Annotated in this window: 54 protein-coding genes, 1 tRNA gene and 1 riboswitch (2 of these 56 cut by a window edge); of the genes, 26 read left to right on the forward strand and 29 right to left on the reverse strand. The window is 72.3% G+C overall.

Annotated features, from left to right (window positions below; all coding sequences use genetic code 11):
* Positions 1–371, forward strand: partial view of a flavoprotein gene (locus IF27_RS05830; RefSeq protein WP_052848265.1) — the 3' portion only. The gene continues 166 nt to the left of window position 1, outside the view; the window shows 371 of its 537 coding nt (coding positions 167–537); its start codon lies off the left edge, out of view; its stop codon occupies positions 369–371.
* Between the two features lie 40 nt (positions 372–411).
* Here the strand turns inward: IF27_RS05830 and IF27_RS30875 are convergent, their stop codons facing one another.
* The 4 genes from IF27_RS30875 to IF27_RS05845 form a co-directional block, all read right to left on the reverse strand.
* Complete coding sequence (locus IF27_RS30875; protein WP_190232828.1) at positions 412–561, reverse strand: hypothetical protein; 150 nt, start codon at positions 559–561, stop codon at positions 412–414.
* 87 nt (positions 562–648) lie between these two features.
* Complete coding sequence (locus IF27_RS05835) at positions 649–1,395, reverse strand: phage antirepressor KilAC domain-containing protein (protein WP_190232829.1); 747 nt, start codon at positions 1,393–1,395, stop codon at positions 649–651.
* 280 nt (positions 1,396–1,675) lie between these two features.
* Positions 1,676–2,419: an RloB family protein gene (locus IF27_RS05840; RefSeq protein WP_052848267.1), complete on the reverse strand. Its 744-nt coding sequence runs from the start codon at positions 2,417–2,419 to the stop codon at positions 1,676–1,678.
* Positions 2,416–3,720, reverse strand: a complete 1,305-nt coding sequence (locus tag IF27_RS05845; RefSeq protein ID WP_223290931.1) for an AAA family ATPase — start codon at positions 3,718–3,720, stop codon at positions 2,416–2,418. Before IF27_RS05845 ends, IF27_RS05840 begins: the two co-directional genes overlap by 4 nt.
* 224 nt (positions 3,721–3,944) lie before the next feature.
* Here IF27_RS05845 and IF27_RS05850 point away from each other — a divergent pair, with 224 nt between their 5' ends.
* The gene (locus tag IF27_RS05850) at positions 3,945–4,688 is read left to right on the forward strand and encodes a hypothetical protein (RefSeq protein WP_052848269.1); all 744 of its coding nucleotides are present in this window, start codon (positions 3,945–3,947) and stop codon (positions 4,686–4,688) included.
* Between the two features lie 84 nt (positions 4,689–4,772).
* Entirely contained in the window at positions 4,773–5,633 is an 861-nt protein-coding gene (locus IF27_RS05855; protein WP_052848270.1) for an SAM-dependent methyltransferase, read from the forward strand.
* 12 nt (positions 5,634–5,645) lie between these two features.
* Here the strand turns inward: IF27_RS05855 and IF27_RS05860 are convergent, their stop codons facing one another.
* A complete protein-coding gene (locus IF27_RS05860) occupies positions 5,646–6,053 on the reverse strand; it encodes a four-helix bundle copper-binding protein (protein WP_052848271.1) in 408 nt (135 codons plus the stop codon).
* A gap of 251 nt (positions 6,054–6,304) precedes the next feature.
* Here IF27_RS05860 and IF27_RS05865 point away from each other — a divergent pair, with 251 nt between their 5' ends.
* The 3 genes from IF27_RS05865 (at position 6,305) to IF27_RS05875 (ending at position 8,461) form a co-directional block, all read left to right on the forward strand.
* Positions 6,305–6,823, forward strand: coding sequence for an NUDIX domain-containing protein (locus IF27_RS05865; protein WP_420821986.1), 519 nt, complete (start codon positions 6,305–6,307; stop codon positions 6,821–6,823).
* 283 nt (positions 6,824–7,106) lie between these two features.
* On the forward strand, positions 7,107–7,520 hold the full coding sequence (locus IF27_RS05870; protein WP_052848272.1) for an ATP-binding protein: 414 nt from the start codon (positions 7,107–7,109) through the stop codon (positions 7,518–7,520).
* On the forward strand, positions 7,517–8,461 hold the full coding sequence (locus tag IF27_RS05875; protein ID WP_223290932.1) for an RNA polymerase sigma factor SigF: 945 nt from the start codon (positions 7,517–7,519) through the stop codon (positions 8,459–8,461). The genes IF27_RS05870 and IF27_RS05875 overlap by 4 nt, the downstream gene beginning before the upstream one ends.
* Before the next feature lie 39 nt (positions 8,462–8,500).
* Here IF27_RS05875 and IF27_RS05880 read toward each other — a convergent pair whose 3' ends face one another.
* A complete protein-coding gene (locus IF27_RS05880) occupies positions 8,501–8,932 on the reverse strand; it encodes a hypothetical protein (RefSeq protein ID WP_052848273.1) in 432 nt (143 codons plus the stop codon).
* Between the two features lie 62 nt (positions 8,933–8,994).
* Here IF27_RS05880 and IF27_RS05885 point away from each other — a divergent pair, with 62 nt between their 5' ends.
* A complete protein-coding gene (locus IF27_RS05885; RefSeq protein WP_052848274.1) occupies positions 8,995–9,963 on the forward strand; it encodes a diacylglycerol/lipid kinase family protein in 969 nt (322 codons plus the stop codon).
* A 295-nt stretch (positions 9,964–10,258) separates the two neighbouring features.
* Complete coding sequence (locus IF27_RS05890; protein ID WP_019433310.1) at positions 10,259–10,516, forward strand: WhiB family transcriptional regulator; 258 nt, start codon at positions 10,259–10,261, stop codon at positions 10,514–10,516.
* A gap of 180 nt (positions 10,517–10,696) precedes the next feature.
* On the opposite strand, the gene IF27_RS05895 is transcribed toward IF27_RS05890, so the two are convergent.
* Positions 10,697–12,181, reverse strand: coding sequence for a sensor histidine kinase (locus IF27_RS05895; RefSeq protein WP_052848275.1), 1,485 nt, complete (start codon positions 12,179–12,181; stop codon positions 10,697–10,699).
* A gap of 379 nt (positions 12,182–12,560) precedes the next feature.
* Entirely contained in the window at positions 12,561–13,196 is a 636-nt protein-coding gene (locus IF27_RS05900) for a TetR/AcrR family transcriptional regulator (RefSeq protein ID WP_052848276.1), read from the reverse strand.
* A gap of 83 nt (positions 13,197–13,279) precedes the next feature.
* Here IF27_RS05900 and IF27_RS05905 point away from each other — a divergent pair, with 83 nt between their 5' ends.
* Positions 13,280–14,038, forward strand: coding sequence for an SDR family oxidoreductase (locus IF27_RS05905; protein ID WP_052848277.1), 759 nt, complete (start codon positions 13,280–13,282; stop codon positions 14,036–14,038).
* 31 nt (positions 14,039–14,069) lie between these two features.
* On the opposite strand, the gene IF27_RS05910 is transcribed toward IF27_RS05905, so the two are convergent.
* From IF27_RS05910 to IF27_RS05930, 5 genes are all read right to left on the reverse strand, one after another.
* Positions 14,070–15,122, reverse strand: coding sequence for an SIS domain-containing protein (locus IF27_RS05910; protein WP_052848278.1), 1,053 nt, complete (start codon positions 15,120–15,122; stop codon positions 14,070–14,072).
* A complete protein-coding gene (locus IF27_RS05915; RefSeq protein ID WP_052848279.1) occupies positions 15,119–16,690 on the reverse strand; it encodes a glycoside hydrolase family 3 protein in 1,572 nt (523 codons plus the stop codon). The genes IF27_RS05910 and IF27_RS05915 overlap by 4 nt, the downstream gene beginning before the upstream one ends.
* A gap of 9 nt (positions 16,691–16,699) precedes the next feature.
* On the reverse strand, positions 16,700–17,518 hold the full coding sequence (locus tag IF27_RS05920; RefSeq protein ID WP_052848280.1) for a carbohydrate ABC transporter permease: 819 nt from the start codon (positions 17,516–17,518) through the stop codon (positions 16,700–16,702).
* A complete protein-coding gene (locus IF27_RS05925; RefSeq protein WP_110945579.1) occupies positions 17,515–18,507 on the reverse strand; it encodes a carbohydrate ABC transporter permease in 993 nt (330 codons plus the stop codon). Before IF27_RS05925 ends, IF27_RS05920 begins: the two co-directional genes overlap by 4 nt.
* A 72-nt stretch (positions 18,508–18,579) precedes the next feature.
* Positions 18,580–19,860, reverse strand: coding sequence for an extracellular solute-binding protein (locus IF27_RS05930; RefSeq protein ID WP_052848281.1), 1,281 nt, complete (start codon positions 19,858–19,860; stop codon positions 18,580–18,582).
* A 237-nt stretch (positions 19,861–20,097) separates the two neighbouring features.
* Here IF27_RS05930 and IF27_RS05935 point away from each other — a divergent pair, with 237 nt between their 5' ends.
* The 7 genes from IF27_RS05935 to IF27_RS05965 all read left to right on the forward strand — a co-directional run bounded on the left by IF27_RS05935 (position 20,098) and on the right by IF27_RS05965 (position 29,346).
* A complete protein-coding gene (locus IF27_RS05935) occupies positions 20,098–20,901 on the forward strand; it encodes a GntR family transcriptional regulator (protein ID WP_420821987.1) in 804 nt (267 codons plus the stop codon).
* A gap of 192 nt (positions 20,902–21,093) precedes the next feature.
* On the forward strand, positions 21,094–23,223 hold the full coding sequence (locus tag IF27_RS05940) for a carbon starvation CstA family protein (protein ID WP_052848283.1): 2,130 nt from the start codon (positions 21,094–21,096) through the stop codon (positions 23,221–23,223).
* Positions 23,220–23,441, forward strand: coding sequence for a CstA-like transporter-associated (seleno)protein (locus IF27_RS05945; protein WP_052848284.1), 222 nt, complete (start codon positions 23,220–23,222; stop codon positions 23,439–23,441). The genes IF27_RS05940 and IF27_RS05945 overlap by 4 nt, the downstream gene beginning before the upstream one ends.
* A 183-nt stretch (positions 23,442–23,624) precedes the next feature.
* Positions 23,625–25,070, forward strand: coding sequence for a DUF2079 domain-containing protein (locus IF27_RS05950; RefSeq protein WP_052848285.1), 1,446 nt, complete (start codon positions 23,625–23,627; stop codon positions 25,068–25,070).
* A 53-nt stretch (positions 25,071–25,123) separates the two neighbouring features.
* Positions 25,124–25,675 carry a GNAT family N-acetyltransferase gene (locus tag IF27_RS05955; RefSeq protein ID WP_052848451.1) on the forward strand — a complete coding sequence of 184 codons (552 nt, stop codon included), beginning with the start codon at positions 25,124–25,126 and terminating at the stop codon, positions 25,673–25,675.
* Positions 25,669–25,831, forward strand: a riboswitch (cobalamin riboswitch). It overlaps the preceding gene by 7 nt.
* Positions 25,832–25,966: 135 nt before the next feature.
* Positions 25,967–28,330: a ribonucleoside-diphosphate reductase subunit alpha gene (locus IF27_RS05960; RefSeq protein WP_110945580.1), complete on the forward strand. Its 2,364-nt coding sequence runs from the start codon at positions 25,967–25,969 to the stop codon at positions 28,328–28,330.
* Entirely contained in the window at positions 28,321–29,346 is a 1,026-nt protein-coding gene (locus IF27_RS05965; RefSeq protein ID WP_110945581.1) for a ribonucleotide-diphosphate reductase subunit beta, read from the forward strand. The genes IF27_RS05960 and IF27_RS05965 overlap by 10 nt, the downstream gene beginning before the upstream one ends.
* Before the next feature lie 85 nt (positions 29,347–29,431).
* Here IF27_RS05965 and IF27_RS30880 read toward each other — a convergent pair whose 3' ends face one another.
* From IF27_RS30880 to IF27_RS06005, 9 genes are all read right to left on the reverse strand, one after another.
* Positions 29,432–29,593: a hypothetical protein gene (locus tag IF27_RS30880; RefSeq protein WP_190232830.1), complete on the reverse strand. Its 162-nt coding sequence runs from the start codon at positions 29,591–29,593 to the stop codon at positions 29,432–29,434.
* A gap of 106 nt (positions 29,594–29,699) precedes the next feature.
* Positions 29,700–31,190 carry a DHA2 family efflux MFS transporter permease subunit gene (locus tag IF27_RS05970; RefSeq protein WP_052848287.1) on the reverse strand — a complete coding sequence of 497 codons (1,491 nt, stop codon included), beginning with the start codon at positions 31,188–31,190 and terminating at the stop codon, positions 29,700–29,702.
* Entirely contained in the window at positions 31,187–31,756 is a 570-nt protein-coding gene (locus IF27_RS05975) for an NADPH-dependent FMN reductase (RefSeq protein ID WP_052848288.1), read from the reverse strand. Before IF27_RS05975 ends, IF27_RS05970 begins: the two co-directional genes overlap by 4 nt.
* A 132-nt stretch (positions 31,757–31,888) precedes the next feature.
* Entirely contained in the window at positions 31,889–32,623 is a 735-nt protein-coding gene (locus tag IF27_RS05980; RefSeq protein WP_110945582.1) for a D-Ala-D-Ala carboxypeptidase family metallohydrolase, read from the reverse strand.
* Between the two features lie 149 nt (positions 32,624–32,772).
* Positions 32,773–33,402, reverse strand: coding sequence for a peptide deformylase (gene def / locus IF27_RS05985; protein ID WP_052848290.1), 630 nt, complete (start codon positions 33,400–33,402; stop codon positions 32,773–32,775).
* Between the two features lie 116 nt (positions 33,403–33,518).
* Positions 33,519–34,514, reverse strand: coding sequence for a tetratricopeptide repeat protein (locus IF27_RS05990; protein ID WP_052848291.1), 996 nt, complete (start codon positions 34,512–34,514; stop codon positions 33,519–33,521).
* Between the two features lie 239 nt (positions 34,515–34,753).
* Positions 34,754–35,062: a mycothiol system anti-sigma-R factor gene (gene rsrA / locus IF27_RS05995; RefSeq protein WP_052848292.1), complete on the reverse strand. Its 309-nt coding sequence runs from the start codon at positions 35,060–35,062 to the stop codon at positions 34,754–34,756.
* Positions 35,059–35,709, reverse strand: a complete 651-nt coding sequence (locus IF27_RS06000; protein ID WP_052848453.1) for a sigma-70 family RNA polymerase sigma factor — start codon at positions 35,707–35,709, stop codon at positions 35,059–35,061. Before IF27_RS06000 ends, rsrA begins: the two co-directional genes overlap by 4 nt.
* Positions 35,710–36,003: 294 nt before the next feature.
* Positions 36,004–36,819, reverse strand: coding sequence for an SOS response-associated peptidase (locus IF27_RS06005; protein WP_052848293.1), 816 nt, complete (start codon positions 36,817–36,819; stop codon positions 36,004–36,006).
* 139 nt (positions 36,820–36,958) lie between these two features.
* Here IF27_RS06005 and IF27_RS06010 point away from each other — a divergent pair, with 139 nt between their 5' ends.
* Positions 36,959–37,756 (forward strand): SCO2400 family protein, encoded by a 798-nt coding sequence (locus IF27_RS06010; protein ID WP_052848294.1) that lies wholly within the window; start codon positions 36,959–36,961, stop codon positions 37,754–37,756.
* A gap of 6 nt (positions 37,757–37,762) precedes the next feature.
* On the opposite strand, the gene IF27_RS06015 is transcribed toward IF27_RS06010, so the two are convergent.
* From IF27_RS06015 to IF27_RS06025, 3 genes are all read right to left on the reverse strand, one after another.
* The gene (locus IF27_RS06015) at positions 37,763–40,222 is read right to left on the reverse strand and encodes a hypothetical protein (RefSeq protein WP_052848295.1); all 2,460 of its coding nucleotides are present in this window, start codon (positions 40,220–40,222) and stop codon (positions 37,763–37,765) included.
* A 715-nt stretch (positions 40,223–40,937) separates the two neighbouring features.
* Complete coding sequence (locus IF27_RS06020) at positions 40,938–41,519, reverse strand: TMEM165/GDT1 family protein (RefSeq protein WP_052848296.1); 582 nt, start codon at positions 41,517–41,519, stop codon at positions 40,938–40,940.
* 735 nt (positions 41,520–42,254) lie between these two features.
* Positions 42,255–43,292 (reverse strand): LacI family DNA-binding transcriptional regulator, encoded by a 1,038-nt coding sequence (locus IF27_RS06025; RefSeq protein ID WP_052848297.1) that lies wholly within the window; start codon positions 43,290–43,292, stop codon positions 42,255–42,257.
* Between the two features lie 241 nt (positions 43,293–43,533).
* Here IF27_RS06025 and IF27_RS06030 point away from each other — a divergent pair, with 241 nt between their 5' ends.
* From IF27_RS06030 to IF27_RS06045, 4 genes are read left to right on the forward strand one after another with little or no spacing between them, the layout of a single operon-like run.
* Positions 43,534–44,868: an ABC transporter substrate-binding protein gene (locus IF27_RS06030; protein WP_052848298.1), complete on the forward strand. Its 1,335-nt coding sequence runs from the start codon at positions 43,534–43,536 to the stop codon at positions 44,866–44,868.
* Positions 44,869–44,890: 22 nt separating this feature from the next.
* Entirely contained in the window at positions 44,891–45,925 is a 1,035-nt protein-coding gene (locus IF27_RS06035) for a carbohydrate ABC transporter permease (RefSeq protein ID WP_052848299.1), read from the forward strand.
* 44 nt (positions 45,926–45,969) lie between these two features.
* Positions 45,970–46,848 (forward strand): carbohydrate ABC transporter permease, encoded by an 879-nt coding sequence (locus IF27_RS06040; RefSeq protein WP_052848454.1) that lies wholly within the window; start codon positions 45,970–45,972, stop codon positions 46,846–46,848.
* A gap of 57 nt (positions 46,849–46,905) precedes the next feature.
* Positions 46,906–48,324 carry a GH1 family beta-glucosidase gene (locus IF27_RS06045; protein ID WP_052848300.1) on the forward strand — a complete coding sequence of 473 codons (1,419 nt, stop codon included), beginning with the start codon at positions 46,906–46,908 and terminating at the stop codon, positions 48,322–48,324.
* A gap of 231 nt (positions 48,325–48,555) precedes the next feature.
* Here the strand turns inward: IF27_RS06045 and IF27_RS06050 are convergent, their stop codons facing one another.
* A complete protein-coding gene (locus IF27_RS06050; RefSeq protein ID WP_052848301.1) occupies positions 48,556–49,413 on the reverse strand; it encodes a spermidine synthase in 858 nt (285 codons plus the stop codon).
* A gap of 198 nt (positions 49,414–49,611) precedes the next feature.
* A complete protein-coding gene (locus IF27_RS06055) occupies positions 49,612–49,974 on the reverse strand; it encodes a hypothetical protein (protein ID WP_052848302.1) in 363 nt (120 codons plus the stop codon).
* 171 nt (positions 49,975–50,145) lie between these two features.
* On the opposite strand from IF27_RS06055, the gene IF27_RS06060 reads away from it, so the two are divergent.
* Positions 50,146–51,603, forward strand: a complete 1,458-nt coding sequence (locus tag IF27_RS06060) for an NsdA family TPR-like regulatory protein (protein ID WP_052848303.1) — start codon at positions 50,146–50,148, stop codon at positions 51,601–51,603.
* A gap of 341 nt (positions 51,604–51,944) precedes the next feature.
* On the opposite strand, the gene IF27_RS06065 is transcribed toward IF27_RS06060, so the two are convergent.
* Positions 51,945–52,550 carry a histidine phosphatase family protein gene (locus tag IF27_RS06065; RefSeq protein WP_052848455.1) on the reverse strand — a complete coding sequence of 202 codons (606 nt, stop codon included), beginning with the start codon at positions 52,548–52,550 and terminating at the stop codon, positions 51,945–51,947.
* Positions 52,551–52,742: 192 nt separating this feature from the next.
* Here IF27_RS06065 and IF27_RS06070 point away from each other — a divergent pair, with 192 nt between their 5' ends.
* From IF27_RS06070 to IF27_RS06085, 4 genes are all read left to right on the forward strand, one after another.
* Positions 52,743–53,627, forward strand: a complete 885-nt coding sequence (locus IF27_RS06070; RefSeq protein ID WP_110945584.1) for a phosphatase PAP2 family protein — start codon at positions 52,743–52,745, stop codon at positions 53,625–53,627.
* Between the two features lie 105 nt (positions 53,628–53,732).
* Positions 53,733–54,092, forward strand: coding sequence for a hypothetical protein (locus IF27_RS06075; RefSeq protein ID WP_052848304.1), 360 nt, complete (start codon positions 53,733–53,735; stop codon positions 54,090–54,092).
* A 50-nt stretch (positions 54,093–54,142) separates the two neighbouring features.
* Positions 54,143–54,216, forward strand: a tRNA-Lys gene (locus IF27_RS06080).
* Positions 54,217–54,499: 283 nt separating this feature from the next.
* Positions 54,500–54,775 carry a sigma factor-like helix-turn-helix DNA-binding protein gene (locus IF27_RS06085; RefSeq protein WP_052848305.1) on the forward strand — a complete coding sequence of 92 codons (276 nt, stop codon included), beginning with the start codon at positions 54,500–54,502 and terminating at the stop codon, positions 54,773–54,775.
* Position 54,776: 1 nt separating this feature from the next.
* On the opposite strand, the gene IF27_RS06090 is transcribed toward IF27_RS06085, so the two are convergent.
* A protein-coding gene (locus IF27_RS06090) for a hypothetical protein (RefSeq protein ID WP_052848306.1) crosses the window boundary here: on the reverse strand, positions 54,777–55,023 show its 3' portion. The gene runs 143 nt beyond the window's last position; only the last 247 of its 390 coding nucleotides appear in the window; its start codon lies beyond the right edge, outside the window; it ends in the stop codon at positions 54,777–54,779.

The raw sequence follows: 55,023 nt of genomic DNA on the forward strand, positions 1-55,023 counted from the left end.
GGCATCCCCTGCGGGTTCGACCGCGACTGCCCGGTGCGCCGTCGGACGGCTGGCCGCCCGCCACCGTCACCGTGCTCGCCCCGGCAACGCTGAACACGGTCAACGCGATCGCCTTGGGCCTCACTCCGACGTGGGTCGCGGCCAACGCGTGCGAGGCCATCGGGAAGCAGCGCCCGCTCGTGGTGATGCCGTGCGTGAACAGCGCCTACGCGACACATCCGCAATTCGCCCGATCTGTCGAGACGCTGCGCGCTGCGGGGGCGCCGGTCCTGCTGGGCAAGGACGGGTTCGTGCCGAACGAGCCCGGCCAAGGCCGCCCCGAGGAGTACCCCTGGCACCTCGCTCTCGACGCCGCCGATGAGGCGCTGTAGCGCCCGCTCAGCCAGCGATCACGGCGAGCCAGCATGCTCCCTACGCCTCCGTGACCAGGCTGCTCGGCCCCTCCGCGAGGATCGGCAGGACGGCGGCGATCTCCGCGACCGACCACGGCTCCCCGGGCCCGGCCGGGTCCCGGAGCGCGGCGACGGCCGCGACGTCGTCGTCCAGCGGCGGCGCGTGCACGGTCGGCCATGCTCCGCAGCATCGCACGGGCGCGACGAAAAGCCCCGCCCGCCCGAAGGAGGACGGGGCGTTCGTCGTGGGTCAAGGTCAGGCGGCTACGGCGCCCACCCCCAGGCGGTCGGCAAGCCAGTCCATGCCCTTGGCGGTGAAGAAGGTCTGTTCCACCATCTGGTAGCCCGCCTGGACGAACTTGACGTCCGCCCTGTCCGCCTTGAGGTGCGTCTCATACGGCAGTCGGGGGTTCTGGGTCTGAAGGAACTTGATGTCCTCGCGGCGCAGCAGTTCCATGAACTTCGTCCGGCCGAGACCGCCGGTGACATGCCTGAACGCCTTCGCGGCGGCGTTCATATCGATCAGGCCCTCCGAGTTGCAGAATGCATCCCACTTCCCGGCCTTCGGCTTGGCGACCTCCAGCTCCTTCTCGGTCTGGACGAGCCGGAGCGCGGTGGCCTGGAGGATGTTCGCCATCTCCAGGACGCCGCTGGAGGTGGTGATGTCCGGGACGCGGGGCGCGGTCTCGGCCTCGCGGGTCTTCACCGCGAAGTAGGTCTTCGCGGCGGCGACCTGCGGCTTGCGCCCGTCCCCGGCCAGGGCAACCTGGTAGGCCCCGAAGCGCGTCAGCCGGTAGTCCTTGACCTCCTGGTGCCCCCAACGCCCGCCGGACATCACTTTGCGGGCACCCGCAAAGTGATCAAGCGGGTGGATGCCCGACGCCTCGACGGTCTCCATCGCCCGGTTGATGGTGTCCTCGAACTGCCGCCACCGCTCGTAGCCCATGAGCTGCTGGAGGTCACGGGCAGACCAACGCTCCCGGCCCTTCTCGTCCAGCAGCATGATCTGATCAAACGGGCTACCCCCACTGTTGCCTCCGGGGGGCAGCGCGATACGCTGCATTTCACTCATCAAATCTCACTTTCATGTCTCTGCCCTCGGCGGCTGCAACCGCGCGGGGGCATAATTCTCCGACCCGGATCACTGTTCGACCCGGGTCCGCTCAGAGTACCCTGCGCCACCTTCAACTCAAGCGGAGCCAGGCGCAGTTCCTTCACGCCAGACCCACACATATGACGGACCGCCCCCGCCCGGCACGAAGCCGGACGGGGGCGTTGGTCTGCTACTGCTGTCTGCGGTCAAGGATGGCGGCCGTGCCGAGGCCGAGCAGCCCGCCGATGGGCGGGGTGCTCCCGCCGACGACCGGCCGGACGTCGGCCCTGGCGCCCTTGCAGTCCCCGTGCTCGCACGCGGCGACGAGCGCCTTCGCGTTCAGCACCGCCGTCGCTTCCCTGCCACGCAGCGCTTCGCACCGTGCGCCCTTGACGCTCTTGTCGTTCCGGATGTCGTAGTCCGCGAACGCGGCGGCGCCGGGAGCGCTGCGCAGCTTGCCGACGACGATCCTGCTGCTGCCGTTCTGGGCACCGGTGAACGGCTGGAAATGCAGGAGAAGCCACAGGTCGAAGGACGGATGCGAGAAACCCACCTCGATCCCGGCCGCGGCAGCCGCCGTGAGAGCCTGCCGGATGTCGTCGTCACGGTCGGCACCGTCACGGTCGAAGAGCACCCAGGCTTCGTCGGTGTCGGCGTGGCGGCGCACGGCGGCGACGGTCTGCGAGGGCAACAGGCCGTTCCTCTTGCTGATCGGCTGGATACGGAACGACCGCCTGCCCCCCTCGGCCTCGCCGAACTCCCTGGTGAGGTGGTTGAGGTAATCGACCTCGGTCCGCTCGCCTTCGCAGGCCACGTACAGGACGCGGACGCTCCGATCCCTGCCACCGACCCGGCGCTCCAGCGGACGGTCGTCGTCGATCGACCCGCGCCTGCGCGCCCTGGCCGATCCGCTGCGCTGCTGCCGCCCCGTCACGCCGACTCCTCCGACTCCTCCGACTCCCGCCAGGACAACTCACGCGTGATCTCGCCCGCGGCGATCCGGGGGATGCCGCCGTACCGGCCGCGGAGGTAGCCGCGTTCGAGGTTCTCCTCCTTACGCGGCCTGGCGTCGGCCAACGCGTAGACCTCCGTCTCGCCGGAGCGGCGCTTCGCGGCGATCCACACCTGGTCGCGGTCGAGGGGACGGTCGAGGACCGCGCTGCCGAGCAACGTCGCGTCGTGGGTGGTGAAGATCAGTTGTGCCCCACGGGGGTTGGCGTCCGGGTCCTGGAAGAGCCGTACGACCTCCGCGGCGAGCGCGGGGTGGAGGCTGGAGTCCAGCTCGTCCACCAGAAGCGCGCCACCCCCGTCCAGCACGGCGAGCAGCGGCCCCAGGAACGCGAACCACGCGTGCGTGCCCAGGGACTCCTCGGTCTCGAAATCCATGGCCACCTCGCCCCCGCCCGGCGCGCGGTGGCGCAGGCCGACCCGCCCGGCCTCGGGGTCGATGTCGATCCCGGTGACGCCGAGATCGGCCACCGACAGCAGCCGGACGATCCGGTCGCGATGGTCACCCGGGTGCTTCGACTCCGTGAGCAGCCGCCGCGTCCACCGGGTCCTGGTCGCGATGTCGGCGCCGGGGGTCACGAGCCGGAGGTTGTCCGCGAACCAGCGGTGCACGGTGGACAACTGCGGGTCGTTCAGCGTCGCCCCGGCGGAGAGGAACAGCGCGTTGGGGCGGGTCAGCGCCACCAGGTCGTCGCGGCGCCCTCGGAAGCCCGTGCCACGGAACACGAACGCGTCCCCGCCGTCGTCGGCCCGGGCCGCCTCCCGGTCGAACCAGACGTTGCGCTTGCCGCGCGGATACGCGTGCAGCCACTCCGCCTCGACACGCTCGTCCGACAGTTCGAATCCATAGGTGTACCGGACGGGCTCGCGGCCGAGCAGCAGATCCACCTCGAAGAGGGTGGTCTCCTCACGGCACGCGGGATCGAGCTTGAAGGGCTCCCTGGGCACCGCGCCTGGCACCTTGGCCCAGTCGGCGAAGGAACTCCGCACGGCTTCCTTCATGAACCGGAAGGCGCTGAGCAGATTGGACTTGCCCGACGCGTTGGCGCCGAAGACGCCCAGCACCGGCAGCACCGTCACCGGGCGCCCCCTGGCCGTCAGCGGCGTCTCCCGCGCGGTTCCCTCGTTCAGCTCGGTGCCGATGAGCGACACCTCGTGCTCGTCACGGATCGACCGGTGATTGGCCACCCTGAAGCGCAGCAGCACGACCGACCTCCTCCTCGACATGGACCTGTGGCGATTTTCGGCGCCTCTCACGCAGAAACTCTGCACCAGAGAGCATATGACGGCGCCTCCTCGCATGCCAGGCAAGGCATCCGCCCGCGCACCGACCGTGAAGCAGTGGGTATCGGTGTGATTGTCTCGAATTCGCCGCGTCGCCCGCGCTCCGCACGGGGAGCATGCTGCCGCCACACACAACCGCCGGAGCGGCGCCACGAGGGAGCAGGGACATGGCCAGGCGAGGGGAAGACGACGCGCTGCGGCGGCGCGTGGGGCAGATGGAGTCCCAGCTTGCCGAGGTGCGCGAGGAGATGCGCGGCATCCGCGCCGACGTCATGGGCCTGCTCGGCGAGAAGCTGGCCCAGTTGCACCAGGACAACGAGACACTGCGCTACGAGCTGGGCTCCCGCGTGAACGGCGCGCGGACCGCACTCGACGCCCACCTGCCCGAGCTGCGCACCCTGCTCATCGCCGAGCGCACCGCCGCCGAACGCGCCCTCAACGAGATCATCGCCATGCGCCGTGCGGAGGCCGAGGCCAGGCTCGCCGAGCGCGAGGCGCGCGACGCCCGCGCCACGCGTCCTCCCGCGGAGTCCGGCGAGTGCCACGACCTGTTCGCCCGCGCCGCCGGGATCGCGCGCGCCGGGGTGGTCTGCCACCGCGACATCTGGTCGTTCCTGGTCGAACACGCCGCGGGCGGAGAGCACTTCAGGCTCCCGGCCGAGGTGGTGGAACGTGAGGACGGCACGGTGGAGGCGCACCTGTCCGGGCGCACGCTGATCGCCGTCATCGACGCGCTGTGGCGCGTCCAGCACGACCCGGCGGCCTCACCGGCCACCTACGCCCTCGCCGGTGAGATCCGCGCCCGGATCGACGAGGCGCTCACCGGCGGGCAGGAGACCGCGCGCGTCGTGATCGACGGGCACGCGCAGCGCTCCGGCGCGGGGCATCCCCAACTCCCCGAAGGCACATGATCGTTCGTTACGATGACCGGCGGGTTCGCAGGTCACCGTCGCGGGCTCGGACCGGCGTTCGAGAAGGAAGACGGGCGGGCGACCATGGCAGCAGTGTCCCCCGGGGGGACGTCCCCGCAGCAGGCGGAGCCACCGCCGCCGATCGATCTGCGGACCGACCTCCCGCACTCCGCGCGGGTGTACGACTACCTGCTGGGCGGCCGGACGAACTACGACCCCGACCGCGCCGCAGGGGACGCGTCCGTCGCGGCCTGGCCGAGCCTGCCGGTCTCGATGCGGCAGACACGTTTCTTCATGCACCGGGTGGTCCGTCACCTCGTCACCGAGCACGGCGTGCGCCAGTTCCTCGACATCGGCACCGGCATCCCGAACCCACCCGACCTGCACGAGGTCGCGCAGGACCTCGCCCCCGACACCCGCGTCGTCTACGCCGACAACGACCCGCTCGTCCTCACGCACGCCCGCGCCCTGACGCGCAGCAGCCCGGAGGGGCGCACGGCCCACCTCGACGCCGACCTGCGCGACCCCGACTCGCTCCTCGGCGCGGCCCTCCTCCACGAGACGCTCGACCTGGGGCGGCCGGTGGCGCTGTCCCTCATCGCCCTCGTCCACCTCCTCCCGGACGAGGACGACCCGTGGGGCCTCGTCCGCCGCCTGATGGACGCGCTGGCCCCCGGCAGCTTCCTCGCGCTGACGGTCTTCACCGGGGACACCGACCCGGAGCGGGTCGCGGGGGTCGGCCGCGAGTACACCGCGCGGGGCATCCCGGTCCGGATCAGGGACCGCGCCGAGGCGGAACGGTTCTTCGACGGCCTCGCGCCGCTGGACCCGGGCGTGACGCTCGTCCACCGCTGGCGTCCCGACCCGGCGAACGACCCCGACGGGGGCCGCGTCACCGACCAGGACGTCGCGATGTACGGCGGCGTAGCCGTCAAGCGAGCCTGACGGCACCGCAGGTCAGAGCCCGGCGGCCAGCAGGTCGTTGCACGCCTGCTCGCACGCACGGCACGCCTCGGCGCACAGCCGGCAGTGCTCGTGCTCGGCGGCGTGCCGCTCGCACTCCGCGGCGCACGCCGCACAGGCCAGCGCGCACGCCTCCACCTGCGCGCGCGTCAGGTCGGCGCCGTCCGGCGTGTAGCGGGCGACGAGCCGCCCGGTGATGTCGCAGACGTCCGCGCAGTCGAGGTCGAGCCGGATGCAGGCGGCCAGCTCCTCGACGCGGTCCTCCGCGAGACAGGCGTCGGCGCAGGCCGTACAGGTACGGGCGCAGCGGTCGCACTCCTCGATGCAGCGGGCGAGCAGGTCGCCGTCCAGCGCGCCCTTGTCGCCCGGGTACGTACGCAGCATGTCCTTGACCGTGGTCATGACGAACCACCTCCGCCGCCCTGGGTAACCGCGGCGGGCCGCCGCGAAACCGGCCGCCGCGCCGCGTCACGCCCGCTCACGGCCCGTCGCCGCCCGCCCGGCGCCGCCCGCGGGAACAGGGCCCGCGCGCCGGTCACCGTCCGGCCGTGTGTCCAGATGTGGCGGCGGACGTGCCCGGGCGCGCGCACCGGGGGCGTCCTCCCGGCCGCTGGGCCTGCGCACCCGGCGACTACCCTTGCGCCGTGAGCGACATGACCGACGGGGGCGCCATGAGCCCCGTGACCGAGGAGAACGCCCCCGCCCTGCCGCCCGCGACCGGCTCGATGACCCTGCTGGCCGCCGCCGTCGTCGTCCTCGACCGCGCCACGGACCGGGTGCTGCTCCTCCAGCGCGGCCCCCGGGCCAAGTTCGCCCGCGGGATGTGGGACCTGCCGGTTGGGAAGTGCGACCCGGGCGAGCCCGTCACGTCGGCCGCCGTGCGCGAACTCAAGGAGGAGACGGGCCTCGTCGTGGACCCGGCCGACCTGCGGCTGCGTCATGTCGTGCACGCCGCACAGGGGCCCGAGGCGCCCGCCGGGTTCCTCACCGTCATCTTCGCCACCGAGCGCTGGTCGGGCACCGCGTACAACGCGGAACCGGCGAAGCACGCCGCGGTGCGGTGGACCCCGATCGGCCAACTGCCCGCCGAGCTGGTGTTCTCGGCGGATCGGATCATCGAACGCTGCGTGACCGAGGAGAACGCGGGCCTCACCCTGCACGGGTGGCGGTGACCGGCGGCGGGTCCTGGCCCGCCCCCGCAGTACGATTTATCGATCATGGCGTTCGGCAGGTACAACGCCGCGAGGAATCCGAGGAATTGACGTCATCCCCATGGCCACAGTACGCACCGAATGCATTACGATGAGTAATACCGCCAAGGTGGTCAGGACGATCGAGCACAACTCGGACCAGGCGACAGCATGCTGTGGATCGCGGTAGCGTCGCAGGACGCGTCAGGGCATCCGGGCGATGTCCGTGCGCGCTCAATCAGTGTGAGTCTCTGTGGAGGTGAGGGTGTCCCCAATCCCAGGTGAGCCCGGATCGCAGGACTTCGTGGAAGTCCGGCTGCCGGCGGCGGGTGCCTATCTGTCGGTGCTGCGGACGGCCACGGCCGGTCTCGCCGCCCGGCTCGACTTCACCCTGGACGAGATCGAGGACCTGCGCATCGCCGTGGACGAGGCGTGCGCGATCCTCCTCCAGCAGGCGAAGCCGGGAAGCGTCCTGGACTGCGTGTTCACGCTGGTGGACGACGCGCTGCGGGTCACCGTCTCGGCGCCCACCACCGAGGGGCACGCCCCCGAGCGGGACACGTTCGCCTGGACGGTGCTGACCGCGCTGGCCGGTGAGGTGGAATCGACCGTCGGGGAGGACCGGACGGTCAGCATCAGCCTGCACAAGAAGCGCGGCGCCGCCCCCGGAGCGCCGTGACCGGCGCGCAGGGGCCGCCACGGGACGAGGGGGCCGAGGTGAACGAGGTGGAGCAGACGGCACGGACCATTCCGGGCCAGCCGGAGCCCACACAGACCGAGCACTCCGTACGGCCGGGACCCGACGACGAGTCCCAGGCCGCCGGGCATCCGGTGGAGTCCGTACCACGCCGGGCGGCGCACGACCCACGCGACCGCAGCGCCGCCCGCGACCTGTTCGTCACGCTGCGCGGGCTGCCCGACGGGTCGCCCGAGCGCGCCGAACTGCGCAACACGCTGGTGCGGATGCACCTGCCGCTCGTGGAACACCTGGCACGCCGCTTCCGCAACCGCGGCGAGCCGCTGGACGACCTGACCCAGGTGGCGACGATCGGCCTGATCAAGTCGGTGGACCGCTTCGACCCGGAGCGCGGCGTGGAGTTCTCCACCTACGCGACGCCGACCGTGGTCGGCGAGATCAAGCGGCACTTCCGGGACAAGGGCTGGGCGGTACGGGTGCCGCGCCGCCTCCAGGAGCTGCGGCTGTCCCTGAGCCAGGCGACGGCCGAGCTGTCCCAGCAGCACGGCAGGGCGCCGACCGTGCACGAGCTGGCGCAGCGCCTGAACATCTCCGAGGAGGACGTCCTGGAGGGGCTTGAGTCGGCGAACGCCTACAGCACCCTGTCCCTGGACGTCCCCGACACGGACGACGAGTCCCCGGCCGTGGCCGACACCCTGGGCGCGGAGGACGACGCGCTGGAAGGCGTCGAGTACCGCGAGTCCCTCAAGCCGCTGCTGGAGGAACTCCCGCCGCGCGAGAAGAAGATCCTGCTGCTGCGCTTCTTCGGGAACATGACGCAGTCCCAGATCGCGCAGGAGGTCGGCATCTCCCAGATGCACGTCTCGCGGCTGCTGGCCAGGACCCTGGCGCAGCTGCGCGACAAGTTGCTGGTCGAGGAGTAGGCACGGGCGCCGGGGCCGCACGCCCCGGTGCCCCCGAGGTCACGCCTCGCGCGGTCCGATGCCGAGCGCCTCGGTGGCCGTCGGGTTGATCAGGCAGGCGAGCACGGCGAGCGCCGTCGCCGCCAGGCCGACCGCCGCGAGCGGCCACAGGCCGCCGCTGCCGAGCAGCGTCCAGGCCACCGGCAGGCCGAGGAGCTGGACGATCACCGCGGGGCCGCGGCTCCAGCGGCGCAGCCGCCACAGCCCGTGGCCCGCGGCGAGCGGCAGGACGCCGAGCGCGAGCGCCGTGACGGCCCCGGCGAGCGCCTGGTCGCGGTCGCCCGGGTCACCCGTCACGGTGAGGACCAGCATGACGGCCCCGAGGACCGTGATCACGGCGCCCTGGAGGCCGCACAGGACGGCCGCGGCGCTCACCCTGCGGGGGCGGTCGGCGGGGGCAGGGGCGGCGCCGCCTGCGGTCTTGTCACTCACCCCGCCAGGGTATAGCGGCCCGTGGGCACGTCCGCCGGGCCCGCCTGGGTACGCTGCATCCCATGCGCGCACTTCTCGTGGTCAACCCTGTCGCCACCACCACCAGCGCGCGGATGCGTGACGTGCTGACGCACGCGCTGGCGAGCGAGGTGAAGCTCGACGTGGCGCTGACGGCGTTCCGCGGGCACGCCAGGGACCTGGCGCGGCGGGCGGCGGAGCAGGGCACGGCGGACGTGGTGATCGCCCTCGGCGGCGACGGCACCGTCAACGAGGTCGTCAACGGGCTGCTGCACGACGGACCCGATACGGGCGAACTTCCCCGGCTGGCCGTCGTTCCCGGCGGCTCGACCAACGTGTTCGCCCGCGCCCTCGGGCTGCCGAACGACGCGGTCGAGGCGACGGGCGCGCTGCTCGACGCGCTGCACGCCGGAAGCGAGCGGACCGTCGGGCTCGGCCTCGCGACGGGCACGCCGGGGACGCCGGACGAGGGCGTGCCGCGCCGGTGGTTCACCTTCTGCGCGGGGCTCGGCTTCGACGCGGGGGTGATCGGGCGGGTGGAGTCGCAGCGGGAGCGGGGCAAGCGGTCCACACACGCGCTCTACGTCCGGCAGGTGATGCGGCACTTCCTCGGCGATCCGACGCGCAGGCGAGGGGTGATCTCGCTGCGGCGCGCGGGTCATGACCCGGTGGAGGGACTGGCGTTGTCGATCGTCTGCAACACCTCGCCGTGGACGTATCTCGGCAACCGCCCCATCCACGCGACCCCGGCCGCGTCCTTCGACACCGGCCTCGACCTGCTGGGACTCACCCGGCTGTCGTCGTCGGCGGTCTCGCGGTACGCGACCCAGCTGCTGCTGTCCTCCCCGGAGCGCGGCCCGCACGGCAGACATGTCGTGTCCCTGCACGACCAGACGGACTTCACCTTGCAATCCCAGGTGCCGCTGCCGTTTCAGCTTGATGGTGACCACCTGGGACTGCGAACCAGTGTCTCGTTCACAGGCGTACGCCAAGCACTGCGTGTGATTGTGTGAGCGGAAGGGCGGAAACTCCTTCTACTCGAACGTTTAGCGCAGACTCCACCCGAGGGAAGTAGGGCTGTGAGGTAGGCGACACCAAGGATTCAAAAAAAACTTTCCGGAAGGGGTTGTATCCGCAGCCGAGGTTTGCGAACCTCTTCATGGCGATCGGGACGGCCGGGACATCGGCCCCCTTGAGAGCCCGAATCCCTCCCCAGACTGAGCTGTGGCTCTTTATTTGTCCAGGGATTCGTGAAAGCGTTCACATTCACAAGCAATGTAACTGCAACGTGCAGGAGATGGAGCAGACATGGACTGGCGTCACAACGCCGTTTGCCGCGAGGAAGACCCCGAGCTGTTCTTCCCCATCGGCAACACCGGTCCCGCGCTGCTGCAGATCGAGGAAGCCAAGGCCGTCTGCCGTCGCTGCCCCGTCATGGAGCAGTGTCTGCAGTGGGCCCTGGAGTCCGGTCAGGACTCCGGTGTCTGGGGCGGGATGAGCGAGGACGAGCGCCGTGCGATGAAGCGCCGCGCCGCTCGCAACCGGGCGCGCAAGGCCACCGCCTGAGCGGGTAGGCCACGTCCGGCGGACACGCCCCGTCCGTCATTTGCTGCCCCCCGAGCCGCAGCACGCGCAGCACCCCACGGGTGCCGACCGCGCACCAGCGTTCAGCCCCGCTCCACGACGATCGTCTCGTCGGGGAGCGGGGCTTTTTGCGGTCCACGGGCCGGGGCGGGCGGGCGGCGGTCAGCGCTCGCGCTCGTCGAGCGGCAGGTCGAGCACGACGCGGGTGCCGCCGTCCGTGCCCGCGATCATGTCGAACCGGCCGCCCAACTCGCCCTCGACCAGGGTGCGGACGATCTGGAGGCCCAGGTTGCCGTCGCTGTGCGCGTCGAAGCCGGGCGGCAGGCCGCGGCCGTCGTCCTCGACGGTGACGAGGAGGCGGCCCGCGTCGCGCCGGGCGGCGCTGCGGGTGGCGCCGACCTCGATCGCGCCCCGCTCCCCCGGGCCGAAGCCGTGTTCGAGCGCGTTCTGGAGCACTTCGGTGAGGACCATGGACAGCGGGGTCGCCGTCTCCGCGTCCAGGATGCCGAACTTGCCGGTGCGGCGGCCCGACACCCGTCCGTCCGGGGAGAGTTCGGCGACCATGGCGATGACGCGGTCGGCGATCTCGTCGAACTCGACGCGCTCGTCCAGGTTCTGGGACAGCGTCTCGTGCACGAGGGCGATGGAGCCGACGCGGCGGACGGCCTCCTCCAGCGCGGCGCGGGCGCTGTCGTCCCCCGTGGCGCCGATGCGGCGCGCCTGGAGGCGCAGCAGCGCGGCGACCGTCTGGAGGTTGTTCTTGACGCGGTGGTGGATCTCGCGGATCGTCGCGTCCTTGGTCATCAGCTCGCGCTCCCGGCGGCGCAGTTCGGTGACATCCCGCAGGAGTATGAGGGAACCGATGCGCTCACCCTTGGGTTTGAGCGGGATCGCGCGGAGCTGCACCACGCACTCGTCGCCCTCGATCTCCGCCTCGCGCGGCGCCCAGCCGCTGGCGAGCTTGACCAGGGACTCGTCCACGGGCCCCCGGGTCGGGGCGAGTTCGGCCGTGGTGGGGCCGAGCGGCAGGCCGACGAGGTCGGTCGCCAGCCCGAGGCGGTGGTACGCGGACAGGGCGTTGGGGCTGGCGTACTGGACGACGCCGTCCGCGTCGAGGCGGATGAAGCCGTCGCCGACGCGCGGGGCGCGGTCCATGCCGACCTGCTGGCCGGGGAACGGGAAGGTTCCCCCGGCGATCATCTGTGCCAGGTCGGACGCGCTCTGGAGGTAGGTCAGCTCCAGGCGGCTCGGGGTGCGGACGGTGAGGAGGTTGGTGTTGCGGGCGATGACGCCGAGGACGCGGCCCTCACGGCGCACCGGGATCGACTCGACGCGGACCGGCACCTCCTCGCGCCACTCCGGGTCGCCCTCCCGCACGATGCGGCCCTCGTCGTGGGCCACGTCCAGGAGGGGCCGGCGTCCGCGCGGGACGAGGTGGCCGACCATGTCGTCCTGGTAGGAGGTCGGCCCGGTGTTGGGCCGCATCTGGGCGACGGAGACGTAGCGCGTGCCGTCGCGGGTGGGCAGCCACAGGACGAGGTCCGCGAAGGACAGGTCGGACAGGAGCTGCCACTCGGACACCAGCAGGTGGAGCCAGTCGAGGTCGGCTTCGCCGAGATCGGTGTGCTGGCGGACGAGGTCGTTCATGGAGGGCACACCGGCGAGCTTACCGGGGGCGCGCGAGCGGGCCTCGGACGGCGGGCGCGCGGGGTACGCGCCCCTCCCCCGCCCCGGCACGCCCCGGCGGCGCCGTCCGGTCAGGACTCGACGGCGGCCGGCGGGCGGGGCGAGGAAGTGCCTTCGGAGCATGGACACGGGCGCGGGGCCGGGACAGAATGAGGGCACGGCCGCACATTCTTCTGCTCTCCCCGCACAGGAGGGCAGAGCGAGGCCCCGGCGCTATCTGCCCTGACGGCGTCCTGGGCCCGTAATCGCTCCGGGCTGCGGTGCCGGGAGGGCTGAGGGTCCCTCCGCGGCGCCGCGGCCCGCGGGTGTCACGGCGGCCGGTCCACGGCCGCGCGGGTCTTCAGACGGCGGGCCAGGCGGTCAGGGCGATCTCCGCCACCGCGTCGAGTTCCTGACGGGTCGCGCCGTCGCGCGCCTGCTGGCTCATGCCCTGGAGGACGGTGCCGACGAAGCGCGCAAGCGTGGCCGGGTCGGCGGTCGGCGGCAGCAGTCCCGCCGCCAGGTCCTCGCGCAGCCGGCCCTCGATGGTCCGCAGGTTGCGGTTCCTGATGCCGCGCAGACCCGCGGCGACCTCCGCGCCCGCGTCCTGGTAGTTCACCGCGGACGAGATCACCATGCAGCCGCGCGGACGCCCCGGGGCCGTGAAGACCGCAGCCGCCTCCCGCAGCAGACGGCGCACGGCCGCCCCGCCGGTCGGCTCCTCCGCGAGGGCGACGCCCATGTAGCTCCCCTGCCGTTCGCCGTAGCGCGCGACGCACTCCTCGAACAGCGCCTTCTTGTCGCCGAACGCGGCGTACAGGCTGGGGGCGCCGATCCCCATGACGCGGGTGAGGTCGGCGACGGAGGTCGTCTCGTAGCCGTGCTCCCAGAAGGCGAGGACGGCCTGTTCGAGCGCCGCCTCGCGGTCGAAGGAACGCGGTCGGCCGCGCCGCGCCGTGCCGCCAGGCCCTGTCGTCCGCCGCCCGTCCTCCGTCATGGACCCATTCTATAGCGGTCGCTAGAGATCGCTGCTACGGTTCTTTCTGTAGCGACCACTAGAGAAACGTGGAGGGCGGCGGCATGAGCGCGCTCGCAGGCAGGACGGCCCTGGTCACCGGGGGGAGCAGGGGCATCGGGCGGGCCATCGCCCTGCGGCTCGGGCGGGAGGGCGCCCGTGTGGCGGTGCACTACGCGCACGACGACGCGGCGGCGGGGAAGACGGTCGCCGCCGTCGAGGAGGCGGGCGGCAGCGCGTTCGCCCTGCGGGCGCCGCTCGGCGGCCCGGGGGACGCCGAGGCGCTGTGGGCGGCGTTCGACGCGCGGGCCGACGGCGTGGACGTGCTCGTGAACAACGCCGGGATCACCGGCGAGCGGGCCGGGATCGGCGGGACGACGCCGGAGGACTTCGACCGCGTCTTCGCGGTGAACGTGCGCGCGCCCTTCTTCGTCGTCCAGCACGGGCTCAGCCGGCTGCGGGACGGCGGGCGGATCGTCAACGTCTCGACGGGCCTGACCCTGCGGCCCGGGCTGATGACCGACGTGACGGCCTACACGATGTCCAAGGGCGCGCTGGACCGGTTCACGGTCGCGCTGGCGGCCGAACTGGGCCCGCGGGGGATCACGGTGAACGCGGTGGCGCCCGGCGTGATCGACACGGACATGAACGCGGGCTGGCTCAGGGACGACGACGCGGCCAGGCGGGCGACGGCGGCGATGTCGCCGTTCGGGCGGGTGGGGACGCCGGAGGACGTGGCGGACGTGACCGCGTTCCTCGCCTCGGACGACGCCCGGTGGGTGACCGGCCAGTGGATCGACGCGACCGGCGGCGCCCTCGTCTGAGGACGCCGCCGGGGGGGCGGTACGGGGCCCGTCAGCGCGTCTCGGTGACTTTCGCCAGGGCGCGGGGCGCGTCCGGGTCCTGGCCGCGCGCCAGGGTGACCTCGTGGGCCAGCAGCTGGAGCGGGATGATCTCCAGGATCGGCTGCAACTCCTCGGGGACCCCGGCGGTCGGCAGCGCGAACCCGGCGGAGGCGGCGTCCACCTGGGCCTTGGGCCCGATGACGACGAGGTCGGCGCCGCGGTCCTTCAGCCGGTCGAGGACGGGCTGGAGCGCCTGCCCGCCCCGGCCGTCGGTGACGATGGCGATGACCGGGGAGACGTTGTCCACCATGGCCAGCGGGCCGTGGAGGAGGTCGGCGCCCGAGTAGGACAGCGCCGGGATGTAGCTGGTCTCCATCAGCTTGAGCGCCGCCTCCTTGGCCGTCGGGTAGCCGTAGCCGCGCGAGGTGAGGACCATGCGTTCGGCGAAGCGGTAGCGGCCCGCGAGCTGCCGTACCTCGGGGGCCCGGCCGATGATCTCCTCGGCGAGCGCCGGGAGGTCACGGGCGGCCCCGGGGCCGTCGCCGCCGCGCAACCCCTCGACGAAGAGGTACAGGGCGAGCAGTTCGGCCGTGTACGTCTTGGTGGCGGGCAGCGCGCGCTCCGGGCCCGCCAGGACGTCGATGTGGTACTCGGCGGCCTGTGCGAGCGGGGAGGCCGCGTTGTTGGTGACGGCCAGGGTGATCGCCCCGGCCTCCCGGGCCGCCGTGGTGGAGGCGACGAGGTCGGGCGAGCCGCCCGACTGGCTGACGGTCACGACGAGGCAGCCGTCCAGGTCGGGCTTCGCGTCGTAGGCCGTCGTGGTGGACATGGAGGTCAGGCCGCAGGGCTTGCCGAGCAGGATCTCCAGCAGGTACTTCGCGTAGAGCGCCGCGTTGTCCGAGGTGCCGCGGGCCGTGAGCAGGACGAAACGCGGTTCGCGTGCGGCGATGCGCGCGGCGGTCTCCCGGATGGGGCCCGCGCCCTCGGTCAGCAGGCGCCGCAGGACGGCGGGCTGTTCTGCGATCTCGGCGGCCATGATGCTGCCGGGCTCGTGCGTGCTCATCGGGCGGTGGCCTCCGTCCGGCCGGTGAGGATCTCGGCGGCGGCCAGGCCGCAGACGCGGGAGGCGCCGTGGGTGGCGAGGTGGACGGCGCCCACCGGCGCGGCGTGCGGGACGCCCATCTCGACGACGGCCGTGTCGGGGCGGGCGGCGATCAGCCCGTCGAGCACGGCGGCCATCCAGCCGTGGCGGTGCAGGTCGCGGACGACGGCGACCACCGGCCGGTCCCCCGCCGCGGCCAGGACCTCGGCGAGCAGGCCGTCCGTGCCCAGGCGCGCGGCGTCGGCGGCGTCGTGGCCGCCGGTGGTGGTCTCGGGCAGGAAGCGGCTCAGCTCGGCGGCGACGCCCCAGGGCGTCTGGTCACCGGCCGCCATGTTGGCGCCGGGCGAGAACGAGACGACGTGCGGCGCGCGGCTCAGCGGCCGGAGCGGTCCCGCGCCGTCGGGGCGGGTCACCTCGACGGCGCGGCGGGCGGCGACGAGGCCGATGCCGCCGGTCGCGGGCTCGGGCGCGGCGGCTGCGGCCAGGACGCGGGCGCGCTCGGTGGCCGTCCAGCGGGCGAGGGCGCGGACCCGTTCGGCGGCGTCGTGGAGGCGTTCCTCGGACAGCTCGCCCGTCCGGACGGCCGTGACCAGGGCGTCGCGCAGGCGCAGGACCTCGGCCTCGTCGGAGGGCGTGCCGCCGATGCACAGGGCGTCGGCCCCGGCCGCCACGGCGAGGACGCAGCCGTGGTCGAGGCCGTAGGTCTCGGCGACGGCCTTCATCTCGATGGCGTCGGAGAAGATCAGCCCGTCGTAACCGAGGCCGCCCTCGCTCTCGGGCGCGCGCAGCAGGCCGGTCAGGACGGTGTGGCTGAGCGTGCCGGGCCGCTCGGGGTCGAGGGCGGGCAGCAGGATGTGCGCGCTCATGACGCTGCGCGCACCGGCCGCTATGGCGGCCTTGAACGGCACCAGCTCGCGGGCGTGCAGGGTCTCCAGGTCGATGTCGATGCGGGGCAGGGCGTGGTGGGAGTCCACGTTGGTGTTGCCGTGCCCGGGGAAGTGCTTGACGCAGGCGGCGACGGCCGCGCCCTGGAGCCCCTCGACGTACGCGACGGTGTGCCGGGCGACGAGCTGCGGGTCGTCGCCGAAGGAGCGGACGCCGACGACCGGGTTGTCCGGGTCGGAGTTGATGTCCGCCGAGGGCGCCCAGTTGAGGGTGATGCCCGACTCGGCGAGGCGGCGGCCCATCTCGGCGGCGACCTGCCGCGTCAGGGCGGGGTCGTCCACGCTGCCGAGGGCGTGGTTGCCGGGGTAGGACGAGCCGCCGTGCACCTCAAGGCGCGTGACGTCGCCCCCCTCCTCGTCCACGGCCACGATGACGTCGGGTCTGGCGGTGCGCAGCTGGGCGGTGAGGCCCGCGAGCTGCTCGGGCGACACGACGTTGCGGCCGAAGAGGCCGACGCCGGTCATGCCGTTGTCGAGCTGGCGCAGCAGCCAGTCGGGGGCGGTCGTGGTGCCGGTGAACGTCGGCTGGAGCACGGCCAGCGCGTCCCGGGTCAGGGTGTCGGAGTCGGGTACCACGGTCGTCATGGCGGAGCGCTATCCCTTCACGGCACCCGCGGCCAAGCCGCCGGTGACCCGTCGCTGGAAGAGGAGGAACACGAGGAGCACGGGGATGGTGAACATGGAGGCGGCGGCCATGGTGGCGCCCCAGTCGCTGCCGAAGGCGGTCTGGAAACTGGTGAGCCAGCGGGGCAGGGTGTCGGTGCCCGGCGCCTTGTTGATCACGGACACCATGGCGTACTCGTTCCACGCCAGGATGAAGCCGAACAGCGACGTGGCCATCAGACCGGGCGCCAGCAGCGGGAAGATGACCCGGCGGAACGCCTGGGTCCGCGTACAGCCGTCGATCAGGGCGGACTCCTCCAGCTCCCTCGGGACGGCGGCGATGAAGCCGCGCAGGGTCCAGATGGTGAAGGGCAGTGCCATGACGAAGTAGACGAGCAGCAGGGTGCCGATGCTGTTCAGCATGGAGAGGTCACGGGCGTTCAGGTACACGACGATGACCAGGACCTCCCACGGCGCGAGCTGCGCGGCCATCACCGTGAGCACCATGGCGCGCTTGCCGCGGAAGCGCATGCGGGCGAGGGCGTAGGAGGCGAGCAGCGCCACGGAGAGGGCGACCAGGACGGCGCCGATCGTGACGACGAGGCTGTTGCGGACGTACGTCCAGAACAGGTCGGCGTTCTGGGCCGTCGTGTAGTGCTCGAAGGTCGGGACGAAGAAGAAGACCGGGTCCTTCGTGAGGACCTGGGAGTTCTCCTTGAAGGAGGAGGAGAACATCCAGTAGACGGGGAACAGGAAGATCGCCGAGAGGACGAGCGCCACCCCGTTGAGGGAAAGCTTCCGCACGTTCACGCGTCCTGCTCCTTCTCCTGCTTGAGGATGAGGCGGAAGTAGAAGGACATGGCGACCAGCAGGATCAGGATGGTGAGCACGGAGATGGCCGCGCCCGTGCCGTACTGGTTCTGGCCGATGCCCTCGACGTACGCCATGACCGGCAGCGTCTCGGACTCGCGGTTGGGCCCGCCTCCGTTGAGCGCGTAGACCTGGGGGAACGCCTTGAAGACCCAGATGATCTCCAGGAAGGTGGTGATGAGGAAGAACGGCCGCATGATCGGGGCGATGATCGACCAGAAGATGCGCCAGCTTCCGGCGCCGTCCATGCGGGCGGCTTCCAGGACCTCGGCGCTGACGGTGGTGAGACCCGCGTAGAGGTTGAGGGCGACGAAGGGGATGGAGCCCCAGATGATGAGGATGCCGGCGATCGTCAGTGTCGAGATGCCGGAGTCGAACCAGTTGTGGTCCTCGTAGCCCTCGAAGCCGAGCGTGCGCATGGCCCAGTTGGCGACGCCGAACTGGGTGTCGAACAGCCAGCGGAACACGGTGGTGGCCGCGATCACCGGCATGGCCCAGGCGACGACCAGGCTGAGCGACAGGACGAGCCGCATGACCGGGCCGAGCTGGCGCAGCAGCAGCCCGACGAGCGTCCCGATGATCATGATCAGGGCGACGTTGACCGCGGTGAAGACGAAGGTGCGGGCGACGGAGTCCCAGAAGCGGTCCATCTCCAGGACGCGCCGGAAGTTGTCCCAGCCGGTGTACTCGGTCGTCCGGCTGATGAGCTGGCGGCGGCCGAACTCCTGGAAGGAGATCAGGACGTTGCGCACCAGCGAGTAGCCGAGGACCGCCGCCAGGGCCGCCACGGCGGGGGCGATCAGCAGGTACGGCACCCAGCCGCCCGGCAGCCGCAGCCCCGCGCGGCGCCGGGGGCGCTGCCCGCCGGGCACGGTTCTGCGAACCGGGGGTACGGGCGGTGGTGGTGCCTTCTCGATGTCAACGGTCATGCGTGCCTTCCCTCGCACGGCGAAGGGGGTGCCGCCCGGCCGGACGGCGGGCGGCACCCCGGTGACGCGTGGTTACTCGCGGTTGATCCGGTCGGTGATCTCCGCGTCGGCCTCCTCGGCGGCCGACTGGTAGTCGTCACCGTTGAGGGCCCTCGTCATCAGTTCCTTTATCGGGTTGGGCTCGGTCTCGACGTTGGTCCATCCGGTGGTGAGCGGCGGCAGGAAGCCGAAGTCAACCGGCTGGACCATCGCCTCGGCGAAGCTGCCCGCCTCGGGGCTGGCCGTGACGTCGGAGCGGTTCGGGACGACGCCGCCGTTGTTGGCGTCCACGTAGCGCTGCGCCCACTCCTGGGAGGTGGCCATGCGCAGCCACTCGGCCGCCAGCTCGCTGTCGCCCGCGCGCTCGGAGATCGCGAGGTTGGAACCGCCCAGGAAGACGTGGCCGAGTTCGTCGGCGGTCTTGCCGGGGATCGGGAAGTAACCGAAGTCGGCCTCGCCGCCCGCCTCCTCGATGGCGGCGGTGGCGCCGGCGGCCTCCCAGCCGAGGCCGATCCAGGAGGCGACCTCCTGGTTGGGCACGACGTCGGTGGACTGCTGGGGCTCGGCCTCGTCGTTGTCGGTCGGCGAGTCGGAGAAGCTCTGGAGCTGGGCGTAGAAGTCCATGGCGGCCTCGCCCTCGGGCGTCGCCAGGCCACCGGCCCAGCCGTCGCCGTCCTCGACCGCGAAGCTGCCGCCCTCGTCGGCCAGGAAGCCGCCGAGCACGTAGTACGACTGGCCGGGCAGGTAGATGGGCTCGGCCTCGGTGTTCTCGTCGATGGCCTCCAGCGCGGTGATCCACTCGTCGCGCGTGGTGGGCACCTCGGCACCGGCCTCTTCCCAGACGCTGCGGTCGTAGATGACCACGCGGTTGGCGCCGTACCACGGCACGGCGTAGAGGGTGTCGTCCACCTGGGCCGAGTCGAGCATGGACGCGGTCCACGGCTCGCCCGCGAAGTCACTCAGGTCGGCGAGCCCGCCGGTGTTGGCGTAGCCGACGGTCTGGGTGTTGCCGATCTCCAGGACATCGACGGTACCGTCCTCGGAGAGGGCCGTGGTGACCCGCTCCTGGATGCCGTCCCACTGCTGGATCTCGACGTTGACCTCGACGCCGTGCTCTTCCTCGAACGCCGCGTTCAGTTCCTGCACCCAGGCGTCCGGCGCGGAACCGTCCATCAGCCAGACGGTGATCGAGTCGGCGCCGCCGCCGCCCTCACCACCGCCGCCGCCGCCCCCGCCACTGCCGTCGTCCCCGCAGGCGGCCAGGACCGCCGTCATGGCTGCCACACCGACCGCAGCGACCAGCTTGTGCTTCACGTCACGCTCCCTTCGTTCCGTATTAATGGTGTAGACAAGAGGTGTAGACCAGTTGCCCGGGAGCTTGGACTAGACCAAGACAGGGTGTCAAGAGACCACGAGCGGCGTGCGCCGTCCGTTACCGGACCGACATCCGCCCGGGAACAACGGGGCACTTCGGCCCGTGCCACGATGTGAGCTTCGAAGTCACGGAGGAAACCGGTGACGGCAGGACAGGACAGCTCGGAAAGGCGTGCGATGGCCAGGGACGGGAGTCCGATGACCGGCGCGGGCACCGGCCCGGAGGGAGCGGACCGGACACGCACCGCGCGCGTCCCGAAGTACTACCGGCTCAAACGCCACCTCCTGCAGATGACGGAGACCCTGCCGCCCGGCACCCCCGTGCCGCCCGAGCGTTCGCTGGCCACCGAGTTCGACACCTCGCGCACGACCGTCCGCCAGGCCCTCCAGGAACTGGTGGTCGAAGGCCGACTCGAACGCATCCAGGGTAAGGGCACCTTCGTCGCCAAGCCCAAGGTTTCGCAGGCTCTTCAGCTGACTTCCTACACGGAGGACATGCGCGCCCAGGGTCTTGAGCCGACCTCGCAGCTCCTGGAGATCGGATACATCACCGCGAACGAGCGCCTGAGCGGCCTGCTCGACCTGCCGGAGGGCGGGCGCGTGCTGCGCATCGAGCGGCTGCGGCTGGCCAGCGGGGAGCCGATGGCGATCGAGACGACGCACCTGTCGCAGGAACGATTCCCGCTGCTGCGCCGCTCCCTGGTGCGCTACGCGTCGCTGTACACGGCGCTGGCCGAGGTGTACGACGTGCACCTCGCGCGCGCCGAGGAGACGATCGAGACGTCCCTGGCGAACCCGCGGGAGGCCGGTCTGCTGGGCACGGACGTGGGGCTGCCGATGCTGATGCTCTCGCGCCACTCCCGCGACACGCGCGGCGAGCCGGTCGAGTGGGTGCGCTCGGTCTACCGCGGCGACCGGTACAAGTTCGTGGCGAATCTCGAACGGCCGCACGAACCCCACGAGCCCCACGGGCCCCGCTGATCGAATCCGGGGCCGCCCGCGCCCGTACGCCCCATGGCCATCGGCCGCCGACTGCCCTAGATTCCCGGGCGTCGGTCAAGGACGACGGCGGGAGAGTGCATCGTGCGGACAACTCCATTACGACAACGGCCCCGGGCGGGGTCCATCGCCATCTGGACCGTCGTCGCCGCCGTCGGCGCGCTCGGCTGGTCGATGCTGGCGCTGGCGCGCGGCGAGGAGGTCTCGGCCGCCTGGATGGTGGCGGCGGCGCTCGGGACGTACGCGATCGGGTACCGGTTCTACTCGAAGTTCATCGCGCGGCGCGTCCTGCGGGTGGACGGCACGCGGGCCACCCCGGCGGAGCGGATGGCGGACGGGCTGGACTACCACGCCACCGACCGCCGGGTGCTGCTCGGCCACCACTTCGCGGGCATCTCGGGCGCCGGCCCGCTGGTCGGGCCGGTGCTCGCGGCCCAGATGGGCTATCTGCCCGGGACGATCTGGATCATCGTCGGCGTCATCTTCGCGGGCGCCGTGCAGGACATGGTCGTGCTGTTCTTCTCGACGCGGCGTGACGGCAAGAGCCTGGGGCAGATCGCGCGCGAGGAGATCGGCCTGGTCGGCGGCGTCGCGGCCGTCCTCGCGATCTTTAGCATCATGATCATCATACTGGCGGTGCTCGCGCTCATCGTGGTGAACGCGCTCGCCGAGTCGCCGTGGGGCACGTTCTCCGTGGGCCTGACGATCCCGATCGCGCTGTTCATGGGCGTCTACCTGCGCTACCTGCGCCCCGGCCGCATCGCCGAGGTCACGGTCATCGGCGTCGCGCTGCTCCTGCTGGCGATCGTCTCCGGCCGCTGGGTGGCCAACTCGGGGCTCGCCGAGGCGTTCACGCTCTCGCCCGGCTCGCTCGTCGGCTGGCTGGTGATCTACGGGTTCGCGGCGTCGGTGGCGCCCGTGTGGCTGCTGCTGGTGCCGCGCGACTACCTGTCCACGTTCATGAAGGTCGGCACGATCGGGCTGCTCGCGCTCGCGATCGTCGTGACGCTGCCGACGCTGCGGATGGAGGCGGTGACCGATTTCGCGTCCAACGGGGACGGGCCGGTGTTCGCCGGTTCGCTGTTCCCGTTCGTGTTCATCACGATCGCCTGCGGCGCGCTGTCCGGGTTCCACTCGCTGATCTCCTCGGGCACGACGCCGAAGATGATCCAGAAGGAGACCCAGGTCAGGACGATCGGCTACGGCGCGATGCTGATGGAGTCGTCCGTGGCGGTCATGGCCATCACGGCGGCCTGCGTGCTCGACCCGGGCACGTACTTCGCGATGAACGCGCCGCCCGCCGTCATCGGCGACACCCTCCAGGCGGCCTCGGAGACGATCACCTCCTGGGGCTTCTCGGTGACCCCCGACCAACTCGCCGCAGCCGCCGCCTCGGTGGAGGAGGAGTCGCTGCTGTCCCGCACGGGCGGGGCGCCGACGCTGGCCCTCGGCCTCGCGGCGATCTTCGCGGACTTCCTCGGCGGCGACGGGATGACCTCGTTCTGGTACCACTTCGCGATCATGTTCGAGGCGCTGTTCATCCTGACGGCCATAGACGCGGGGACGCGCGTCGGGCGGTTCATCCTCCAGGACGCCCTCGCGAGCCTCCACCCGCGGCTGGGCCGCTTCCGGGAGACGAACTGGCTGCCCGGCGTCTGGATCAGCAGCGCGATCGTCGTCTCGCTGTGGGGCTACCTGCTGTGGGTCGGCGTGCACGACCCGCTCGGCGGGATCAACACGCTCTATCCGATCTTCGGCATCTCGAACCAGCTCCTCGGCGCGGTGGCCCTGGCCGTCTGCACCGTCCTGCTGGTCAAGTCGGGGCGGCTGAAACACGTCTGGGTCACGCTCCTGCCGCTCACCTGGGTGTCGGTGATCACGCTGACCGCGAGCTGGCAGAAGGTGTTCTCGGGCGACCCGGCCGTCGGCTTCCTCGCCCGCCGCGACCTGTACCAGGACGGCATCGACGCGGGACAGCTGCTGACCGGCGCGCGGGACATGGACGACATGCGGACCATCGTCAGCACCGCGACGCTCGACGCCGCCCTGTCCGCCGTCCTCGCGCTGCTGGTGCTCGTCGTGTTCGCCGACGCGCTGCGCGTGTGCGTGAAGGCCGTCAGGCGCCCCGGCTCGGTGACGCTGGCCGAGGCGCCGTACGTCGAGTCGCGGATCGTCGCGCCCGCCGGGCTGATCGCGACGAAGGAGGAGCGCGCGGAGCTGGCAGCCGCCGGGCTCGGCGCCGGGGGCGGCATCCCCCGGCAGGCGGACGGCGAGCGCGCCGGTACGGCGGAGGCGCGCGAGTGACGCGGCACGCCGCCACCGCCGCGCCGCGCCGCGCGCTGGCCTGGCTGCGCTGGTACGTGACCGAGTTCACGGGCGAGAACGCGTACGCCCGCCATGTCGCGGAGCTGCGGCACGCCGATCCGGACGCCGAGGTGCCGAGCCGCCGCGCGTTCGAGCGGCGGCGGGTGGAGGCCCGCTACGGCGATCCGCGCGACGGCGGCGGCCTCGGCTGCTGCTGAACCGGGTGAGGGGCCGTCACGCCGCGTGGTGTGACGGCCCTCACTCGTCTTCCTGGCCCTTCCCGGTAACCGCCCGGCCGCCGCCCGACGTATGAAGGGGGGACGAGCCGGGCGGGCGGCCCCCGGCGTGCGGGGCGGAAGGGGAACGGTGGCGGTGCGGGGCACTTCGGGGGGCGCGCGGACATGACGACACTCACCGCCGCGGGCGGGCGTGAGGCGGACGCGGACGCGGGGCCGATAGCCGGGCGGCGCGCGCCGTCGTGGCGGAGGCCGCGCGCCGACCCGTACTGGCTGGCCGGTGCGTTCTTCGTCCTGTACACGGCCGTCTCGGTGACGCGGCACCTGCGCTGGGAGAGCCGCTCCTGGGACCTCGGGATCTTCGAGCAGGCCGTCCGCTCGTACGCGGGCCTCCAACTGCCCGTCTCGGACCTGAAGGGCCGCGACTTCGCGCTCCTGGGCGACCACTTCAGCCCGGTGACGGCGCTGATCGCCCCGTTCTACCGGATGTTCCCGACCCCGGTGACGCTGCTGGTCGCGCAGGCCGCGCTGTTCGCGCTCGCGGTGGTGCCGGTGACGCGGGCCGCCGCCCATCTGCTGGGACGGTCGGCCGGGGCGGCGATCGGCGCGGCCTACGGGCTGTCGTGGGGCGTGCAGGAGGCGGTGGACTTCGACTTCCACGAGATCGCGTTCGCCGTGCCGCTGATCGCGTTCTCCCTGGAGGCGCTGCTGAAGGGGCGGCACCGGGCGGCGCTGTGGTGGGCGCTGCCGCTGCTCCTCGTGAAGGAGGACCTGGGGCTCACGGCCGCCGCGATCGCCGCCGTGGTGGCCCTGCGGGCGCGCGGCGGGCCCGATCCGCGGATGGTGCGGCGGGCGGTCGGCTTCGCGGTGGTCGCGGCGCTGGCGTGCCTGGTGACGATCGCCGTGCTCATACCGGCGTTCAACTCGGGCGGCGGCTACGACTACTGGACGAAGGTCGGCGAAGGCGACGGGCCGCTGCGGACGGCGTTCACGGACGCGGACCAGAAGCTGCGCACGCTGCTGTGGGTGCTCGTGCCCACCACCGGGCTGCTCGCGCTGCGTTCCCCGCTGCTGCTGGTCCTGCTGCCCACGCTGGGCTGGCGGTTCGTCTCGCACGACCCGCACTACTGGGGCACCGACTGGCACTACAGCGCCGTCCTCATGCCGGTGACGGCCCTCGCGCTGGCCGACGCCGTGGCCCGTACGCGCGCGGACGGGCCACGGCCCTGGCTGCGCGCGTACGCGGAACGGCTGCCGCTCGGCGTCCTGGCCGCCGCGCTGGCGCTCAGCACGACGCTGCCCGTGGCGGGGCTCACGCACGCGGCGACGTACCGGCAGGGCGAGGCGGCCGAGGCCGGGGAACGCGTCCTGTCGGTGATTCCCGACGGCGCGGAGGTCGCGGCCAACGTGCGGCCGATAGCCCATCTGACGGCGCGCTGCCGGGTCTTCTGGATCGGCAACACGGACGGGCCCGCGCCGGAGTACATCGCGTACTGGGACCCGGCGCGGACGGCGGAGGAGCTGACGCAGTACGCGCACCGTATCCATCCGGACGGCGTGTACGACGTCGTGGCGCAGGAGGCCGGGTTCTGGGTGCTGCGCATGCGGTGACGGACGGGGTGAGGCCGTGGCCGATTGTCAGTCCCATCCGTCACACTGTGTGCATGGATATCGTGATCAGGGAAGCGCGGGACGACGAGCTGGAAGCCGTGGGCGAGTTGAGCGCGCGGGTGTACCTGGAGGGCGGGCTGCTCGCCTTCGGCGCGGACGACCCGTACCTCGGGGTGCTGCGCGACGCGGCGCACCGTGCGGCGCACGCGGAGGTGCTGGTCGCCGTGGAGCGGGACGGCGGGGCGGAAGGGGCGGGCGGTGAACGGCTCCTCGGGAGTGTGACGTTCGTCGGCCGGGGCGGCGCGTTCGCCGATCTGGCCGGTCCAGGCGAGGCCGAGTTCCGGATGCTCGCGGTGGACGGGGCGGCGCGCGGCCGGGGGGCGGGCGAGGCGCTGGTGCGGGAGTGCCTGCGCCGGTCGCGGGAGATCGGCGCCCGGCGTGTCGTGCTGTCGAGTCAGTCGCAGATGCACACGGCGCACCGGCTGTACGAGCGGCTGGGGTTCGTTCGGGCGCCGGAGCTGGACTGGGAACCGGTGCCCGAGGTGCGGCTTCACGCGTTCGCACATGAGCTTGCCGACGCGCCACGTGACGACCACAACATATAGGGCAGTCCGCCGCGCGCGACACAAGATGTATGCTCATCTCGCTGTCGTCGCAGGGGAATCCGGTGTGATTCCGGAGCTGTCCCGCAACGGTGTGTGATACGCCGCTTCGTACCGTGTGTCACGAGTCCGAGCACCTGCCGACGGTTTCGAACACGTCCGGGCCTCGTGGGTTGGGTCGGCGGACGCGTGCGGCATGTGTTTGCCCCGCTACACGCATGCCCGCAGGCGCCCGGTGCTCCCTGCCCGCGAACGCCCATCGAGCCATCGCGATTCGAGGGAGTTCACGTCACCGTGACCATTGCACCCGTCGCCCCCGCGGAGCCGGTCTCAGACGCGCTGTCGCGCACGCTGACCGAGCTGGCCGCCGACCTTCCCGCGACCGACCCCGCCCGGGTCGCCGCCGCCGTCCGCCGGGGTCGGCAACCCGGCGCGGGACCGGTCGAACTGCGCGCGCTCGCCATCGACGCCGCGGCCTCCCTCATCGCCGAGGAGCCCGCGTACTCGAAGCTCGCGGCCCGGCTGCTGACCCTGGCCGTGCGCGACGAGGCGGCGGGACAGGGCGCCGTCTCCTTCTCCGCGTCGATCACGGTCGGTCACCGCGAGGGGCTCATCTCGGACCGCACCGCGTCCTTCGTGGCGCGCCACGCCGCGGCGCTGGACGCGCTGACGGAACGTGCGGTCGCCGACGGCGCGGACGACCGCTTCGAGTACTTCGGGCTGCGGACCGTCGAGTCGCGCTACGTGCTGCGGCACCCCACCACGCGCCGCGTCATCGAGACGGCCCAGCACTTCCTGCTGCGCGTCGCCTGCGGCCTGGCCGAGGACGAGTCGCCGCAGGCCCTCGCCGAGGTCACCGAGCTGTACCGGCTGACGAGTTCGCTGGCGTACCTGCCGTCCTCCCCCACCCTGTTCAACTCGGGCACCAGCCACCCGCAGATGTCGTCCTGCTACCTGCTGGACTCCCCGCTGGACGAGCTGGACTCCATCTACGACCGCTACCACCAGATCGCGCGGCTCTCCAAGCACGCGGGCGGCATCGGCCTGCCCTACTCGCGGGTGCGCGCCCGCGGTTCCCTGATCAGGGGCACCAACGGCAAGTCGAACGGCATCGTCCCGTTCCTGCGCACGCTCGACGCGTCCGTCGCCGCCGTCAACCAGGGCGGACGCCGCAAGGGCGCGGCCTGCGTCTACCTGGAGACCTGGCACGCGGACATCGAGGAGTTCCTCGAACTGCGCGACAACACCGGCGAGGAGGCCCGCCGCACCCACAACCTGAACATCGCCCACTGGATCCCGGACGAGTTCATGCGCCGGGTCGAGGCGGACGGCGACTGGTCGCTGTTCTCCCCCGCCGAGGTGCCCGAGCTGGTGGACCTGTGGGGCGACGACTTCGACGCCGCCTACCGGCGCGCGGAGGCGGCAGGTCTCGCCGAACGGACGGTGCCCGCCCGCCAGCTGTACTCCCGCATGATGCGGACCCTGGCGCAGACCGGCAACGGCTGGATGACGTTCAAGGACGCCTCGAACCGGACGGCGAACCAGACGGCGCGCCCCGGCTCCATCGTCCACTCGTCCAACCTGTGCACCGAGATCCTTGAGGTGACCGACGACGGCGAGACCGCCGTGTGCAACCTCGGCTCGGTCAACCTGGCCGCCCACCTCGGCACGGACGGCGGGATGGACTGGGAGCGGCTGGACGCGACGGTGCGCACGGCCGTCACGTTCCTGGACCGCGTCGTGGACCTGAACTTCTACCCGACCGACCAGGCCGCCACCTCCAACTCGCGCTGGCGCCCGGTGGCGCTGGGCGTGATGGGCCTCCAGGACGTCTTCTTCCGGCTGGGCCTGCCGTTCGACTCCCCCGCCGCCCGCGAGCTGTCCACGCGGATCAGCGAGCGGATCATGCTGGCCGCCTACGAGACGTCGTCCGTGCTCGCCGAGCGGCACGGCCCGCACCGCGGCTGGGCCGACACCCGCACCGCCGACGGCGTCCTCCACCCGGACCACTACGCCGACGCCACCGCCGCGTGGCCCGAGCGGTGGGAGGCGCTGCGCGCCCGCATCGCCCGCACCGGCATGCGGAACTCGCTGCTCCTCGCCATCGCGCCGACCGCGACGATCGCCTCGATCGCCGGAGTGTACGAGTGCATCGAGCCGCAGGTGTCGAACCTGTTCAAGCGCGAGACGCTGAGCGGCGAGTTCCTCCAGGTCAACTCGTACCTGGTGGCCGAGCTGAAGCGGCTCGGGCTGTGGGACGAGACGACGCGCGCGGCCCTGCGCGAGGCCAACGGCTCCGTCGCCGAACTCGACGGCCTGCCCCAGGAGCTGCGCGACCTGTACCGCACCGCGTGGGAGCTGCCGCAGCGCGCGCTGATCGACATGGCCGCGGCCAGGACGCCGTACCTGGACCAGAGCCAGTCGCTGAACCTGTTCATGGCCGCGCCGACCATCGGGAAGCTCAGCTCGATGTACGCCTACGCCTGGAAGCGCGGCCTGAAGACGACGTACTACCTGCGGTCGCGCCCCGCGACGCGGATCGCGCGCTCCGCCAGGGGCGCCGTCGCCACCGTCCCCACCCCCGCCCCGGTTCCCGTGGACGAGCAGGCCGTGGCCTGCTCGCTGGAGAACCCCGAGTCCTGCGAGGCATGCCAGTGACCACCGCCCGGGAGACCAAGAACCTGCTCGACCCCGGCTTCGAGCTGACGCTGCGCCCGATGCGCTACCCGGCGTTCTACGAGCGCTACCGTGACGCGATCAAGAACACCTGGACGGTCGAGGAGGTCGATCTCCACTCGGACGTGGCCGACCTCGCGAAGATGTCGCCGGGCGAGCAGCACCTGATCGGGCGGCTGGTGGCGTTCTTCGCGACCGGTGACTCGATCGTCGCGAACAACCTGGTGCTGACGCTGTACAAGCACATCAACTCGCCGGAGGCGCGGCTGTACCTGTCGCGGCAGCTGTTCGAGGAGGCCGTGCACGTCCAGTTCTACCTGACGCTGCTGGACACGTACATGCCCGATCCGGACGACCGCGTCGAGGCGTTCGCGGCGGTGGAGAACATCCCGTCGATCCGGGAGAAGGCGCAGTTCTGCTTCCGCTGGATGGACTCGGTGGAGGACATCGCGCAGCTGGAGTCGCGGGCCGACCGGCGCCGGTTCCTGCTGAACCTGATCTGCTTCGCTGCGTGCATCGAGGGGCTGTTCTTCTACGGCGCCTTCGCGTACGTGTACTGGTTCAGGTCGCGCGGGCTGCTGCACGGGCTGGCGACGGGCACCAACTGGGTGTTCCGGGACGAGAGCTGCCACATGGACTTCGCGTTCGCCGTGGTGGACACGGTCCGCGAGGAGGAGCCCGACCTCTTCGACGAGGAGATGGAGCGGCAGGTCACGGACATGCTGCGGGAGGCCGTGGAGGCCGAGCTGCAGTTCGCGCGCGACCTGTGCGGTGACGGCCTGTCGGGGATGAACACCGAGTCGATGCGCGAGTACCTGGAGTGCGTCGCGGACCAGCGGCTGGCGCGGCTGGGTCTGAAGCCGCTCTACGGCTCGCAGAACCCGTTCGGTTTCATGGAGTTGCAGGACGTCCAGGAGCTGACGAACTTCTTCGAGCGGCGGCCGTCCGCCTATCAGGTGGCCGTCGAGGGGAACGTCGCGTTCGACGACGACTTCTGACGGGTGTCCCGGCCGCGGGCCGGGACGGGTGCGGGTTCCGCCCGGTCGGCCGTGTGCCGACCGGGCGGCCGTGTCGTCCGGCGTGTCATCCGGCGAGGAGGCGCAGCCCGCCCGCGGCGATCCCGCACAGCCCGACGGCGGCCCGTAACAGCCGCCGTCGGCCCGTCTCGCGGCCTCGGCCGAGCATCCCGGCCAGCAGCAGCATCGCGCCACCGATGAGGAAGGCCCACGCGGCGACCTCGTGCATCGTCTCCTCCAAGTCCCTTGCGGTCCGGCCGGGTTGACCCGACGGTCACCGAGGATAACCCTCGGTGACCGATGGTGGGTCTCCGGCCGGGCCGCGGGGCGCGGGGTCAGACGGGGGTCTCCACCGGCGCGGGGCGCTCGGCGGGCGCGGGGGCGTCCGGCCGCGGGCGTGCGCGGGGCAGGAACAGCGCGGGCAGCAGGGCGAGCACGATGAGCAGGGCGGGCCACACGTACGTGTGCCGGAAGGCGTCGGCGAGCGCCGGTGCGAGGGCGTCCCTGACGGCAGGTCCGGCCGCCTGCACGGCGCCGAGGGTCCCGGTGTCCCGCGGCAGGGCGTTCTCGATGTTCCCTGCGAGGACGACGGAGACCAGCGCGGCGCCGATCGAACTGCCGATCTGGGGTGCGATGCCGAGGATGGTGCTGACGACCGGGACCTCGCCCTGGGGCACGCCGCGGCTCACGGCCGTCATGATCGGCATCATCGTCGAGCCGACGCCGATGCCCATCACCACCAGCGGGGTGAGCAGTCGCCAGTACGGGGTGTCCGCGCCGACCTGGGTGACGAACGCGGCGAAGCCGAGCCCGGCCGCCGACAGGCCGAAGAGCACCAGGCGCCCCGCGGCGACGCGGCCGTACAGGCGGCCGACGACCTGGAGCGTCAGCCCGGTGGCGAGGGCCTGCGGTATGCCCAGCAGACCGGCGGACGTGGCGCTCTCGCCGCGCGCCAGTTGGAGGAAGAGCGGCAGCAGGAGCATGGAGCCGAAGTAGGCGGTGGTGAACAGGGCGAGGGTGGCCACCCCGGCGCCGGTGGTGCGGCGCCGCAGGATGCGCAGGTCGAGCAGGGGGTGGCGTGCCGTCAGCGCGCGGGCGGTGAAGGCGCCGACCAGCAGGACTCCGGCGGCGGTGGGCAGGAGGGTGCCCGGGGCGGTGAAGTCGCCGCGTTCGCCGCCGGTGGCCAGCCCGTAGAGGAGCAGGGCGAGCCCAGGGGAGAGCGCGAGCAGGCCCGGTACGTCGAGCCGTACGCCGCCGCTCGGGTTCTCGCGGGGGAAGAGGCGTCCTGCGGCGAGCAGGGCGAGGGCGCCGATGGGCACGTTGACGAAGAAGATCCACCGCCAGGACACGTCGTCCACGAGCCAGCCGCCCAGGGTGGGCCCGGCGAGCGGGCCGATCAGGACGGGCAGGCCCATGATGCTCATCATGCGGCCCAGGGTCTCGGGGGTGGAGGCGCGGACGACGATCGTCATGCCGACCGGCATCACCATGCCGCCGCCGAGCCCTTGGAGGACGCGGAAGAGGATCAGGGACTCGGTGCTCCAGGCCAGTCCTGCGAGGGCGGAGCCGAGGGTGAACAGGCCGATGGACAGCAGGTAGAGCCGCCGGGTGCCGACGCGGGCGATGGCCCAGGCGGTGAGGGGGATGACGGCGGCGAGGGCCAGGGTGTAGCCGGTGGCGACCCACTGGAGGGTGGCGAGGGAGGCGTCGAACTCGTCGGCGAGCCGGGCCAGCGCGACGTTGACCACGGTCACGTCCAGCACGGTCATCATCGAGCCGAGGACGACGACGGCGGCGGTCGCCGCGGGGGAGGCGGCGCGCGTCATGACACGTACGGGGTGGTCGCGCGGGCCTCGCGCAGCGCGTGGGCCCACCAGGCGAGTCGGTTCAGCATGCCGGTGGCGGCGTCGGTCGGGCCCTTGGGTTCGGTGAGGAAGCCGTCGGTGTCGAAGTGGTTCCAGACACCGTGGAAGCTGACCGTGTCGCGGACGGTGACGGCGTGCAGTTCGGCGAAGACGGTCCGCAGCTGCTCGACGGCGCGCAGGCCACCGGAGAGGCCGCCGTAGGAGACGAAGCCGACCGGCTTGGCGTGCCATTCGTGGTTGTACCAGTCGATCATGTTCTTCAGACCGGCGGGGAAGCTGTGGTTGTACTCGGGGGTGACGACGACGAAGGCGTCGGCGGCGGTGAGCCTGGCGCCCAGTTCCTCGTGGCCCCCGCCGCGCATCGTCAGGGCGAGCGGGGTGTCGGCGAGATCGACGATGTCCACGTCGATCCCGCCGTGCCGGGCCGCGAGGTCCGCGAACCAGCGGGCGACGACGGTGCCGAACCGGCCCTCACGGACGCTGCCGATGATGAGGGCGACCTTCAGGTGCGGTGCTGCCGGGGACATGGCGATCTCCTCTGCTGTACGCCGCGCCCGGTGGAGGCCACCGGGCGCGGCGCCCGAAGCTGACGAGGAAGATTCTGAAACTTCAAGTGAAGTTGATGTCAACCGGGCGCCGCGCGGGTGCCGCACGATCCGTCAGATGCCGCAGCTGGGCGCGGACCAGAAGCGGGTCGAGCGGTTCGCCAGGTGGGCGTGGTCGTTGTGGTCGGGGTAGCCGGGGCCGAGGATCTCGTTGAACCCGTGGTAGCGGGCCCGCTGGACGATCTGGCAGAACGTCGGCGAGCCGGTGAGGTCGATCGCGTCGCCGTAGAGGTGGCGGCTGGTGGCCGAGCCGCCCGCCGCGCTGTTGCAGGAGCTGGAGCGGAAGCCGCTGCTCGTGTTGATCGGCCGGTCGCCGAGGGCGTGGCGCAGCGCCTCCAGCTTCCACATGTTCACCAGGGCGTTGGCGCGGGCCTGGGCCGCGCTGACGGCGCCGCCCGACCACGTGCTGTTGCAGCGGTTCAGTTCGGCGTAGGTGAAGTGGACCGGGGTGCAGTCGTTGTCCTGGAGCTCGTAGATCTTGTTGAACGTCTGCTGTCCGGCGACGCCGTCGGCGGAGAGGCCGTACGCCTGCTGGAACCGGGTCACGGCGGCGGCGGTGGCGGGGCCGTAGGAGCCGTCGAGCGCGAGGACGGCGCCGTAGGCCGGGTAGCCGGAGACGCGGATCTGGAGCTGGCGGACGTCCTCGCCGGTGGCGCCCTGGGAGAGACTGCGGCCCCAGGTGTAGCAGCCGTCGGCGCGGGCCGTCCCCGCCATGGCGACGTTTCCGGCCACCGCGAGTGATGTGAGCATGACAATACTGAGGAGACAGCGGACCACTCGTCTGTACATTTCGCCTCCTGGTCGGGAGCGGGCACGGGGGTGGTGAACCGTACGTCCCGAGCCTGGCCCATGGAGTCAACGCGCGTCAACCGGGCGGTGGTTGCGGGCGGGGCGGCCGGGTGGGGGTGTCCGGCCGCCGTCGCGGCGTGGGGTGGGTGTCAGTCGTTGGGGACGGTGGCGTACCGGGGGGTGCCTTCGTCCATCATCTTGAGGGCGCGCTTGCGGTCGCGCTTGGAGAGCCGGTCGATGTAGAGGCGGCCGTGGAGGTGGTCGGTCTCGTGCTGGAGGCAGCGGGCGAAGTAGCCGCTGCCGCGGACGGCGATGGGCTTGCCTGAGGCGTCCTGGCCGCGGACGACGGCCTCGTCGGGGCGGGGCAGTTCGGCGTAGGCGGTGGGGACGGACAGGCAGCCCTCGTCGCTGTCGTCGAGGACGCGCCGGGTGGCGGGCAGTTCGTCGAGGACGGGGTTGCAGACGACGCCGACGTGCCGTACGCCCTTGTCGTCGGCGCAGTCGTAGACGAAGACCTTGAGATCGACGCCGATCTGGTTGGCGGCGAGGCCGACGCCTTCTGCGGCGCGCTGGCTGGCGAACATGTCGTCGATCAGGGCGGCCAGTTCGTCGCCGAACTCGGTGACCTCCCGGCATTCGCGGTGCAGCATGGGGTGTCCGACGACGGTGATGGGACGTGCGGTGCCGCGTTCGCGGTGGGCGCGTTCGCGCTCCTCGCAGTCCTGGGTGTCGTCGGCGAACTCGTCGCCGGTCGGCTCATCGGTGTCGTGCTGCGCCATCGTCTCCGCCGTCTGTTCTTCCGTGTCGGGGTCGGCCGCCCGGGGGGCCGTTCATCCGTACAGCTTACGGCGCGTGGCGGGTGCGGCGGCCGGGTGCGGGGGCGAGGCGGTGGGGGTCAGCAGACCTCTTCGAGGTCGCGCCAGTCCCTGGTGTCGGGGCTGTCGGCGACCCAGCCGTCGAGGAGGCCGCGGACGAGGGCGCTGGGGGCGGCGATGCCGCATTCACGTTCGGGTGACCACAGGGTGCCGGTGCCGGTGTGGCCGAGGGGTCCCGGGTGTCCCGGGACGCTGTGGTCGTGGGGGTCGTGCTGGGCCATGCCGTCGCCCTGTTCGCTGGGCATGCGGCTCTCGGAGCAGGAGCGGCAGAGCAGGCGGACGGAGGAGGACCAGTCCTCGGCGGCGTAGCCGGCGTCGGCGGCGAGGCGTTCGAGGGCGTCGCGGTCGGTCTCGGTGGCGGCTTCGATGAGGACGACCCAGGTGGGCACGGCGGAGGGGGCCCACAGCTCGATCTCGTCGAAGACGGGGTAGACGGACGTGCCGCCGGTGATGCCGGTCATGGTGCGTTCGCCGCGGGGGACGCCGTCGTGGAGGACGACCTCGCCCCAGCGGCGTCCCGAGGAGGGCAGCGGGATGTTGAGCAGTTCGATGCGGGCGGGGTCGAGGCGGCGGCCCCAGACGACCTCGGCCTCGCCTTCGGGGGAGAGGCGGACGGCGGCGCCGCCGAGGTCCATGCCGAGGGGTTCGCCGGTGGCGGACGCCTCGCCGGGGACGGCGAGCCCGTAGGCCTGCCAGGCGCGGCGGGCCAGGGGCCAGTCCTGGAGGGCGGTGGCGGCGATGCCGACGTTCCACCAGTCGGGGGCGCCGCCGTCCTTCTCCAGGAGGGCCACGGCGCGGAGTCCGGCGGATCTGGCCTGTTCCCAGTCGTGGCGGAACTTGTGGAGGAGGGCGAGGTTGAACCAGGACTCGGACAGCCAGGGCTCCAGGTCGGCGGCGCGGGTGAGCAGCGCGTCGGCGTCCTCGTAGCGGCCGTCGTCGATGAGGGTGAAAGCGCGGTCGGTGGCGAGCCGCCAGTCCGTGGACGGCCGCTGCCTGACCCTGCCGAAGATCCTCACGGTGTCCTGCCTGATTCCCGTCTCGTGGCGTGCACTTCACACATCTCCTGTCCTGACCCGATGGCATCCAACCATGGGCGGACGGGCTCCTGCTCACAGCATGGGTCAGCCGGAGGGCGCGCGCGAGACGGCGGGGGCGTGGCGGTGGGGCATACGGACGCCCGGCGTGCGACGGTGGCGCGCCGGGCGGGAGGGGGACGGGGCGGGGCCGTTCGGGTGACGGCGGGATGGTCGCCGGGTCAGGAGGCGGGGCGGCCTGTGGTGTCGGGCTGCGGGGCGGGGGCGGGGTCGCCGGTGCGCAGGACGTCGATGCGGTCGAGGATCTTGGCGCGGAGGTCGGCGGGGACCTCGTCCTGGCCGCAGCAGCGTTTGACGAGCTTCTTGACCGACTGTTCGAGGCCGTAGGTCTCCAGGCAGGGGCCGCAGTCGTCGATGTGCTCGCGGAACTTGGCGCAGTCCCCGTCGGGCATCTCGTCGTCCAGGTACTCGTAGAGACGGCCGAGGACCTCGGAGCAGTCCGTGGGGTGGGACGACGGTTCGCCGGTCATGACCCTGCGCCTTTCTCCGCCCCGGCCGGGACAAGGCCGCGCTCGCGCGCGTAGTCGGCCAGCATGTCGCGCAGCTGGCGTCGGCCGCGGTGCAGCCGGGACATCACCGTGCCGATGGGGGTACCCATGATGTCGGCGATCTCCTTGTAGGCAAACCCCTCGACGTCGGCGAGATAGACGGCGATGCGGAATTCCTCGGGGATGGCCTGGAGGGCCTGTTTCACGTCGGAGTCCGGGAGGTGGTCGAGTGCCTGGGACTCGGCGGAGCGCAGTCCGGTGGACATGTGGGACTCGGCGCGGGCGAGCTGCCAGTCCTCGATCTCCTCGGCGGCGCTGCGCTGCGGCTCGCGCTGCTTCTTGCGGTAGGAGTTGATGAAGGTGTTGGTGAGGATGCGGTACATCCACGCCTTGAGGTTGGTGCCCTGGCGGAACTGGTGGAACGAGCCGTACGCCTTGGCGTAGGTCTCCTGCACCAGGTCCTCGGCGTCCGCGGGGTTGCGTGTCATGCGCAGTGCGGCGGAGTACATCTGGTCGAGGTAGCCGAGGGCGTCGCGTTCGAAGCGGGCGTTGCGTTCCGCCTCGGTCTCGTGCGTCGTGCCGTTCGCGTCGTCACGTGTGCCGTCGTCCGTGCCGGTGACGTGACCCACCTCCTCCGGGAACGTCGTGAGCCCCAGGGTGGGCTCGTCCGCTTCGGAGGATAGACGACGAAGGGGCAGGTCCGCCGGTCGGGAGGTCCGCCCGGCGGCCAGCCGCAGGGTCGCCCAGTCCACCTCGGCGGCGCGTGTCTGCGGTGTGCGCCCGGTGCGCTCGGGCCGGGCCGGGCAGGCGATGGAACCCATGGGGCGTGGTCTCCCTTTCTCACGGCTGTCGGGGGTGTCAACACGCGAGGGGCGTGTGACATTCCCGGCGCCGGAGCGGGAGGGGGTGGGGGGCAGTGGGGGTCAGAAGAGGGTTTCGGCCTCGGGGGCGGTGAGGCGGCGCAGGAGGTCGGGGCCGTTGTTCCTGACGTTGCTGACGTCGCCGGGGACGGGGAAGGCGACGAAGCGGCCTGTCGGGAGGCCGGTGAGAAGGGGGCGTACGGCTTCCGGGTCGGTGCGTGCGGGGTCGAGCCAGGAGTCCCAGCGGTCGCGGGGCAGGACGACGGGCATCCGGGGGTGGATGTCGGCGAGGGTCCTGGGGCCGTTGTCGCCCGCGGGCTCGGGCAGCGGTTCGCCGTCGGCCTCGGTGGTGACGACCGTGCAGGTGGCCCACCAGGCCGACGGGTGGTCGTCGGGCAGCGTCCGGTCGCGCCAGAACTCGTAGAGCCCGGCGAACGCCATGACGGATCCGTCCAGGGGGGTGACGAAGTAGGGCTGCTTGCGGGGGCGCTTCCGCTTGCCCTTCTCCTCCTGGGCGCGCTCGGCGTCACCGGTGATCCACTCGTAGTAGCCGTCGGCGGGTATGAGGCAGCGGCGGGCGGCGAAGGGGCGGCGGTAGGACGTCTTCTCGTGGACGGTCTCCGCGCGGGCGTTGATCATGCGGGCGGCGCCCTCGGGCGACTTGGCCCAGGAGGGGACCAGGCCCCAGCGCAGGGCGCGGAGCTGCCGTACGGGCTCGGGGCCCTCGCCGCGCACGGGGCGTTCGAGCACGGCGTGGACCTCTTTGGTGGGTGCCACGTTCCAGTCGGCGGGGAGGGGGTTCTCCGGGTCCCAGAGCGTGACGTCGAAGAGCCCTGCGAGGTCTTCGGGCCTTCTGCTCGCCGCATACCGTCCACACATACGACCCAGGGTAGTCGTGCGCACCGACAGCCTCGTCCGCCTCGGGGGTGGCGGGGGGTGGCGGTCCTGTCGAGCTCGCGGAGGGGCGGCGCTATGGTGTTCGCCACCCCACGCCGGTCCACCCAGAAGACGGGATCCCATGGACTACTGCTCGACTTGTCGCAGGCATCTGAACGGCGCGTTGATCTGCCCGGGTTGCGGGGAGTTGACGGAGCGGGGGCGTGGTGGCGCGGACGGCGGCGGGGGGCCGGGGGCGGCGGCCGTCCGGGACGTGACGACGTCGGTGGGGGCGGCGGACGGCGGCCCCGAGGGGGAGGACGGTGCGCGCGCGTCCCGGCGGGGGCGGTCGGCGCACGCGGCGCGGCCCCGCACGCGGCGCCGGTACGCGGTGGCGACGGTGCTGGGCCTGGTGGTGCTGGGTGTGGCGGTGGCCGAGGTGGGTGACGTGGGGCTGCCGCCGGTGCTTTCGACGTCGGACGGGGGTGGTGAGCCGGAGGCGGCGGCGTCGCCCTCGCCGTCGCGGGAGGCCGTGCCGGAGGACGGGGGGACGGCGTCGGAGGATCCGGGGGTGCCGCCCGTGCCGGAGCCGGGGGCGGACGGGACGCCGGGGGGCGGGGAGAGCGTGGCGGAGGACGGCGGGGAGGAGCCGGACGGGGACGGGGCGACGGTCGTGGAGCCCTCGGAGTCCGGCGCGCCGGAGGACGAGGGGGCGACGCCGGAGCCGCCGCCCGTGTCCGAGCCGTCCGCGCCGGGTGAGCCGAGCAGTGAGGAGCCGGTGCCTCCGTCTCCTGGGACGGAGGACCCTGACCCGTCGCCGACGACGCCTGCTCCGCCGCCGCCGGGGACGCCGTCCCCCGACCCGCCGACGCCCACGGACGACGGGGGTGGCGGGGGTGGGGGCGGGGATGACGACGACTGCTGGTGGTTCTGGTGCTGAGGGTGTTCAGTCCTCGCGCAGGGAGCCCTGGTCGAATCCCTTGACGACCTGTCCCCAGTAGCCGGGGTAGATGTTGCCTTCGAGGTCGGCGACGGCGTTGGCGATGTCGGTCTCGTTGATGCCGTTGGGCTTGGGCAGGGGGTAGTCGCCCGCGGTCTCGCCGCGTGCCGGGTTGGCGTAGTCGGCGGCCTGGGCGGCGTAGGCGACGATGGTGCGGACGGGCTGGTCGCCGCGTTCGATGGAGTTCCACTGGGCCTCGCTGGCGCCGCCGTCGCCGGGGTCGGGCAGGGCGTAGCGCAGGCCCTCGATGAGGCCGTAGGCGCCGACGCTGACACCGGCTCCGGCGCGTGCCGACAGTTCGGCGAGGCCGCCTGCGACCCAGGCGGCGGTGCTGATGGTGTTCATGAAGGTGATGCGCTGTTTCCCGGCGAGTCCTGACGACGGGTTCTCGCGGGTGGCGAAGTCCTCGAAGCCCGCGACGCGGCCGACGGCCTGGAGGGCGGACGGGGCGTGGCTGTCGTCGCGGAAGGCGGCGTGGGCCGTGGTGGTCTGCCAGGTGGAGACGCCTTGCTCGAACTCCGCGCGGACGGCGTCGTCGGCGTGGTGCATGAGGGAGAAGAGGCCGTGCTGCTGGTCGCGGCTCAGCTCGAAGGCGTGGCGGTACTCCTCGCCGAAGAGGTTGGAGTAGAGGGTGTCGCCCCCGGCGGGGGCGGTGTGGAATCCGGAGTCGCCTTCGCCGGAGAGCTGGGACACGAGGTTCATGTAGCGCAGCATGGTGTCGCCGACGGCGCGTTCGAGGGGGGCGTGGTCGAGGGGCGCGTACATGGCGATGGTGGCGTTGCGGTCGCCGTGGATCTCGTCGGTGTGGTCGCCCGCGTAGGAGAGGACGTTGTAGGCGGCTTCGACGTAGGGTCCGGCGGCGGCGTCCTTGTGGTCGATGCCGTCGGGGAGGGTGGTGCCGCTCTCGACGAGGGCGGCGGCGCCGCTGCTGTCCTCCCAGTGGAGGCTGAGGAGGCTGTCGCGGAAGTTCTCGTCGGTGAGGAGTGCGGCGCTGGCCTCGCTGTTCAGCGCGGCGGCGGCGAGCAGCCCTGTGCTGCCCTTGTTGGCGAGGTCCTCGTAGCCGCCGTCCATGTACTGGTACTGGGTCATGGTCTGGGCCGTGACGGCGGTCTCGGCGAGGATGCGGGCGAACGCGTCGCCCGGGGGCGTGTCGGCGGTGGCCATGAGGGTGCCGAAGCCGTTGAAGGCTTCCAGGGTGTCGCGGTAGGAGTCGTCCGGGGGGTTGATCTGGGTGAGGAGGCCCGGGGTGAGGCCCTTGGTCAGTGAGGTGTCGCCGAGGCCGACCAGGTAGGGGCGAAGGGCTGCGGGGACGGCGGAGAGCTGGTCGGCGTCGGTGGGGTCGATGCCGCCGAGTTCCGGGTCGAGGAGGAGCATGACGCTGTTGGCGACGCGCTGGGCGGCGGCGAACTGGATGCCGGCCGTGCCCGGGTCGAGGCCCTCGGTCCGTTCGGTGAGCGCGCCGAGGGCGGCCAGGTCGGCGGCGTCCAGGGCGCCGAGGAAGGTGGCGAGGTAGGCGCGGGTGACCGGTGTGAGGCGTGCGGGGGGTGTGCCGGGAGCGTCGAGCGGGTCGCCGAGGATGGCGGACAGGCCCTCGGTGAGGGCGAGGAGCCGGTCGGGGTCCGGAGGTCTGCGGTCCAGTTCCTCCGCGAACTGCTCGGCGAGGTACCGCGCCATCTCGTCGGTGGTCCACAGGGGCAGGGGGCCGTCGGCGATGTCGTAGCCGAGGGTGGCCAGTTCGCTCGCGTAGTCGGTGAGGCGGCGGCGGTAGGTCTCGATCGCGTCGTCGATGGCCCCGGCCGTCTCGTCCGCCGCCTCGGTGGCGGTCCTGAGGTGTTTGGCGCGGATGCGGCCCGCGGCGCCTTCTGCCGGTTCGTCGAGGCCGGGCCACAGGTCGCCACCGCCCGGGGGCGGGAGGAGGCCGTCCTCGGTGCGGAGGGGCGGCAGGAGGGGGGAGGTGGCGGGGGGCCGGGCCTGCCATGCGGCCCATTCCTGGCGTGCGGCCTCCAGGGCGTCCTGGTACTGCTGCTCCAGGCCGCCGGTGCCGTGGACGAGGTCGTCCACCTCTTGTTCGGCGTACAGGGCGTCCTCGACGGCGCGGGCGAGGTAGTGGGCTGCGGTGTCGGCGTCCTCGCCGTCGTTGCCGAGGGCGCGGGTGGTGTCGGTGGTCCGCTGCTCCGGGTCGGCCAGGGGCGTCCCGTCCACGGTGCCTGCGGCGGCTGCGGTGCGGCTGGCCGTGCGGGCGAGGTCCCCGGCTCGGTGGCTCTCCTGGGCGGCGCGGGTCCACAGGGTCCCGGTCGCGGCGATGTCCTCGGGGGCGATCTCGGCGGTGAACGCGTCCTGGCGGGTCCAGGGCGCGCCGCCCGCCGCCTTTTCGACTTCGCCGCGGGTGAAATGGACGTCGGGCATCACGGAACTCCAGGAATGCGGCGTGAATGCGGAAAGCGGGGACGGCACGGGGCGCGGAGAGGGCTTACGGACGAGCGATCAGAAAGGGAGCGGGCGACAGGCCCGACAGAAAGGGAATCGCTCAGAAATCCGCATGCCGTCCACTCTAACGAAGTGCGAAGTCCCTTCGTGTGCAGGTGCGATGACGTGCCACGCGGCGCAATGTCCCGGCAATGCCGCGTTCGCGTTCCGGGCGCGAAGCGCGTGTGGCGGCGCGGCGTCATTCCCATGTGAAGGATTGATGAATTCCATGCTGCGCGCCACGCCGCGAGGCCGGGGACGCGGATCGGGATCTCCCGACAACGGCGGGACGGAGGCCCTCCCGCCCCCGCGCCCGGCGGCGGCCCCACCACGCGACGCCCCGCCGCGAGCGTCATCCGATCGAGCGAGTTGACTACTCTCCGTAATCATGACTACGCTTCGTGCATGCCTGAGAACGTGAACCTTCTCCCCCGCCCCGTCCCCCCTCTCCTCCCCCGCCTCCTTCCTCTCCCGTCCGCCTCCTCGCCCGGCGCGCCGCGTCAGCCGTGGGAGGCCCGGCGCGGTCCCCGCGGCGGGATGCCTTGCCTTGGCGGCGGCACTGCGCCGTCCTGCGGCGGGTGTGCGGCGGGGTCACCGGTCACCGCCCGGGGTCCGGGGTGGGCGGTGCCGGAGGCGGGGCCGGGGCCCGGGGCGGTCATACGAAGATCTCGACGGCGGTCCAGATGGCCAGGGCGAGCATGCAGAGGCCGCCGACGCGCTGGACCGTCTTGAGGGGTACGCGCTTCGCGATGAACTGTCCGGCGAGGAGGGCCAGCGCGGACACGCTCATGAGGGCGGCGGCGGAGCCGATGGCGGTGGGCAGTGCGCCGTTGGTCGCGGCGAGGTTGGCGGTGGTGATCTGGGTGAGGTCGCCCCATTCGCTGATGAACACGGCCATGAAGGCGGTGGACCAGACGGGCCAGAAGCCGGTCACCGTGCGTCCGGCGGCCTCGTCCTCGTCGTCGTCTCCTCCGCCGCGCAGGAGGAGGAAGGCGCCGAGGGCGAACAGGAGGGCGGAGACGAGTTTCACGGACCAGTCGGGCAGGAGGCCGAGCAGGCCGCCCGCGGCGACGGCGACGGTGACGTGCACGAGGAACGCGGAGGAGGTGCCGAACCAGACGTAGAGCGGGCGCATGCGGGTGCCCATGGCGAGAGAGGCGAACATCGTCTTGTCCGGGAGTTCGGCCAGGAAGATCAGTCCGAAGGCCGTGACGATCGCGACGGGGTCGAGTGACATGCGGGTGGGGCTTTCCGGTGAGGGCCGGACCGGCGGCATCGCACACATCGCCCGGGGGCGGGGAGGACCACTCGGCCCGGCACGATGGGTCGCCGTTTCCCGGTGGGGAGACGGGCGCGTCATGCCGAAGCCGAAGGTCTCGTCCACCGCCGCGTGAACGCGGCGGCCCGGCGGCCGGGTCCCCGGAGGGACCGGTATGTCGAACGCCGGCGAGGTGGGACTACTCCCCTTCGCTGCCGCTCAGAGTACCCGCCGTGGATGCGCGGGGGGAAGGGCGGCCTCGCGCGGGCGGCTCGGCGCGGGCGCCCTGGCGGCTTGGCAGCGGTGGCGGTGGCGGTGGCGGTGGCGGTGGCGGTGGCGGGACGACGCCACACGGACGGCGGGAGGGGGCGGGGTGAGGGGAGGGGGACGGGCCCGGTTTTCTTCGCGGGTGTGCTGTCCGGTGGAGCGGGGGGTGAGGTGGTTCTGTAGCGGGGGGGGCCGGGTTCGGTCGCGGGTCGGGGAGCCGCCCGGGCGGGCGGCCTTGTTCCGTGCGCTGTTGGGAGCGCTTCCAGGTCGGCCGGGGCGTGGAACATGCCTGCGCGCCGGGGGCGGCAGGCGCGAGGGAGCGGCCCCCGCGCGGGGCCACGGATCGACGGGGCCGTGCGCGGGGGCGGCGAGGAGTGCCGGACGAGACGTGGTGCGGCGCCGGGGTACGCGCCGGAGCGCCGGGAGGCGCGGTCCGGGGTGTGCGGGTCAGGACGAGGCGCGGCGTACCAGTTCCGTGGGCAGGACGAGGCGCGGGCCTTCGGCCTCGCGGTCGTCGATCTGCCGGAGGAGCGCCCGCGTCATGGTCCGGCCCATGCCCTCGATCGGCTGGCGGACGCTGGTCAGCGCCGGGTCCATGTGGCGGGCGAGGGACGAGTCGTCGAAGCCGACGAGCGCGACGTCGTCCGGCACCGTGCGGCCGAGTTCGCGCAGCGCGCGCCGGGCGCCGATGGCCATCGGGTCCGAGGCGCAGAAGACGCCGTCCAGCGCGGGCCGCCTGCGCAGGAGTTCCTTCATGGCGGCGTAACCGCTCTCCTCGGTGAAGTCGCCGAGGGCGAGGAGTTCGTCGTCGTGCGGCTTGCCCGCGACGCGCATCGCCTCCTGGTAGCCCTCCAGCCGGCAGCGTGCCGCGTACATGTCGGTGGGTCCGGTGATGGTGGCGACGGTGGTGCGGCCACGGCCGAGGAGGTGCTCGACGGCGAGCTGGGCTCCGCCCTGGTTGTCGCAGTCCACGTAGGGGACCGGTTCGCGGGCGGACCGGCGGCCGGTCATGACCACGGGCAGTCCCATGGCGGCGAGTTGGTCGGGCAGGGGGTCGTCGCCGTGGACGGAGACCAGCAGGACGCCGTCCACACGGTTCCCGGCCGCGTACTGGGCGAAGCGGGTGCGCTCGCGGGGCGCGCGGATCAGGGTCAGCAGAAGCTGGATGTCGGTGTCGGCCAGCTCGGCGCTGACGCCGCGGATGATGCCGGAGAAGAAGGGTTCGGCGAAGACGCGCGCCTCGACCTCGGGGACGACGAGCGCGATCGCGTTCGACCGGTTGGCGGCCAGCGCGCGGGCGGCCTGGTGCGGGACGTACCCGAGGTCCGCGATCGCCGCCTCCACGGCGGCGCGGGTGCGGTCGCTCACGCGCGGGGAGCCGTTGATCACCCGCGAGACGGTGCCGCGTCCCACGCCCGCCCGCGCCGCGACCTGTTCCAGGGTCGGCCTGCCGTCGCGGCCCACGCCGCGCCGTACCACTGCCATCGCTACCTCCCGTCCGCCGCGCCAGGCTCCCCCACTACATCACGGAACGGGAGACGTGGCGCCGGACGGCTTGACACCGGGGAGGCGCTCCGGGACTCTTCAACCCATCAGATTTGGGAGCGCTCCCACACCACTGTGACCCAACGGAACCCGCACGTTGCGGAACCCAGGACCTTTCCCCCCACGCCTCGTTACACCCGCTGGGAAGGCAACGTCAGTGTCGCCAGGAGGACGAGCCGTCATGCGCAGTCAAGTCCGTTCCACCCACCGGTCCACGCGCCGGTCGTCCAGGGCCGTGGCCCTGGCCCTCACCGCCACCCTCACCACCGGCCTGCTGGGCGCCTGTTCGGGCGACGGCGCGGGGGGTGACGACGGCGCCGGCGGCGGGATCACCCTGCGGGTCGGCGTGTTCGGGCAGTTCGGTTTCGAGGAGGCCGGGCTGTACGACGCGTACGAGGACCTGCATCCCGGGATCACGATCGAGCAGGACTCGGTCACCGAGAACGGCGACTACATCGCCCAGCTCCGCACCCGTCTGGCCCAGAACAGCGGGCTGGCGGACATCCAGGCCATCGAGGTCGGCAACATCGCCGAGATGACGGGCGAACTGTCCGACGCCTGGGTGGACTTCGGCGAGTACGGCGATGTGGACACGAGCCACTTCGCGCCCTGGAAGATCGCCCAGGCCACCGACCCGGAGGGCCGGATCATCGGTCTGGGCACGGACATGGGCCCGACCGGCATCTGCTACCGGACGGACTACTTCGAGCAGGCCGGGCTGCCGACCGACCGTGCGGAGGTCGGCGCCCTGTTCGCGGGCGGCTGGGACGCGTACCTGGCGGCCGGGGCGGACTTCGCGGCCGAGGGCCCGGCGGACGTCGCCTACATGGATGCGGCCGGGGGCATGTTCAACGCGGTCGTCTCGGGTTTCGAGGAGCGCTACTACGACGACGCGGGCGAGATCGTCTACCAGGACAGCGAGGCGGTGGCCACCGCGTGGGACCTGGCGGTCGAGGCGTCCGAGGCCGGACTGACCGACGGGCAGCAGCAGTTCACGGAGGAGTGGGACCGTGCCTTCGCCAACGGGGCGTTCGCGACCGTCGCGTCCTGCCCGGCGTGGATGCTCGGGTACATCCAGGAGAAGGCGGGTGAGGCGGGCCGGGGTCTGTGGGACGTCGCCGACTCCCCCACGCCGTCGAACTGGGGCGGCTCGTTCATCGGCGTCCCCGAGGCGGGCGAGCACCGCGAGGAGGCCGTCGCGCTGGCCGCCTGGCTGACGGCGCCCGAGCAGCAGGCCAGGCTGTTCACCGAACGGGGCAGCTACCCCAGTTCCACGACGGCGCAGCAGAGCCCCGAGGTGCTGGACGCCACGCACCCGTATTTCGGTGACGCCCCGATCGGGCGGATCTTCGGTGCCGCCGCCGAGCGGATCCCCTCCAGCCCCATCGGGCCGTACGAGCAGGTGATCCAGGAGGGGATCACGGACGGGCTGCTCCTGGTGGACCAGGGGGGCGAGTCTCCCGGTGACGCCTGGGACGAGGTCGTCAGCGGCCTGGACAACGCGCTCGCCGAGTGATCAGGGACGAGTGGAGATCCCCATGACGACGCATCACGCGAAGGCCGCCTCCCCCGCGTCGGCGGGGGGCGCGGCCCCGGGGCCGAGGGTTCCCCGCCAACGGTCCGCGTCCGGCGCCGCGGTGGAGGCGCGCCGCCTGGAGCGCCGGTCGCGCCGTTACCGGTGGGACGTGCGGTTCAGCCCGTACGCGTTCATCTCGCCGTTCTTCCTGTTCTTCGCGGCGTTCGGTCTCTTCCCGCTGCTGTACACGGGGTGGGCGTCGCTGCACCAGGTGTCGCTGAGCCACCCGAACGACATGGAGTGGGTGGGGCTCGGCAACTTCACGCGGTTGTGGAACGACGAGTTCTTCTGGGACGCGCTGCGGAACACGTTCACGATCGGTGTGCTCTCGACCGTTCCGCAGCTCGCGATGGCCCTGGGGCTGGCGCATCTGCTCAACTACCGGATGCGGGGCAGCATGCTGTTCCGTGTGGCGATGCTGGCGCCGTACGCGACGTCGGTGGCGGCGGCGGCGATGGTCTTCTCGATGCTGTACGGGCGGGACTACGGCGCGGTCAACTGGGCGCTCGGGCTGGTCGGCATCGACGCCGTCGATTGGCAGTCGGGGCAGTGGTCGTCCCAGTTCGCGGTGTCCAGCATCGTGATCTGGCGGTGGACGGGCTACAACACGCTGATCTATCTGGCCGCGATGCAGGCGGTCCCCGGTGATCTGTACGAGTCGGCGTCGCTGGACGGCGCGTCGCGGTGGCAGCAGTTCCGGCATGTGACGCTGCCCTCGCTGCGGCCGACGATCCTGTTCACCGTCGTGGTCTCGACGATCGGGGCGACGCAGTTGTTCGGTGAGCCGATGCTGTTCGGCGGCGGTGACGCGAACGGCGGGGCGGGCGGCCAGTTCCAGACGCTGGGTCTGTACCTGTACGAGATGGGCTGGTTCAACCGGCATCTGGGCCGGGCGTCGGCCATCGCCTGGACGATGTTCCTGCTGTTGATCGTGATCGGGCTCGTGTACTGGGCGCTCTCCCGTTGGGTGAGCCGCAGCGGCGGTGAGGAGGGGTGAGGGTGAGGACGATCGACAGCGTGAAGGCGGGGGCAGGTCCGGGCGTGGCGGTGGGTGCGCGCGGCGGCCGGAGGCGCGGGTGGCGGGGCGCGTCCGGAGCGGGGCGGCAGTTGCACGCCGGTTGGCCGACGTATCTGGTGCTGGGTGTCTTCACGGTCGGTTCGCTGTATCCGCTGGTGTGGCAGGTGTTCGCGGCGTCGCACACGACGGCGCGGCTGGCGGAGACGACGCCGCCGTTCTGGTTCGGCGACCGGCTCGTGGAGAATCTCGGGTCGGCGTGGGGCGACGCGAACATGAGCCGGGCCGTGGTGAACACGGTGTTCGTGGCGGGCACGGTGACGCTGTCCACGGTGGTGTTCGCCACCCTGGCAGGTTTCGCGTTCGCCAAGCTGCGCTTCCGGGCGAAGAACGTGCTGCTGACGGCGGTGATCGGGACGATGATGGTGCCGCCGCAGCTGACGGTGGTGCCGATGTTCATGGCGGTCGCGGAGCTGGGGTGGACCGATCATCTCCAGGCGGTGATCCTGCCGATGATGGTCAGCGCGTTCGGTGTGTTCTTCATGCGGCAGTACCTGGCGCAGGCGCTGCCGGGTGAGCTGGTCGAGGCGGCGCGTGTGGACGGCGCGAACAGTCTGCGGATCGTGTGGCATGTCGTGTTCCCGGCGGCGCGGCCCGCGATGGCGGTGCTGGGGATGCTGACGTTCGTGATGGCGTGGAACGAGTTCTTCTGGCCGATCATCGCGCTGACGCAGCAGAATCCGACGGTGCAGGTCGCGCTGACGAATCTGGGGCGGGGTTACGTGCAGGACCAGGGGGTGGTGATGGCGGGCGCGCTGATCGCGACGCTGCCGCTGCTCCTGGTCTTCGTCGTGTTCGGCAGGCAGATCGTCGGCGGGATCATGAACGGGGCGTTGAAGGGCTGAGGGGCCCGCCACGCACCGTTCGCTAGGCTGGTCACGAGCAAGATTGGGAGCGCTTCCATGCCTGAAGAACAGCCTCGTGCCTTCCCCGCCGATTTCCTGTGGGGATCGGCCACCGCCGCCTATCAGATCGAGGGGGCCGCCGCCGAGGGCGGCCGTACCCCGTCGATCTGGGACACCTTCAGCCGCACGCCCGGCAAGGTGTTCGAGGGGCATACCGGTGACGTCGCCTGTGACCACTATCACCGGTGGCGTGACGACCTCGACCTGATGGCGGAACTGGGCCTGGCCGCCTACCGGTTCTCGGTGTCCTGGACCCGCGTCCAGCCCACCGGGCGTGGCCCTGCGGTGCAGCGGGGTCTGGACTTCTACCGGGAGCTGGCCGACGGCCTGCTCGAACGCGGCATCACGCCCGCCCTCACCCTCTACCACTGGGATCTTCCCCAGGAGTTGGAGGACGCGGGCGGCTGGCCGGTGCGGGAGACGGCGGAGCGGTTCGCGGAGTACGCGGGCCTGGTCGGGGAGGCACTGGGCGACCGGGTGCCGTTGTGGACGACGCTGAACGAGCCGTTCTGCAGCGCGTTCCTCGGGTACGGCTCGGGGGTGCACGCGCCGGGCCGGACCGAGCCCGAGTCCGTCCTGCGGGCGGCGCACCATCTGAACCTGGGGCATGGCCTGGCGGTCCGTACGCTCCGGTCGGTCCTTCCGGCGGACGCGCGGATCGGTGTCACGCTGAATCCGGGTGTCGTCCGGGCGAGGACGGACGCGGCGGAGGACCGGGACGCGGCGCGGCGTATCGACGCGCTCCAGACGCGGATCTTCACCGGCCCGTTGCTGCACGGTTCCTATCCGGCGGATCTGCGGGAGGACACGGCCGGGGTGAGCGACTGGTCGTTCGTGCGGGACGGGGACGAGGCGGTGATCCGTCAGCCGATCGACTTCCTCGGGGTGAACTACTACAACCCGGTGGAGGTGGCGGCGCCCGTTCCCGGTGCGGCGGGTCCGCGTGACGACGGGCACGGGTCGTCGGCGCATTCGCCGTGGGTCGGTTCCGAGGGGGTCGAGTTCACGCCGTTGCCGGGTGGGCGGACGGCCATGGGCTGGCCCATCGACGCGACCGGTCTGACGGACGTGCTGCTGCGGTTCTCGCGGGAGGTGCCGGATCTTCCGCTGTATGTGACGGAGAACGGCGCGGCGTTCGACGACACGGTGGACGCGCAGGGCGCGGTGCACGACCCGGAGCGGGTGGCGTATCTGCGGGGGCATCTGGGTGCCGTGTTGGACGCGGTGGAGCAGGGTGCCGATGTGCGGGGCTACTTCGTGTGGTCGCTGCTGGACAACTTCGAGTGGGCGTACGGGTACGGGAAGCGTTTCGGTGTGGTGCACGTCGATTTCGAGACGCTGCGGCGTACGCCGAAGTCGAGCGCGCGGTGGTATGCCGAGCTGGTCCGTTCCGGGGTGCTGCCGGGGTCGGGCTGAGGGGTCCGGCGGGGCGGTGGGGCCTCGGCCCCGGCCGCCCCGCGCGGCGTCCCTTCCGGTCGGGTCACGGCCGGGAGGGGTGGCGTCGGCCCACCGGCGTGGCGTCCGCCTCGTCCCCGTCATCCTTCGCGGGGCCGACCGCAGCACCGACCGCAGGGCCGACCACAGGGTCACGATCACCGTCCTCATCATGTCACTCACTGTGACATGCCCCACTGACAGTGACGCCCGTCAGGTGAACGCCCCGTCGGGTGGTGGAGGGGAGGCCGACGCGGTCGCGTCCGTGACGACCGGCGCCCCGCCCGTGAAGTCCCGCAGCTCGCGGCCCGCGAGGACCCGGGCCGTGAACGGGTCGGCGGCGCAGCGGCGCACGAGTTCGGCGAGGGGCAGTTCGCCGTCCGCGGCGAGGAGTACGCCGTTGCCGAAGCGTCGCCCGCGCAGGACCGCGGGTTCGGCCATGAGGCAGACGTGCGCGAACCGGTCGGCGAGGGTGGCGGCCTGCCGCCGCAGGTGGGCGAGCGGTGGTCCGTCGGTGACGTTGACGGCGTACCAGCCGCCGGGGGCGAGGACGCGGGCGGCCTCGGCGAGGAATTCGGCGGTGGTGCAGTGGGCCGGTGTCCTGGCGTCGCTGAAGACGTCGGTGAGGACGAGCCCGGCCCACGCGTCGGGCAGTTTCCGCAGCAGTTCGCGCGCGTCGGTGGGGCGGACCTTGACGCGGGCGGTGTCGGGGAGGGGCAGTTCCCTGCGGACGAGCGCGGTGAGGCGGGCGTCGGGTTCGGCGACCTGCTGGACGGAGCGGGGGCGCGTGACGGCGACGTAGCGGGCGAGGGTGAGGGCGCCGCCGCCGAGGTGGACGACGGTGAGGGGCTGTCCCGGGGGTGCGGCGAGGTCGGCGACGTGTCCGAGGCGCCGTTGGTACTCGAAGGCGAGGCGGGTGGGTGCGTCGAGGTCCACGTGGGACTGCGGGGCGCCGTCGAGGAGGAGTTCCCAGGCGTGGGGGCGGTCCGGGTCGGGGACGAGCTGGGCCAGGCCGCCGTCCACGGGTTCGCTGACGGTCTCCCGGCCGCCGGCGCGGCGTCCGCGTCTCATCGTGGGCTCCGGCTGGTCACCGGCACCGGCACCGGCACCGGTCGGCGGGGGGAGGCCGGTGCGTCGTACGGCGGTGTCGGCGTGGGTGTCGGGTTCGGGGTCGTCCGGGTCGTCACGTCCACCAGTGTGACGACCGGCGGGGCCGCCGCGCGGCGGCCCCTGCCTTCCGGCCCCGGCCCGGTCGCGGGGCCCGGTGGGTCACTGGCAGCGGTCAACGACGCGCAGCATGGTGACGGCCTCGCTCAGCGCGGCGCGCAGCCGGTGGGGTTCGGTGGCGTCGCGGACGGCGCCGTCGGGCGGGACCAGCCAGCCGCTGCCGGTCACCGGTGGTGTCCCGCTGCCGCGCCGTGCGGCGGTGTGGGTCTGGGTGCAGGCGCTGCCGGGCAGGTCCCAGCGCTCGGCCGTGCCCGGCGGCACGAGGAAGCCGAGGGTGTCGCCGTCCCTGTCGTGCAGGACGGGGCCGACGCCGTGCCGGATGCGCAGGATGTCGGCGGCCTCCAGTCCTTCCCTGGCAGGAACGGTGACCAGATCACAGGGCGGCGTGTCGCCGGTGTCCGCCATGGTGTGCCTCCTCCGGAGTTTCGGTCCGGTGTTCAACGCGCCACGTCGTCAACGGCTACGGGCGGATACCGCCGGAAAGGCTGGCAGTTCATGGCGGATCGTGGGCGTGTTGTGTGGATTCGCCGGGAAAGACAGGGTAGTGCGGCGTCGGGGGCCGATACGGTCCGCTGCATGGCGACGTCACCATACGCGTCCCGGACGAGCGGGCCCAACCGGGTGTTCCGGGAGCTGCGGGGGCCGCTGTCCCCCGGGGAGTTCGCCGCGAGAGTACGGCGCGCGGCGCGTGAGATCGGCGAGCGGGTCAGTTGTGACGCCCGGTACGTGGGGCGGGTGGAAGCGGGCGAGATCCGGTGCCCTAACTACGCCTACGAGCGGGTATTCCTTCATATGTTCCCCGGTCGTTCGCTGACCGATCTCGGATTCGAACCCCGGCACGCGGTGCGCGGACGCAGACCGGGCCCGCTTCCCCCCACCCCGTCGGTGTCGTCCGTCCCGGCAGCCGCGTGTCCGGCCGGTGCGCCCGGCCGTGTTCCCGGCGCCGCAGGTGCCGCCGGTCCCGCGGGCGACCGCATGGACGGTATCGACGGTATCGACGGCTTCACCGACTCGGAGGAGGGCGACGTGCTGCGTCGCGTGTTCATGACCGGCGGTCCCGCCGCCGTCGCGTCCCTGACCGCTCTGGGGACGCTTCCGGCCGCCGCCGCCACACCCACCGCGCGTCCGGGCCCGCGTGAGGTGGCCGCCTTGGCGGCGACCGTGCGGAACATCCGGCTGCTGGACGACCGGCACGGCGCGGACGCGCTGTACCGGCCCGCCGGTGAGGCGCTGCGGATCGCGTACCAGTTGCTCGACGCGGGGGCGCGGCGGGAGCGGGTGAGCGGTCGGCTCCACTCCGCGGCGGGGGAGCTGGCCGTCTCGGTGGGCTGGCTGGCCCACGACTCGGGGCGTACGGCGGACGCCCGTTCGCACTACGCGGAGGCGCTGGCGACGGCGCGGGTCGGCGGTGACGCGGCGCTGGAGGCGCACGCGTTCTGCAACGCGGCGTATCTGGCGCTGGACGCGGACCGTCCGCGGGAGGCGCTGCGGGCGGCGCAGGCGGGGCAGCAGGCGGCGCGGCGTCTGGCGTGGCCGCGGTTGCGTTCGCTGCTGGCGCTGCGGGAGGCGGGGGCGTGGGCGGCGCTGGGCGACCGGGCGGGGTGCGAGGAGGCGCTGGCGCGTGCCGGGGTGGAGTACGGGCGGGACGCGGCGGAGGTGGCGCCCGGGTGGATGACGTTCTTCGGCGAGGCGGAGGCGGCGAGTCTGGAGGCGGGCTGCTGGGGGGTGCTCGGGGAGTACGGGCGTGCGGTCGCCGGTGCGCGGCGGGCGGTCACGGCGGCGCTGCGTGAGCCGCATTTCGTGCGGAACATCGCGCTCTACTCGGCGGAGCTGGCCGGGCATCTGGCCGCCGGGGGGAGTCCCGAGGAGGCGGCGGCGCACGGGGGGCGGGCGTTGGACCTGCTGGCGCAGGTCAGGTCGGCGCGGATCGTGACGTTGCTGTCCTCGACGGCGGGGCGGTTGCGTCCGGCGCGGCACGACCGGGCGGTGTCGTCGTTCCTGGAACGGCACGCGGCGCTGCCCGCGGCGGCCTGACGGCGGGCGGCGCGCGGCGCGGAGGGGCGCGGCGGGGCGGGGTCACAGGTCGCGCGCGGGCGCATGCGCGTGTGTCGTGCGCCGCGACGCGCGGCACGGCGAGGTGATCATGGAGCGTGCGCGGGCGGCGCCCCGCGCGCCGTGGCCGGGAACGTGCGGTGTGCGGCCGTCTCCCGCGCCGCCCCGCATAGGCGGCGCGGCAGCGGGAAGTCGGTGTGGTCACCGGTCCCTGGCGTTCGCGCCGGGCTCAGGAGGTGACGCGTACGCCATCCGCATCCCGACTCGCAGACGGGCGCCCGTGCGGCGCGGTGCACGGCGTTCCGCGCCGGTGCGCGCGCCGGTCAGGGCGTGGCGTCGAGGTGGCCTGTGTCGTTCCAGCGTTCGAGGGCCGGGCCGCCGTACGCGGTGGTGAGGGCGCACAGGGCCGCGGGGTCGAGGCGCAGGCGGGCGGCGAAGGACACGTCCTCGCCGAGCCAGCGGGCGGCGATGGCGCGCGAGATGTGGCCGTGGGCGAAGACGACGGTGTCGCGGTCGGTGGACCTGGCCCAGGCGACGACGGCGTCGGCGCGTGCGGCGAGCTGGGCGAGGGTCTCGCCGCCGGTCACGCCGTCGCGCCAGATGAGCCAGCCGGGGCCGCGTCGCTCGGTGATCTGGGCGGGGGTGAGGCCCTCCTCGTCGCCGTAGTCCCATTCGCGAAGCGCGTCCCAGTCGGTGGCGCGTTCGCCGAATCCGGCCAGTTCGCAGGTCTCGTGGGCGCGGGAGAGCGGGCTGGTGCGGATCTCGGCGTCGGGGAGCCCGTGCCAGGGGGCGCCGTGGAGGCGCTGTCCGAGGGCCTTGGCCTGGGCACGGCCTTCGTCCAGGAGGGGGACATCGGTGTGTCCGGTGTGCCGTCCGGAGACCGACCAGGCCGTCCGTCCGTGTCGGACCAGCACGAGGCGCGCCGCCATGACCATCCTTCCGTTTGTCACATCGGTCACTCATCATCTCGCAAGCAACCGAAGGGGTCTCCCCTGACGTCTGTTCCAGAGCCCTTCGGCTTACGGTTGTCCTGGATTCGCCTGCTCGTGGGCGGGCTCAGCCACTGCCGCAGACGACGCGACGTGAAGAAGTGCACCCCGGGGAACTTGGAGTAGGAGCGTATGTGTCGAGACCGGCCACGCTGGTGGACCGAGCTGCTGCTGCTCGTCGTCGTCTACGGCGCGTACTCCGGTGCGCGGCTGCTGGCGCGCGGGGACGTGAGCACGGCGGTGGACAACGGGCTCGCGATCCTGCGGTTGGAGCGCGCGCTGTGGCTGCACCCCGAGGTGCCTTTGAACGAGTTGTTCACGCAGGAGGCGTGGCTGGGCGTGCCGTCGTCGTTCGCGTACGCCTCGCTGCACTACATCGTGACGCCCGCGGTGCTGGTGTGGCTGTTCCGCCGTAGGCCGCTGCACTACCGGCTGATGCGCACCTGGCTGCTGGCCTCCACGATGCTCGGCCTGATCGGCTTCACGCTGCTGCCGACCTGCCCGCCGCGGCTGCTGCCCGGGGGCGAGGGGTTCGTGGACAGTCTGGCCCAGTACAGCAACTACGGGTGGTGGGCGAACGACGCGAGCGCCCCGAGCGGGATGGGTGACTTCACGAACCAGTTCGCGGCGATGCCGAGCCTGCACGTGGGCTGGTCGCTGTGGTGCGGGGTGGCGCTGTGGCACTACGGGTCGCGTTCGTTGTGGATCAAGTCCGCCGCGCTGGGGTACCCGCTGATGACCACGATGGTCGTGATGGGTACGGCGAACCACTACTTCATGGACGCGGTCGCGGGCGTGCTGGTGATGACCGCGGGTCTGCTGCTGGCGCGCCCGATGCTGCGGCTGACGCACCGGCTGCGGGAGCGGTTCGGCGGGGTGCGGCCGGTGCCGGGGACGGAGCACGACAGCCTGCCGTCCGGGCGGCTCGTGGCGGGCGGCACGTCCCGTCCCCGGGATGACCGGGCGGTGGCGCGGCACAATGGACCGGCGCGCGAGCCCGCCGCTCCGCCGTCCTGACGGGCGTCGGCGGGCCGGTGCGGTGCCGGATCGGGGCCGGGTGAGGCCGACCGCCGCCCCGGCCGCCGTCCCCTCCCCCGCCGTCCGTCCAGAAGGAGAGCCTCCATGTCCGAGTCAGGCCCGGTTCCCGAGCCGTCGTCCGGCCGTCCGCCGCAGTACCGCAGGCCGGCCGCGCTGTTCTTCGACCCTCCGTCGGGGCAGGCGGAGGACGAGCACTTCTTCGCACTGGAGACCCTGACCGACCCGTCGCAGCTCCTGGAGCGGGCGACGGAGCTGGCGGTCGCGTTCCAGGCGGCGGCCGACCGGGCCGTGGAGTTCCAGGCGACGGCGGCGGCGCAGCTGGCCGATCCGCGGCGGTTCGACAGCCTCTCGGCGGCGGCCGTGGCGGAGCGCGCGGGCTGGACCGAGGACTACGCCGTCAGGATGATCGAGTACGGCCGTGAGCTGGAGCGGCGGCGTCCCTAGCCGATTTTTCTTCCACGCGATCCTGGTGCTAGAGTCTGAGACGTCAGCAGGCGCCGCTAGCTCAGTTGGTTAGAGCAGCTGACTCTTAATCAGCGGGTCCGGGGTTCGAGTCCCTGGCGGCGCACCTGATGGGAATCCCCCTCACCTCCGGGTGAGGGGGATTCTCTGCTTTGTGGATACGGGGTTCACGGGCCGGAAGCCGCGGTGGCGTGCCCGGTTCCCGCGCCGCGCCGCCCTACGGGGAATGCCCCGGGCGGAAGAGAGAATTCCGCGCCCGGTATTCCGGGGGATTTCCCACGGCTGTTCCCGTGGCCGGGCGGAGACGGGGCCGGAAAAGAACACCGGGCGGGGGAGGCAGATGTTCGGATCGGCGGACAACACCGCCCGGGGACCCTACGCTTCGGTGCATGACAGCACCAGAAACCGATCCGATCGCCGAACTGTCCGGTCACATCGAGGCGACTCTCGCCGCCCTGGCCGCCATGCCCGACGCGATCGCGCGCGAACGGGCCGCGCGGCGCCTCGTGGACGAGGTGATACCGAACGCCACCCGCAGACTCGCCGCCGTACGCAGGGAAGTGGTCGTCGGCTTACGCGACGAGCGGTACAAACTCCGCGAGATAGGCGAGATGCTGGGACTTTCCGTGTCACGGGTCAATCAGATCGCCCGGGGCAACAAGTGAGTCAGTCCGCGCGTTTCGGCGCCGGGATTCCGGTGGCGGCGACGAGGACGGCATAACGCTCCCGGAAATCCCGCTGCAACACGGCGAATCCGGCGCGGTCGTCCGCGACCTGGAGGGGATGCCAGATGACGACGGCCTCGGCCGTCCCGTCCCTGAGGTGCCGACCGGCGGAACGCCAGCCCTCGCGCTCCTTCAACGGCAGGTCCGGGGTGCTCTCGACGATGGTGTCCACGACGTCCCACGCCCGC

It is taken from the genome of Streptomyces avicenniae (assembly GCF_000719135.1).
Lineage (GTDB): Bacteria > Actinomycetota > Actinomycetes > Streptomycetales > Streptomycetaceae > Streptomyces > Streptomyces avicenniae.

What these genes read in the sequence shown, in the direction of transcription:
- IF27_RS05835 (WP_190232829.1), bottom strand. Translation starts at nt 1,395, where the DNA reads ATGCTGCTGGACGAGAAGGGCCGGGAGCGTTGGTCTGCCCGTGACCTC.
- IF27_RS05845 (WP_223290931.1), bottom strand. Translation starts at nt 3,720, where the DNA reads ATGTCGAGGAGGAGGTCGGTCGTGCTGCTGCGCTTCAGGGTGGCCAAT.
- IF27_RS05850 (WP_052848269.1), top strand. Translation starts at nt 3,945, where the DNA reads ATGGCCAGGCGAGGGGAAGACGACGCGCTGCGGCGGCGCGTGGGGCAG.
- IF27_RS05855 (WP_052848270.1), top strand. Translation starts at nt 4,773, where the DNA reads ATGGCAGCAGTGTCCCCCGGGGGGACGTCCCCGCAGCAGGCGGAGCCA.
- IF27_RS05860 (WP_052848271.1), bottom strand. Translation starts at nt 6,053, where the DNA reads ATGACCACGGTCAAGGACATGCTGCGTACGTACCCGGGCGACAAGGGC.
- IF27_RS05865 (WP_420821986.1), top strand. Translation starts at nt 6,305, where the DNA reads ATGACCGACGGGGGCGCCATGAGCCCCGTGACCGAGGAGAACGCCCCC.
- IF27_RS05885 (WP_052848274.1), top strand. Translation starts at nt 8,995, where the DNA reads ATGCGCGCACTTCTCGTGGTCAACCCTGTCGCCACCACCACCAGCGCG.
- IF27_RS05890 (WP_019433310.1), top strand. Translation starts at nt 10,259, where the DNA reads ATGGACTGGCGTCACAACGCCGTTTGCCGCGAGGAAGACCCCGAGCTG.
- IF27_RS05895 (WP_052848275.1), bottom strand. Translation starts at nt 12,181, where the DNA reads ATGAACGACCTCGTCCGCCAGCACACCGATCTCGGCGAAGCCGACCTC.
- IF27_RS05900 (WP_052848276.1), bottom strand. Translation starts at nt 13,196, where the DNA reads ATGACGGAGGACGGGCGGCGGACGACAGGGCCTGGCGGCACGGCGCGG.
- IF27_RS05905 (WP_052848277.1), top strand. Translation starts at nt 13,280, where the DNA reads ATGAGCGCGCTCGCAGGCAGGACGGCCCTGGTCACCGGGGGGAGCAGG.
- IF27_RS05910 (WP_052848278.1), bottom strand. Translation starts at nt 15,122, where the DNA reads ATGAGCACGCACGAGCCCGGCAGCATCATGGCCGCCGAGATCGCAGAA.
- IF27_RS05915 (WP_052848279.1), bottom strand. Translation starts at nt 16,690, where the DNA reads ATGACGACCGTGGTACCCGACTCCGACACCCTGACCCGGGACGCGCTG.
- IF27_RS05925 (WP_110945579.1), bottom strand. Translation starts at nt 18,507, where the DNA reads ATGACCGTTGACATCGAGAAGGCACCACCACCGCCCGTACCCCCGGTT.
- IF27_RS05935 (WP_420821987.1), top strand. Translation starts at nt 20,098, where the DNA reads ATGGCCAGGGACGGGAGTCCGATGACCGGCGCGGGCACCGGCCCGGAG.
- IF27_RS05940 (WP_052848283.1), top strand. Translation starts at nt 21,094, where the DNA reads ATGCTGGCGCTGGCGCGCGGCGAGGAGGTCTCGGCCGCCTGGATGGTG.
- IF27_RS05950 (WP_052848285.1), top strand. Translation starts at nt 23,625, where the DNA reads ATGACGACACTCACCGCCGCGGGCGGGCGTGAGGCGGACGCGGACGCG.
- IF27_RS05955 (WP_052848451.1), top strand. Translation starts at nt 25,124, where the DNA reads ATGGATATCGTGATCAGGGAAGCGCGGGACGACGAGCTGGAAGCCGTG.
- IF27_RS05965 (WP_110945581.1), top strand. Translation starts at nt 28,321, where the DNA reads ATGCCAGTGACCACCGCCCGGGAGACCAAGAACCTGCTCGACCCCGGC.
- IF27_RS30880 (WP_190232830.1), bottom strand. Translation starts at nt 29,593, where the DNA reads ATGCACGAGGTCGCCGCGTGGGCCTTCCTCATCGGTGGCGCGATGCTG.
- IF27_RS05970 (WP_052848287.1), bottom strand. Translation starts at nt 31,190, where the DNA reads ATGACGCGCGCCGCCTCCCCCGCGGCGACCGCCGCCGTCGTCGTCCTC.
- IF27_RS05975 (WP_052848288.1), bottom strand. Translation starts at nt 31,756, where the DNA reads ATGTCCCCGGCAGCACCGCACCTGAAGGTCGCCCTCATCATCGGCAGC.
- IF27_RS05980 (WP_110945582.1), bottom strand. Translation starts at nt 32,623, where the DNA reads ATGTACAGACGAGTGGTCCGCTGTCTCCTCAGTATTGTCATGCTCACA.
- def (WP_052848290.1), bottom strand. Translation starts at nt 33,402, where the DNA reads ATGGCGCAGCACGACACCGATGAGCCGACCGGCGACGAGTTCGCCGAC.
- rsrA (WP_052848292.1), bottom strand. Translation starts at nt 35,062, where the DNA reads ATGACCGGCGAACCGTCGTCCCACCCCACGGACTGCTCCGAGGTCCTC.
- IF27_RS06005 (WP_052848293.1), bottom strand. Translation starts at nt 36,819, where the DNA reads ATGTGTGGACGGTATGCGGCGAGCAGAAGGCCCGAAGACCTCGCAGGG.
- IF27_RS06010 (WP_052848294.1), top strand. Translation starts at nt 36,959, where the DNA reads ATGGACTACTGCTCGACTTGTCGCAGGCATCTGAACGGCGCGTTGATC.
- IF27_RS06015 (WP_052848295.1), bottom strand. Translation starts at nt 40,222, where the DNA reads ATGCCCGACGTCCATTTCACCCGCGGCGAAGTCGAAAAGGCGGCGGGC.
- IF27_RS06020 (WP_052848296.1), bottom strand. Translation starts at nt 41,519, where the DNA reads ATGTCACTCGACCCCGTCGCGATCGTCACGGCCTTCGGACTGATCTTC.
- IF27_RS06025 (WP_052848297.1), bottom strand. Translation starts at nt 43,292, where the DNA reads ATGGCAGTGGTACGGCGCGGCGTGGGCCGCGACGGCAGGCCGACCCTG.
- IF27_RS06030 (WP_052848298.1), top strand. Translation starts at nt 43,534, where the DNA reads ATGCGCAGTCAAGTCCGTTCCACCCACCGGTCCACGCGCCGGTCGTCC.
- IF27_RS06035 (WP_052848299.1), top strand. Translation starts at nt 44,891, where the DNA reads ATGACGACGCATCACGCGAAGGCCGCCTCCCCCGCGTCGGCGGGGGGC.
- IF27_RS06045 (WP_052848300.1), top strand. Translation starts at nt 46,906, where the DNA reads ATGCCTGAAGAACAGCCTCGTGCCTTCCCCGCCGATTTCCTGTGGGGA.
- IF27_RS06050 (WP_052848301.1), bottom strand. Translation starts at nt 49,413, where the DNA reads ATGAGACGCGGACGCCGCGCCGGCGGCCGGGAGACCGTCAGCGAACCC.
- IF27_RS06055 (WP_052848302.1), bottom strand. Translation starts at nt 49,974, where the DNA reads ATGGCGGACACCGGCGACACGCCGCCCTGTGATCTGGTCACCGTTCCT.
- IF27_RS06060 (WP_052848303.1), top strand. Translation starts at nt 50,146, where the DNA reads ATGGCGACGTCACCATACGCGTCCCGGACGAGCGGGCCCAACCGGGTG.
- IF27_RS06065 (WP_052848455.1), bottom strand. Translation starts at nt 52,550, where the DNA reads ATGGCGGCGCGCCTCGTGCTGGTCCGACACGGACGGACGGCCTGGTCG.
- IF27_RS06070 (WP_110945584.1), top strand. Translation starts at nt 52,743, where the DNA reads ATGTGTCGAGACCGGCCACGCTGGTGGACCGAGCTGCTGCTGCTCGTC.
- IF27_RS06075 (WP_052848304.1), top strand. Translation starts at nt 53,733, where the DNA reads ATGTCCGAGTCAGGCCCGGTTCCCGAGCCGTCGTCCGGCCGTCCGCCG.
- IF27_RS06085 (WP_052848305.1), top strand. Translation starts at nt 54,500, where the DNA reads ATGACAGCACCAGAAACCGATCCGATCGCCGAACTGTCCGGTCACATC.